This window comes from Sphingobium sp. LB126 (assembly GCF_002795205.1).
Lineage (GTDB): Bacteria > Pseudomonadota > Alphaproteobacteria > Sphingomonadales > Sphingomonadaceae > Sphingobium > Sphingobium chungbukense.
On record NZ_NETV01000001.1, the window covers coordinates 2,947,980 to 3,005,041 of the forward strand.

Genomic DNA, 57,062 nt, shown 5'->3' on the forward strand with positions numbered 1-57,062 from the left:
CTTCACTGGCTCTATGCGGGCGGAAACCTTGCCGGTATCGGTGGTGCCGAAGTCGGAATAATCCTCATGTCGTCCGGCGAGGCCGATCTCGAAGCCCTCGATGATCTTCTGCTCCAGGTTGATGTAGGCGCTCCAGTTGTTGCGGCTCCACTTGCCCGATCCGGAGGGAAGGAAGCCGGTCACGCCCTGCGACCCCGCCGTGCGCAATTCTCCCGCCCGCCAGGAGCCAGCGGGCGAACGATAGCCGCCGTCGATATAGGAGACCGGATCGCCGGGGCCGATCAGGAAGCTGTTGCGCCGATATTCGCCGCCGACCGCCAGGAACAGCGGCTCTGCCAGCCCGACTTCGAATTCCTTCTGTAAATCGAGATTGGTCGTCCATTCGTTCGACCGCACCTTGCCCAGGTAGAAATGGGTGGGGCTGGCCGGCCCCAGGGAGGCGTTGAGTGAGGTCGTATGGCTATATTTGACCTCATCCTCCGCATAGGTGGTGGAAAGGTCGTAATGAATGCCCGCCGGCCCGTCGCCGCGAATGCCCGCCGCGACCTGGAAATCCTCGTCATAGACGTGAATGCGAGGGATATAGCCGTCGGGATAGACCTCCAATATGTTGTTGACCGCGCTCGGCAGGCGATAGGTCAGCCAGCCCGCCGCATGGCGTTTCGAATAAGTGCCGAAGCTGTACAGTTCGGTGCTTTCCCCGATGGGCAGCATCGCGTCATAGCTGACATTGCCGCCGATCACCTGGGGCTGGCCATATTTGGCGCGGATGCGGTTCGGACTGGCGTTGCGCGGGTCGCCCGTGGGATAGAAGGTCCCGGCGATCGGGCTGCTCTCTACCATAGTGTTGTCCTGCAACACGCCATCGGCGGAGAGGTGGATATAGCCGCCGTCTCCCAGGGCGAAGCCCTTGTCGACCTGCCAGCGGCCCTGCCAGCCGCCATTGTCGGCCGTGCTGCCCATGGTCAGCGCCGCGCCGCCGGACGTGTCGTTCTTCAGGATGATGTTGACGACGCCCGCGATCGCGTCCGACCCATATTGCGCCGATGCGCCGTCACGCAGCACCTCGATCCGCTGAATGGAGTTGCCGGGGATCAGGTCCAGGTCCGGCGGCGACTGGCCGTTCTGCACTGACCCGTTGATGAAGAGGGTCGCCGTATTGTGTCGACGCTTGCCGTTGACCAGCACCAGCAACTGATCGCCGCCCAGGCCGCGCAGGGACAGGGTACGCACCGCCCAGCTCGCCCCAGCGCCGTTGTTCGACACGTTGATCGAGGGGACCAGCGTGCCCAGCAGGTCGCGCACCGATTGCTTGCCGCTCGCTTCCATATCCTTGGCGCCCAGAACATCGATCGGCGCAAGGCTTTCGGCGACCGTGCGCGTGGTCTGGCGCGTGCCCGTGACGATGATGGGAGCGGACGCATCCTCGGCCTCGGCGGCGGGTGCGGGCGCCATGGCGACGGGCTGCGTGCCAGCCAGGCTGGCCTGCGCGAACTGGACCGCCATCGGGCTGCGGCGCGCGGCGCTGCGGTTGCTGGGCACGGCCAGAGCGATCACGCCGACGCCTGCCTCGCTATGCTTGAGCGCGGTTCCGGCCAGCAGCCGTTCCAGCGCATCCTGGGTCGACAGCCAGCCTTGGATCCCGCGGCTGCGGATGGCCGCGACCTCGTCATAGGGGAAGAGGATGCGCACGCCGGACTGGGTCGATAGCTGGCGAAGTGCGCTGCTCAGCGGCTGTGGTGCGATGTCGAATTTGTGCCGCTGTGACAGCGTCGCGTCCATTTGCGTGGCGGCGAGGATTTGCGTGGGCGAAACAAGACAGGTGGCGAGGGCGAACCCCGCCAGTGCATGGCGAATACGCATCGATTGTTCCCCTGTTGAAAGACGGCCTTTATTGCCGTTCTGCCTTTCTGAACGAAGAATAGGTCCCAATCCGCCATCTGTTTGTCACAGGCCGACAGAGAATGACCTTGGTCACTCTATGAGTGATCGGGAATGCCGCGCAAAATTCGATATTCTTGTAATATTATTACAAGCGCTAATGAATTTACACTTTGCCAATGCCGGTGTGCAGGAACCAGCGCCGGTCCTTTTCCAGGCCAATGGCGGTCAACTTTCCGCTGGCGAAGGCTCCTGTATCGATGCCGATCCGGTTGGGCTGGATATCGACCTCTTCGGTGATGCTATGGCCATGAACGATCATCCTGCCGAAGGAGCGTCGGTGGTTCAGGAAATCGCCCCTGATCCAGCGAAGGTCGGCCGGCTTCTGCGCTTCCAGAGCAATGCGCGGCCGCACGCCGGCATGCACGAACAAATAGCCGCCGACCGGCAGCATGTCGGTAAAATCGTCCAGAAAATCGACGGCGTCGCGCGGGATATGGTTCAGCATCCACTGCGCCAGCGCCGTATCGCTCATGGCGCTGCTGTTGTGGGGGGTGAGGCCATAGCTGGCCAGCGTCTGGATGCCGCCCAACCGCCGGAAGAAGCGGACCGCCTGCGCGCTCCCTCGTGCCGCGGCGATGAAAACTTCCTCATGGTTGCCCTTGAGGAAGCGGACATTCTCCTTCGATCGCGCCATGGCCATCGCCCGCTCGACCACCTGCGCCGATTGCGGTCCGCGATCCACCAGATCGCCCAGCAGGATGAGGAGCCGCGGCAAGGGAGGGCGATCCGCCTCGTCCTGCGCGATCCGATCCAGTAGTTCGGCGAACAGGTCGTCACGCCCATGAATGTCGCCGATCGCGTAGATGCGGACATCCTCGCCCACGTCGGGCAACGGCCCCCGATCAGGCGCGTTCCGGCGACGGAAGGGTATCAGCATGGCGGACTCCGCCTGGCGGACAGGGGTTCACCCATCATGCCTGCCAGTGTCGCACGACCTCAAAGGCGGGGCAATGTGACGCCCTGCTGCCCCATATATTTGCCTGCCCGGTCGGCATAGCTGGTCTCGCAGGGCTCATTGCCCTTGAGGAACAGGAACTGGCACGCGCCTTCGTTGGCGTATATTTTGGCGGGAAGCGGGGTGGTGTTGGAAAATTCCAGCGTCACATGACCTTCCCAGCCCGGTTCCAGCGGGGTGACGTTCACGATGATGCCACACCGCGCATAGGTCGATTTGCCAAGGCAGATCACCAGCACGTCGCGCGGCACCCGGAAATATTCGACCGTCCGGGCCAGGGCGAAGCTGTTGGGCGGAATGATGCAGCAGTCGGTCTTGCGGTCGACGAAGCTGTTGGCCGCGAAATTCTTCGGGTCCACCACGGCGCTGTCGACATTGGTGAAGATCTTGAATTCGTCAGCGACCCGCGCGTCATAGCCATAGGAGGAAAGGCCGTAGCTGATGCATCCGTCGCGCCGCTGGCTTTCCACGAACGGCTCGATCATGCCGCTGGTCTGGGCCTGTTCGCGAATCCACTTATCCGATAGTATCGACATGGCTGGTTCAGCTCTTTCCTGGCAATATGCCGAGATCTCTGGGACCAAAGGCATGAGGCAATAATTCAGCGACGCTATGTTGGACGAGGGCGTGCCCTTCTGGCGCCGCGCAGTAGATGGCGAGCGCCCGCCCGGCCATCTGCTCGGCTTCGTTCATGATCTGGCGGCACCGGCCGCAGGGCGTGACGATGGCATCGCCAGTTACCGCACCATCCGCGCCCATCGCGCCGCCGACGACCGCGATCGCTTCCACATCGACGAAGCGCCCCTGGGCGTTCACCGTCGCCAGCGCAACCGTCTCGGCACAGAGCGACAAGCCATAGCTTGCATTCTCGAAATTGCAGCCGGTCACGATCTGCCCATCGGTCAGCCGTACCGCGGCACCGACGGCAAAGCGGCTATAGGGCGCATGGGCATGGATCATTGCCTTGCGCGCCGCCCCGATCAATTCTTCCGTCGCGTTCATCGCGGCATCACATCCCATTTCACCGGACCGTCGATGCCGTCGATATGCCGCATATCGCTGGCTGTCCACATCACCCATTTGCGCTTTTCGCGGTCGGGGGGAAAGAAATTGCGGTCCAGCCACAGCGTCCGGTTGATTCCGGAGGCTATGTCATATCGCGCATCGAAATCGTCGCTGGGGTTCAGCACGACCGGCGTGCCCGAATGACTTTCGATCAGGTTGATCAGCGTGTTCAATTCCGACAGGACCGCATCCTGACCCGGCCGCGCCCGGCAGCCCGGTTCGAAAGCCAGCCGTATCACCGGAGGCAGGGCGGCGTTGTCGCGCGGCACCATGGTCATGAATGCGGTCGCCTGATCGCTGGCCTTGGCGCACAGGCTGAAATCGAGCGAAGCGCCATAGCGCATTCCTGCTGCCCTCGCGGCCGCCCAATTGGTTTCGAACGCCTGGTCGCGAAGCTGTCCGCCGCTGGCCGCGCGGATATAGGCGAAATCCGTTCCCTGCGCCGCCAGCGTGCCCCATTCGACGGTTCCGTTGTCGGATGATATGGAGACGCCCTGGGTCGGAAATTCCTCGCGGCGCGGCGCCCAATCACGCGCATAAAGCCACCCGCCCAGGGCCAACAGGCCCAGGACAGCGGAAACCACGCCAAAACGGGCCAGCAACTGGCCGAAACTCGTAATATGGATGCCCCTTACCCCTTGATGTGCAGGACGCAGATCAGCGTGAAGAGGCGACGGGCCGTATCGAAGTCGACCTTGATCTTGCCCTCCAGCCGCTCGATCAGCGTCTCGGCGGCGGCATTGTGGATGCCGCGGCGCGCCATGTCCACCGTTTCGATCTGCTGCGGCGAGGCGTTGCTGATCGCCTGGTAATAGCTGTCGCAGATCGCGAAATAATCGCGGATCGGACGGCGGAACCGGCCGAGGCTCAGGATGATCGCCTCCAGCGGATCGCCATTCTCCCGCCTGATCTCGATGACCAGCCGTCCTTCCTCGACCCGCAGCAGAACCTTGTAGGGGCCGGTATAGCCGTCCTCATGCACCCGCTGCGGCTCGAAATAATTGTCTTCCAGCAGGTCGAAAATGGCGATGCGCCGTTCCTGCTCGACATCGGCGTTGCGCCAGAGGATCGTCCGCTCGTCGAGCGTGATATCGATGATGCGCGGGTCGGCCATGGACGCTATGGTCAGTGCGGCGGCGCACAAGGAAATGCAACCGGGAAAAGTGAAGAGGACTGTTGTCCACAGTTTTTCCGAATGCTTTCAACCTTCCACCTTGCAAGGGTCGGTGCGCGGCGCGATGAGGGGGCAATGGTCGAACTCGTGCAAATCAACGCCGCCACAGAATCTGGCATCACCGAACTTCCCCGCAATGTCGAGGCGGAGGCTGCACTGCTGGGCGCGCTGATGATCGACAACCGCATCGCCGAAGACGTCCAGTTGAAGTTGAAGCCGGAACATTTCTTCGAACCGATGCATGGCCGTATCTACGAGGCCGTCATGAAACTGGTGGAACGCGACATGGTCGCGAACCCCGTGACGTTGAAGCCGATGCTGGAACAGGATCCGGCGCTCAAGGAACTGGGCGGTGTCGGTTATCTCGCGCAGCTGACCGGCAATGGCGCGGCGCTGCTGGGCGCGCGCGACTTCGCCACGCAAATCTATGATCTCGCCCTCCTGAGACAACTCGTCCATGTCGGACGAGAACTAGTTGAAAATGCTTTGGATACGAGCGAGGATGTCAACCCGCGCGAGCAGATCGAGCAGGCCGAGGTCGCGCTTTATAAAGTGTCGGAAGGAGAGGGCGAAACCGGGTCGGTGAAAAGCTTCGCCACCGCCACCACCATGGCGGTGCAGGTCGCCGAACGCGCGCTCAACAGCGGCGGCCATGTTTCGGGCATCACCACCGGCATCAACAGCCTTAACGAGAAAATCGGCGGCATGCACAATTCGGACCTGATGATCCTTGCGGGTCGTCCGGGTATGGGCAAGACCTCGCTCGCCACCAACATCGCCTATAATGCGGCGTCGCGTTGGTTACGGGACCATGGAGATGGCATCCCGCCCGAAAAGAATATGGGTGCCAAGACCGCCTTCTTCAGTCTGGAAATGTCCGCCGACCAGCTCGCCACCCGCGTCCTGGCCGAACAGTCGGGCATCAGCGGCGAAGCGCTCCGCATGGGCAAGATCAGCCGCACCGACTTCCAGAATCTGTCCCGCGCGGCGCGGGATTTGCAGGAGCTGCCGCTGTTCATCGACGACACGCCCGGCCTTACCATCGCGGCGCTGCGCACCCGCGCGCGCCGCCTGAAGCGGCGCCATGATATCGGCTTCGTCGTGGTCGACTATCTTCAACTCCTCCAGGGCACGGGAAAGGGCGACAATCGCGTCAATGAGATTTCCGAAATTTCCCGTGGTTTGAAGACCTTGGCGAAGGAACTTAATTGTCCGGTTCTGGCATTGTCGCAGCTCAGCCGCGCGGTCGAGCAGCGCGAGGACAAGCGCCCGCAGCTCTCCGACCTTCGTGAATCAGGCTCGATCGAGCAGGACGCGGACATGGTCTGGTTCGTGTTCCGCGAGGATTATTATGTCGCCGCCAAGGAACCGGGGAACAAGGAAAGCTCCGAGCATCTGGAATGGGCGCAGGAAATGGAGCGCATCTACGGGCTTGCCGAAGTGATCGTGGCAAAACAGCGTCATGGCTCCACCGGCCGCATCCGCATGAAGTTCGACGCCCGGATCACCCGCTTCTCGGACCTGGCGGAAGGCAGCTATCTGGAAGATATCGAGTAAGGAACAATCCCTCTCCCGCCGGGAGAGGGAAGGAGCCACGCGTAGCGTGGCGGAAGGGTGGGAGCGACGTGCTCACCTCACCCTGAAACAAAGGCCTGAAATACCAACGCCAACCCCACCATGCTGACCAGATAGGCCATAGTCCGAACCACCGGCACGCCCATGCCATAGAGCGGCAGATACACCACCCGCGCGCCCAGCCACATCCACCCGCCGATCGCGGTCAACCCACTGGTCTTCCCCGCAATCACCACGCCCAACAGCACGATGATGGCGATCGGATAGGTTTCCAGAAAATTCGCCTGCGCGCGAACCAGCCGCCCGCCGACAGGGGCGAGCGGCGGCAATTCCTCATCGCGCGCGCCCATATTCCATTTGGTGCCATATTGCCGGGTCTTGATATGCGCCGCCGCGAAAATGTGGACCAGCAGCAATACGCAACTCCACGCCAATATCTTCAGCTCGACGGCCATATCGTCCTCCCCCTCAATCCGGCATCACCGGCAACCATATCGCGCTTGCACTGCCGGCGCCATAATGCACGCTCTGCGTCGCAATCCTGTAATCGCTCTTCTTCGCGTTGAAGATCGACGGCACAAAGCTTTGCGGATTGCGGTCGTAAAGCGGGAAGAGGCTCGATTGCACCGTGACCATGATCCGGTGCCCCGGTTGGAACAGATGGTTCACATTGGGCAGGCCGAATTTGTAATTCTCAACCCTGCCCGGCACCAGCGCCTCCGGCTTGTCGAAACCATGGACGTAACGGCCGCGATAGATTTCGATTCCGATCGGCAGTTGATAGCCCGCCATTTTCGGCACGTTGCTATATTGTTCGGGATAGACGTCGATCAGCTTGACCACCCAGTCGCTGTCCGTTCCGGATGTCGCCGCGAACAGATCGACCATCGGCTGCCCGGCGATATGCACCGGTTTGTCCAGCACAGGCGTCATATAGCTCAGCACATCAGGCCGCCCGGCGACGAAGCGCTGGTCCTTCACCAGCCAGGTCTTCCAAGCATCATCCTTGTTCGGGAGGATGGGGCGGGGAAGATAGGGCACGGGCTTGGCCGGGTCGGAGGCATAGCTGTCGCTGCCCTCGGTCGCCGGCCTTACCCAGTTCAAACCATTGCCTGCGGACAGATATAGCGGCGTCGCCTTGCCGCCCGGCCACTTCGCCATCACCTGCCATTTGTCGGCTCCGGTCTCATAGCTAAGCGCGCCAGGCACCTTATAACCTTTGGGAGGATCATCCTTCAAATAATGGTCAAGAAAGGGTTTCATGGTGTCGCGCCGGAACTGAATCCCGGTATCGCCCGCAAAATCCAGATCGCCCAGATGCGACCCGTCATAGTTGACGCCGCTGTGTCGCCATGGCCCGATGACCAGGCTCACCATGTCGTTATTCTTGTCCTGCGGCTCCAGCGCCTTGTAAACCGCCGGGGCGCCATAGCTGTCCTCCTGGTCCCACTGGCCCACGACCAGCATGATCGGCACGGTCAGCTTGCGCTTGGCCAGCAGCTTGTCGACGGCTTGCTCCTGCCAATAGCTGTCATAGGCCGGATGCTCCATCAGCTTTCGCGAGAAAGGGAAGATATCCAGCCCATAGGCTCGCGCGAAATCGCCCGCCGACCCCTCGGCCAGATAGGCCTCATATTCATCGCCCGTCCCATAGGGCACGCCGCCGCCGCCCTTCTTCGCGGTCTGACCCAGCACATAGTTGAAATTGGGCTGGCGGAAGGCGCCGTTATGGAACCAGTCGTCCCCGATCCAGCCGTCCACCATGGGGCTTTGCGGCACGGCCGCTTTCAGCGCCGGATGCGGATCGATCAGGGCCATCAGTGACGTGAAGCCCAGATAGGATGATCCGGTTATCCCAACCTTTCCATTGCTTTCCGGGACATTCTTCACAAGCCAGTCGATCGTGTCATAGGCGTCCGTGCTATGGTCGACCTGGGTGTGATTGAGCGGCCCTCGCAGAGGCCGGGTCATCACATAATCGCCCTCGGAGCCGTCCAGCCCGCGCACATCCTGATAGACGCGGATATAGCCGTCATTGACGAACTCGGCGTCGGAGACGGGCAGGATTTCCTCGATCTTCTGGCTGCGGTTGCGGGACGTCGCCTTGCCCGCATTATAGGGGGTGCGGCTGAGCAGGATCGGACCATGGGTCGTGCCCTTGCGCATGACGACGACGGTGAACAGCTTCACCCCGTCGCGCATCGGGATCATCACTTCGCGCCGGATATAATCGGCCTGCTCGCGGGCGGGATCGTAGACCTTGACCGTATCGGGGGTCATCGGATCGATCTGCGCGCCCAACGGCGGCCCGAACGCCGCGATCGCCAGGGCCAGGACGGAAATCCGCGCGATGATTTTCATGGTCGTTGCTCCCTTGCAGGCGGCAAGGGGTAATCATCGAACGATTGTATAGCAATGGGTTGGAAACAGGCGGGCAATAACAAAAATCCTCCCCAATGCCTGACGAGGGGAGGATTTGAAAGGTTCAGAACACCGGCTGGTTCGCCGGGTCGTCCGGATCGGCGACGGGTGAGGGGATCGGCGCCACCGGTGAGTGGATGCCACATTCCACCTTGTCCCACCCACGCCAGCGCCCGGCGCGCGGATCTTCGCCCGGCAGCACCTTGGACGTGCACGGTTCGCAACCGATCGACAGATAACCCTGTGCCTCCAGCGGATGCCGCGGCAGATTTTCCGCCTCGAACCAGGCTTCCAGATCGGCCTTGGTCCAATCGCCCAGCGGGTTGATCTTCAGCCGCCCGTCCTCGATCTCGAAGCGGGGCAGGTTCTGCCGCGTCACCGACTGGAACGCCTTGCGCCCAGAAATCCAGGCGTCGAGGCCTTCTTTGGCGCGGGCCATCGGTTCTACCTTGCGGATTTCGCAGCAGCCGTCGGGATCATAGGACCAGCGCAGGCCGGTTTCGTCCTTTTTCGCCAGCACTTCCGCATTGGGCACCACGGCCCGGCTGTCGGTGAAGCCCAGGGTGCTGATCAGCGTCTCACGATAGTCCAGCGTCTCGCCAAACATCTTGAGCGTATCGACAAAGATCACCGGCACGGTCCTGTCCGCCTTGGCGACCAGCGACAGCAGCACCGCGCTTTCCGTGCCGAAGGACGACACGACCGCGACATTCCCCGCCAGCCCTTCGGCAAAGACGGTCTTGAGCATCGACAGCGTGTCGACGCCTTCGAAACGCGCGTTGAGCGCGTCCGCGTCGGCCTGGGTAAAGGCGGGGCGGGCGTCGATGACGTCAAGCTTGCGGGCAGGTTCAGCCATTCACAGTCTCCGGGTGCCGTTTCGCCCACACCGGGCTGCGGCCGTCGACGGTCTTCTGATAGACGTCGGCATAACGATGGAGCGCACGCTCCACGGCGGCATCGTCCAGCGCCTTGTCGGGCCGGAAGCTGTCGAAACCGCAGCGACGCATGGCATTGAGCTGGTCCACCAGCACATCGCCCACGGCGCGAAGCTCACCCTCATATCCGGCCTCGCGCAAAATCCGCGCCGCCGAATAGCCGCGCCCATCGCCATAGGCCGGGAAGTTCACCTCCACCAGCGACAGCCGGTCGAGATAGGGCAGCAATTCACGCGCATCCTCGCCCGCTTCGATCCGCACGGCGGTCGAGTTGGACTGGCCGGTGAAGGATTCGACCGTCACGGCCGGCTCCTGCGCGGCTTCGCCTTCGCGGAAGGACAGGAACTCAACCATAGATCGCCTCCTTGAAGGGCTTCATGCCAAGACGGCGATAGGTATCGAGGAAGCGTTCGCCTTCCTCTCGCTCAGCGAGATAGAGGTCCGTGACCTTCTCGATGGCATCCACGACGCCATCTTCCGAGAAGCCGGGGCCGGTGATCTGACCGACGGCGGCGTCCTCCGCGCCCGATCCGCCGAGCGAGAGCTGGAAATTCTCCACGCCCTTCCGGTCCACGCCCAGCACGCCGATATGACCGGCATGGTGGTGGCCGCAGGCGTTGATGCAGCCCGAAATCTTGACCTTCAGCTCGCCCAGATCCTTCTGCCGCCCAGCGTCGGCAAAGCGCTCCGACAGCTTCTGCGCCAGCGGGATCGACCGCGCATTGGCAAGGCTGCAATAGTCCAGGCCAGGGCAGGCGATGATGTCGGTGATGAGGTCCAGATTGGCCTCCGCCAGCCCGGCTTCGTCGAGCTTCTGCCAGATGGCGTAGAGGTCCGCCTTCTTCACATGCGGCAGGACGAGATTCTGTGCATGGGTCACGCGCAGTTCATCGAACGAATAGGTTTCGGCCAGATCAGCCACCAGCCCGATCTGCTCCGCCGAAGCATCGCCCGGAATCCCGCCCTTGGGCTTCAGGCTGATATTGACGATGGCATAGCCCGGCTGCTTGTGCGCCGCGACCTGACGGTCCACCCACAACGCGAAGGCCGGATCGGCGCGGTCGATTTCGTCGGCCAGACCCTGCTCATAAGCGGGGTTGGCGAAGAAGGGCCGGATGCGATCCAGTTCCTCGGTCGGCGGGTTGAGGCCGAGCTGCTTCATATGCGCATACTCTTCCTCGACCTGACGCTTATATTCCTCGACGCCCAGTTCGTGGACCAGGATCTTGATCCGCGCCTTATATTTGTTGTCGCGGCGGCCGTAGCGGTTGTAGACGCGCAGGCAAGCCTCCAGATAAGAGACGATCTCATCTTCGGGCACGAAGTCCTTGATTTGCGGCGCAACCATCGGCGTACGGCCCATGCCGCCACCGGCATAGACTTCCGCGCCGATCTGGCCGTCCCGCGACACCAGCTTAAGGCCGATGTCATGCAGGCGCATGGCCGCCCGGTCTTCCTCCGACGCGATCACGCAAATCTTGAACTTACGCGGCAGATAGGTGAATTCCGGATGGAAGGTCGACCACTGGCGCAGCAATTCCGCCCAGGGACGCGGATCGGTCGCTTCATCGGCGGACACGCCCGCATATTGATCGGACGAGATATTGCGGATGCAGTTGCCGCTGGTCTGGATGGCATGCATCTCGACCGTCGCCAGCTCGGCCAGGATATCCGGCGCATCGGCCAGCTTGATCCAGTTGTACTGAAGGTTCGTCCGCGTGGTGAAATGACCATAGCCCTTGTCATATTTCGCCGCGATTTCGCCCAACTTGCGCATCTGCTTGGCACTCAGCGTGCCATAGGGAATGGCGACGCGCAGCATATAGGCGTGCAGTTGGAGATAGAGGCCGTTCATCAGCCGCAGCGGCTTGAACTGGTCCTCGGTCAGTTGCCCGGCCAGACGGCGCTGGGTCTGGTCGCGAAATTCCTCGACGCGGGCGTCGACGATGGACTGGTCGTAGCTGTCGTAACGATACATGGTTCAGATCACCCAGTTGCCGGCATCGGCGTCATTCGGTTTCAACGTCAGGTCGGGGCGCACGGTCGGCCCCAGCGCGCGGATGCGGTCCTTGATATGGGCCGGTCGCACGCCGCCCTCGTCTCGGCTAGCGTCGATCACATAGGCGCCCACGACGCGCAGCGCGGCTTCCTCGGCCCGTGCGAGGTCATCGCCCTTGTCGCCCACGTCGACGGATTCGCCGACCTGCCGCGACCAGCCGTCGCCCGCCCACCAGATCACGTCCCCGGTGCTGAGGTCATTGCCGGTCAAAATCTTCACTTGTCTGTCTCCGCCCCAATATTCGTCCTTGCGGTCCAATTCGCCAGCACATCGCGTGCCAGCGCATAGCTCGCCACTTCCCCGACCACGATCAGCGCGGGGCTCTTTACCTGTTCCCGTGCCACCATGTCGCCCAGGTCGGCGAGCAGGGTACGCAATGTCCGCATATCGGCGCGCGTGCCATTTTCAAGCACCGCCACCGGAATTGCCGGCGAAACGCCGTCGGCCATCAACTTGTCGGCAATGTCCGCCGCCGTCGCCACGCCCATGTAGATAACGAGTGTCCGCCCGGCGCCCGCCAGCCCGGACCAGTCCTGATCGGTCAGCCCCTTGCACTGGCCGGCGACGAAAGTGACTGCGCTCGCCGCGTCGCGATGGGTAAGGGGCAGTTGCGCCTGCGCCGCCGAACCGATCGCCGCACTGATCCCGGGCACGACCTCGACAGGCACGCCTGCCGCGCGGCAGGCCTCCATTTCCTCGCCGCCGCGCCCGAAGATAAAGGGATCGCCCCCCTTCAGCCGCACGACCGATTGTCCTGCCAGCGCCATTGCCACCAGCAGGGCATTGATGTCTTCCTGCGGCATCGAATGGCGGCTGCGTTGCTTGGCGACGGAAATTAGTTCGGCTTGCGGAGAGGTGAGCGCCAATATCTCCTGCGAGACCAGCCCGTCATGCACGATCACGGCGGCGTCGCGGATCAACCGGACGGCCTTGATCGTCAACAGTTCCGGATCACCCGGACCGGCGCCGACAAGATGGACAGTGGCAGGTGCAGTTTCAGCCATGCTCGGCAAATGGCGAAAGCAGCCGATTGTTTCAATTCAGAATGCTTTGCCCGGCGCGTAGGAAAATTTGGGAAGGAGCCTTCAGTCCCCCATCGTGCTGATGTCTATATCCCTGAGGCCCACGCCGATGGAGGCGCGGGGTTGCTCGATCTCGACCGAAGCGACCGGATAGGCGCAATAGTCCGCAGCATAATAGGCGCTTGGCCGATGATTGCCCGAAATGCCCACGCCGCCGAAGGGGGCGGAGGAGGAGGCGCCGTTGGTCGGCCGGTTCCAGTTGACGATTCCCGCCCGGATATTCGCCCAGAACTGGTTATATTGCTCGGGCGATCCGCCGATCAGTGCCGCCGACAATCCAAAACGGGTGTTGTTCGCTTCCCTGATCGCGGATTCGAAATCCGGCACGCGGATCACTTGCAACAAAGGACCGAACAGCTCGACATCCGGCCGTTCCGCCATGGCGGTGACGTCGATGATCGCGGGGGACAGGAATGGCAATCCCTTGGTCGGCCGGACCATATGCTTGATCGGCTTGCCGCCGTTGCTCATCAGGAACAGGAAGCTTTCGGTCAGATGATCTGCCGCCTGATTGTCGATCACCGGCCCCATATAGGGCGCAGGATCCGCATGGGGATGGTCGATGATCAGCCGGTCGGCCAGCTTCTTGACCTCGGCGATCAGCGTGTCGGCCAGGCTTTCCTTGACGATCATCCGGCTCGCCGCCGTGCAGCGTTGCCCGCTCGACAGGAAGGCCGATTGCACGATCAGCGTCGCAGCGCTGGCGATATCCGCCGTGTCCCAGGCGACGATCGGATTGTTCCCGCCCATTTCGAGGGCCAGCATCTTGCCCGGATTGCCCGCGAACTGCCGGTTGATGGCGATCCCCGTCTGCGCCGAGCCGGTGAAGAGAATCCCGCCCACATCGGGATGCGCGGCCAGCGCCTTGCCCTCATCCGGACCGCCCAGCACCAGGCGCACGACATCCTCCGGTACGCCCGCCTCATGATAGAAACGCACCAGCATCTCGCCCACCGCCGGCGTCTTTTCCGATGGCTTGAACAGCAGGGCATTGCCCGCGAGCAGGGCGGGGATGATGTGCCCGTTGGGCAGATGCGCCGGAAAATTGTAGGGGCCCAGTACCGCCATCACACCATGGGGCTTGTGCCGCACCGACTGGCGCGCACCCATGGCCGCCTCCAGCCGTCGCTGTCCGGTCCGCTCCGAAAAGGCGGCGACGGAAATGTCGACCTTGTTCATCACCGCCGTCACTTCGGTTCGCGCGTCCCAGAGAGGCTTGCCGGTTTCGCGCGCGATCAGGTCGGCCAGCGCTTCCTCATTGGCGCGCACGACATTGACGAAGCGGCGCAGTGTTTCGATGCGATAGGCGATGGGCTGCGCAGCCCATTTCGGCCAGGCGGCACGGGCGCGGGCGACTTCCGCCTCCACATCGCTGGCAGTCCCCTGCCACAAGAGGGCACCAGTGGCGGGTTCTATCGAAGTCAGCGTCGCAGACATGGCCCCGATATGGAGGATAATAGGGCGTTAGGGAAGAGGCGGCGCATCGCCCAGCGCATCGCCCATGTCCCGGATCGACGCGACCTTGGCATGGAGCGGCGCCCAATCGTCCCGCTCGGCAATGGCGTTCCAGATCGCCTCCACCTCGTCGATATGCATGGAGCAGGGCGCCACATCCGCCCAATAGGGATGATCGTTCCGTCCGCTCGCCTCAAATCCGGCAATGGCCTCCCGGAACCCGGCCCATTCCTCCCCGGCATAAGGCGCGCCGTCCCGCACGTCCCCGCCACGCCAGTCCTGAAAGAAGCGGTCGATCGGCGTTTGGCTGCCGGTCATCCCGCGCACCGCCGCCTCGATCATCGCGGATGCCTCGTCCTTCTCCACCACGCCCAGCCGCCAGCAAAACCGCCGGATCATCGCCTCGCCATAAAGCTGAGGAAAGCGCTCCAGCTGCGCGATCAGCGGTTCCGCCTTCACCAAAGGCCGCAGCGACACGGCCAGTTGCGCCACATCCCAATGGATCGACTCCGCCTGCCGCCCATAGGCATAAAGGCCGGAATGGTCGAAATAGGCGGCGGTGAAGCCCGGCTCCCACAACGGCGTGAACCGCCACGGCCCATAGTCGAAGCTCTCGCCCGTCACATTGATATTGTCGCTGTTGAGCACGCCATGCACGAAGCCCGCGACCATATAGCTCGCCGCCAGATCGGCCGTCCGCTCGACGACCCGCCCCAGCAGTTGCGCGGGCGGATTATCCCCCGGCACCTCGCTGTAAAGCCGCGTCAGTGCATAATCGGTCAACCGCTCCAGCAAAGCCTTGTCGTCATGATAGGCCGCCCGCTGGAACGATCCGATGCGGATATGCGAGTGACTGAGCCGCACCATGACGGCGCCACGCGTGGGGGAGGGTTCGTCATTCCGCTCCAGCGCCTCGCCCGTTTCGATGATGGAGAAGGTTTTGGACGTGTTTACCCCCAAAGCCTCCAGCATCTCGGTAGCCAGGATTTCCCGCACCCCACCCTTCAGCGTCAGCCGTCCGTCCCCGAAACGGCTGTAGGGCGTCTGCCCAGACCCCTTGGTGCCCAGGTCCAGCAACCGCCCGGCACCGTCCCGCACCTGCGCGAACAGAAAGCCGCGCCCGTCGCCTATGTCGGGATTATATTGCCGGAACTGATGCCCATGATAACGCAGCGCCAGCGGTCCCGACAGCGATCCCTCCAGCGGCGCGAACCGTCCGAAATGCGCTACCCATTCCCCGTCATTCAGATCGCCCAGCCCCACGGCCGGCGCCCAGCGGTCGTTGCGGAAGCGCAGGATCGTCTTTGGAAAGTCGGCGGCCGCGACGAGATCGGCGAAATCGGGTTGCAGCGCGGCGATTTCGTTCGCGGGGCTGTATTTGGCGGGTTGCAGGGCAGAGCGCATGCGGCGATATGGGGGATGCAGGGCGGAAGGATCAAGCAGCTTGAGCAGCTATAGCGACGGATATTGGTGGTCCCCCGACGGGCTGAGGCTCCATTATCGTGATTATGCCGGGGGCGAGGATGATCGCCCGCCCTTGCTCTGCCTGCCGGGCCTGACCCGCAATGCCCGCGATTTCGAGCCGCTGGCCGCGCGACTGGCGGGCGACTGGCGCCTGATCTGCCCGGACATGCGCGGCCGCGCCGAAAGCGCGCAGGCGAAAGACCCGATGACCTATGTCCCGCTGACCTATTTGCAGGACATCAGCCGCCTGTTGGCCGATCTTGCCATCACCCGCTTCGTCGCTGTCGGCACGTCGCTGGGCGGCATCATCACCATGTTGATCGCCGCCACTCATCGCGAATGGCTGGCGGGCGCGCTGCTCAACGATGTCGGCCCGACGCTGGAGGAGGCAGGCCTCGCCCGCATTCGCACCTATGTCGGCATTGGCCAGTCGCACCCAAGCTGGGTCCACGCCGCCCGCGCGCTGGAGGAATCCAATCGCGACGTCTACCCCGCCTATGGCCTCGATCAATGGCTCGCCATGGCCAAGCGCCTTTACCGCCTCAACAGCGCGGGCCGCATCGTCCTCGACTATGATATGCGCATTGCCGAGCCGCTGCGCGTCGCCAGCGACGAGGCCGGTGTCGACATGTGGCCGGTGATGCAGGCCTTTCGCGGCATCCCGACGCTGCTGCTGCGCGGCGAGCGCTCCGACCTGCTGTCCGCCGCCACTGCCGCTCGCATGGTGGAGGAAATCGGCCCGGACGCGGAACTGGCGATCATTCCCCATGTCGGCCATACCCCGCTTCTCGACGAACCGGCATCGGTCGTCGCGATCGATCGGCTGCTGGCGCGCGTCCTGAATGGCTGACGCGATTTCGGGTGAGATGGACGATTTCGCATCCCGGTGGTCACCGCGAGCAGATCAGCCCCGGTTTTTGCATGTCCACGGCAGCTTCTCGCTGGGTGGCAAGGAAGCGCGCGCGGTGCGCCTGATGAATCTATGGGGTGATCGCGCCCATCACAGCATCGTCAGCGCCGCACCGCATCTGATGAGCGCCCGCGACGCCCTCGATCCTGCCACGCCTGTCGATTTTCCCGACCCGCCGCCGCTTGCCGGCAAGCCGAGCCTCGGTCGCTTCAAGGCGATTGCGGAGTTTCTGGCGCAATATGACCTCATCCTCAGCTATAATTGGGGAGCCATGGATGCGGTGATGGCGCACCGCATCCATGCCCGATCGCTCGCCCTTCCGCCGCTCATCCACCATGAGGATGGTTTCAACGCCGATGAGGCGGGCGGCCTCAAGCCCCAGCGCAACCTCTACCGCCGGCTGGCGCTTCGGCGCGCCCATGCGCTGGTCGTTCCCTCGATCCGCCTGGAGGGGATCGCCCGCACGGTCTGGCGCCAACCTCCGGCCAAGGTTCACCTGATCCGCAACGGCATTGATACTGCCCGTTATGCGCAGCCGCCCGTGCCCGGCGCCATTCCCGCGCTCAACCGCACGCCCGGCAAGCTCCTGGTCGGCACGCTGGCCGGCTTGCGTCCGGTCAAGAACATCCCCCGTCTCGTCCGCGCCGTCGCCCCGCACCGCGACCGCCTGCAACTGGTGGTGGTGGGGGAGGGGCCGGAGCGCGACGCCATATTGGCGGAAGCGAGCGCTCATGAAATCGACGACCTTTGCATGGCGGGCTTCATGCACGAACCATGGCGTTTCATCGGCCTGTTCGATATTTTCGCCCTTTCCTCCGACAGCGAGCAATTTCCGATCTCTCTGATCGAGGCGATGGCGGCTGGCCTTCCCATAGCCTCGATGGACGTGGGCGATGTCGCCAACATGGTGGCGCCTGAAAACCGGGCATTCGTCGTGCCGGACGACGCCGCATTGGCGTCGGCCCTCGGCGCCCTTTCCGCCGATGAGGTGCTTCGTCGACGCCTTGGGGAAGCCAATCGCTTTCGGGCGCGTCGTGATTTCACGGAAGATGCGATGGTCGATGCCTATGCACGGCTTTATGGCGAGGCACTATCCAGCCCCCGCATTTTGCGATAGGGCGCCCCCAAATATTCGTCATTCCACTGTAAAGCTGCTATAGAGCGGCGTTTAAGTGGTCGGGGCCACGGGATTTTTGCGCGGGAGATTGCGTTGTTCAAGGGGTTGAAGCCCATCATTTACGGCGGCCGTGAAGTATGGCCGCTGGTCGAGGGCGGCAAGGGGGTAGCCGTTTCCAACCATGCCAGCTCCGGCGCATGGGCCGCTGCCGGCGGTATCGGCACTGTCTCGGCGGTCAATGCCGACAGCTATGACAGTTTCGGCAACGTCATCCCGCAAATCTACCATGGCCGCACCCGTCGCGACCGCCATGAGGAACTGATCGCCTATGCCATTGACGGCGCGGTCGAGCAGGTGAAGCGCGCCTTCGAAATCGCGGGCGGCAAGGGAGCGATCAACATCAATGTGCTGTGGGAAATGGGCGGCGCCCAGCGCGTCCTGCACGGCGTTCTCGAAAAGACAAGGGGCATGGTGGCCGGCGTCACCTGCGGCGCGGGCATGCCCTACAAGCTGAGCGAAATCGCCGCTTCCTACGGTGTCAGCTATCTCCCCATCGTGTCGTCCGGCCGCGCCTTCCGCGCGCTGTGGAAGCGCGCTTATTCCAAGGCGTCGGAATGGTTGGCGGCAGTGGTCTATGAGGACCCATGGCTGGCGGGTGGTCACAACGGCCTGTCGAACGCCGAAGACCCCAAAGTGCCGCAGGACCCCTATCCGCGCGTCAGGGATTTGCGTGCGACCATGCGCGAAGGCGGCATTTCCGACGATGTGCCCATCGTGATGGCGGGCGGCGTCTGGCATCTCAAGGACTGGAACGACTGGATCGACAATCCGGAACTGGGCGCCATCGCCTTCCAGTTCGGAACCCGTCCGCTGCTGACGCAGGAAAGCCCGATCCCCGACGAGTGGAAACAGCGCCTGACCCAGCTTGAGCCGGGCGACGTGCTGCTGCATCGTTTCTCTCCGACCGGTTTCTACAGTTCGGCGGTTCGCAACCCCTTCCTGCGCTCTCTTGAGGCCCGCTCCGAACGGCAGATCCCGTTCAGCACCGAACAGGCCGGCGACCACACGCATCAGCTTGATGCAGGCGTGAAGGGCAAGAATTTCTGGGTGACCCGCGGCGATCTGCTGCGCGCCCGCGAATGGGTGGGGCAGGGCTTCACCTCCGCGCTCAAGACGCCGGACAATACGCTGGTCTTCGTGACGGAGGAGGAAAAGGCCGAAATCCGCAAGGATCAGACCGACTGCATGGGCTGCCTCAGCCAGTGCGCCTTTTCAAGCTGGATGGATAGCGAGACGAATTCGACCGGCCGTCTGGCCGATCCGCGCAGCTTCTGCATCCAGAAATCGTTGCAGGAAGCTGTCCATGGCGGCGACCTCGACAAAAATCTGCTCTTCGCGGGCCATGGTGCCTACAAGTTCAAGCAGGACCCCTTCTACTCGAACGGGTTCGTGCCGACGGTCAAGCAACTCGTCGATCGCATCCTGACCGGCGACTGATGGCGGATATTCAGGGACTGGCGGTACTGCGTTATGCGACACCGCATTTCGACATCGTGCGCCCGGGGCAGTTCGTGCTCTGCGCTGTTTCGGGTGCGCGGATTGATCTGGATGATCTCAAATATTGGAGCGCCGAGTTCCAGGAAGCCTATCGCGGGCCGGAGGAGGCGACCCGTTCATTCCTGAAGCATCGCGGTCTAGGATGAATCTAAGCTTCTGATTTCGTGGGAAGTCCGCGAATTTTCGGCCCGGCTTGTGATTTTTCGGGCGGTGCAAGGTCCCATTTCAAGGCATCGCGCACTCGATATGGCGCGTTCGCAAGGCTTTTCACCGCACTTCTCCTATTCCTTTGCCATCTCTAATGGTTTATTCTTTCCAAACGAAGCGACGGAGATCGCTCGATCAAGGAAGGATGTGAGTGATGTCGCGTATCGACATTTTTGGTGATCGGATATGTGTGGTGACGAGCCTGCTGATCGTAGGCTGGTTTATCTACAACGTAGCCTTCTGATACACAGGCCGTATCCACATCCTAAAAGGCATTCCGTTTTCCAAGGCCTCTTCGCTGCCCCTGACGGCGTGAAACCTGTCTTCAGGACGGCTGAAGTAAAGCTATCTTCCCATCTCTCTATCGAATGAATAGATATATGCCCGAGCACAACGCTCCGCGGCTTTTGAAGGATGTCAGCTTGCTCCGCGTCATCAACGGCTAAAGCGCACGGTACTGAAGCGACCACGCAAGGTTTCGTGTTCCTCCTCATCAGGAGAAGACGATGACCCAATATTCCCCTCGCACTCGCAAGCGCCGCCGTCTCGCCGGCGGCCAGCAAATCCATATCCCCCATTCATCCTGGAGCCGCGTGGAACGCGCGCCCGAACGAACGGCGCCGGTCGAACCGGAAGATTTCTGGAGCCGTTTGGGCCTGTAGGATTTGCAGGCGCCAAAAGCGCGGTTCACCGGAAGACCACGGTCTTCCCGCCATTGAGCAGAACCCGCCGGTCGGCGAGCCAGCCGACCGCGCGGGCCAGCACCTGCGCCTCGATATCCCGGCCGATGCGGATCATGTCTTCGGCTGTCGCGCGATGGTCGACCCGTTCCACGGCCTGCTCGATGATCGGCCCTTCGTCCAGATCGGCGGTTACGAAATGCGCCGTCGCACCGATCAGCTTGACGCCGCGTTCATGCGCCCGGTGATAGGGGCGCGCACCCTTGAAACCGGGCAAGAAGCTGTGATGGATATTAACGCAGCGACCGGCAAGGCCGGCGACCAGACCCTCCGACAGAACCTGCATATAGCGCGCGAGGATCAGATATTCCGACTGCGTTCGATCGAAGATACCGAGCAGCGCGGCTTCCTGCGAGGCCTTGTCGCCGTTGGGCGGCAGTTCATGATAGGGGATGCCGTGCCACTCGGTGATCCGGCGCATGTCTGGATGGTTGGATACCACGCCCATGATGTCGACTGCCAGCGTCCCCGTCTGCCAGCGATGCAGCAGGTCGGCCAGGCAATGCGACCCCTTCGACACGGCGATCAGCATGCGCGGTTTTTCGTCGGCTGCTGTCAGGCGCCAGTCCATGGCGAAACGCGTGCCGATATTGGTGAATTCGCTTCGCAGCCGATCCGTGTCGTTCATATGATCGTCGGTGGCCTCGAATGCGACGCGCATGAAAAAGCGCCCGGCTTCCCTGTCGGCATATTGCTGGCTGTCGGTGATGAAGCCACCGCGCTCGGCCAGAAACTGGCTCACCGCTGCGACGATACCGACCCGGTCGGCACAAGCCAGAGTCAGCACCCAGGATGGAACGACCGGATCACTCACGCGCATCTCCCCGCAAAAACGGGGGAACCGTTGCCTCAAGCCGACGCGTCGATCAACCTGTTATGCGCTTCCGGTCGTCCCAGCTACCGCCAGAGTGAAAAGTCGCTCGACTTTCTCGGCACCCAGCACTGTCTATGACACTTGCCCCATGAGAGAGAATTCCAACCTCTTCTCGGCAAGGTCCTCACATCTTCTTGGGCATGCATTCGGCGCCAGCCGCCTTGATCGCGCCGCACAGCTTGGCGGCATCGGCGCCGCTCGCCAGCGGCCCGGCCTGCAAGCGGGTCACGCCGCCAGCCGTCAAGATGTAGGGTTGATAGCCCGAAAGGCCTTTGACCTTGCCGCTGAGCTGGCTCCACAATGTCCGCGCCCGCGCTTCGGCGCTGAATGCGCCGATCTGTACCCGCCAACCGCCGCCATTGGCTGCGCTCGGCGTCTCGACCTTGGGAGCAGACGGTTTTGCCGTCGCCACCCTGGGTGCGGGCGCGGGTGCGGGTGCGGGCGCGGCTTTGGGCGTGGGAGCCGCCACTGGCGCAGAGGGCGTTTCGGCTGGCCTGGAAGGCGGCAATGCAGCGGTCCGCAGCGGCTTGGGAGTTTCGCGCGACACAGGCATCTCCTGCCTCGGCTCGTCGCTGCCCTGCATGGCCTTTTGTGCCATGGACCGCGCCAGGGCGATGCCGTCATTCCGCTGATCCTGTGGAATGAACTTGTCCATCTGGCGAAGGCTGGTCGTCGCCTGCGCCAGCCCGGAATCCGACGCCCGGGTCATCAACGCATAGGCGCGCACCCAGTTCTTTGCCGTCAGGTCGCCGTTGAACATCGCCGTGCCGACGATATATTGCGCCCGCGGTTCGCCCCGGTCGGCGGCATGCTGCAAATAGGGCAGGGCACCCGCCCGGTCGCCTTGCTGGAACATCAGCAGGCCAAGATTATCCTCGGCGCGCGAATGGCCCTGCGCAGCGGCCTTGCGATACCAGTTGATCGCGGTGGCAGGATCGGCTTTCACGCCGCGGCCCAGCTTATAGGCCTGTCCCATGTTGAACTGCGCATCGGGATCGCCGGCCTGTGCCAGCGGCTGCCATTCCGTTACTGCCTTGCCGTAATCGCCCTGCTGCCAGGCGTCGACGCCTTTTTTCACATCGGCCAGCAGCGGAGATGCCAGACCCAAAATCGTTCCAGCGGCCATCACGCCCCAGATACGCTTCATGCTCATGCTCCCATGGATTCTGTCCATCCTATGCGGGAACAAGGTTAATAGCGACTTAGCGTCAAGAATATCGCTTTTTTCCGCGCTCATCACGCTTCCGCCTGGATTAACCAATTCTTAGGCGCGGCTGTGGCACTCCTTCCACGCAATAGGATTTTCTGGGGGAAGCTGCGTGCGCATATTGGCATTGGCATCGCAAAAAGGGGGGTCGGGCAAGACGACCCTGTCGGGTCATCTGGCCGTTCAGGCTCAAATGGCGGGCGCCGGTCCGGTCGTGTTGATCGACATCGATCCGCAGGGCTCGCTGGCCGACTGGTGGAACGAGCGCGAGGCCGAATATCCCGCCTTTGCCCAGACCACCGTGGCACGCCTTGCCGCCGACCTTGAAATCCTCCGCCAGCAGGGCTTCAAGCTCGCGGTCATCGACACGCCACCGGCGATCACCATGGCCATTCAGAGCGTCATTTCGGTCGCCGAGCTGATCGTCGTCCCGACCCGCCCCAGCCCGCACGACCTGCGCGCCGTGGGCGCCACGGTCGATCTTTGCGAACGCGCGGGCAAGCCGCTGATCTTCGTGGTCAACGCCGCCACCCCCAAGGCGCGCATCACTTCCGAAGCCGCCGTCGCCCTCTCTCAGCACGGCACGGTTGCCCCGGTCACGCTGCACCATCGCACGGATTTCGCCGCCTCGATGATCGATGGCCGCACGGTGATGGAGGTCGATCCCAATGGTCGCTCCGCCGCCGAAGTGACGCAGCTCTGGACCTATATATCCGACCGGCTGGAAAAGAATTTCCGCCGTACCGTCTTCTCGGTTCCGCACAATGCCGTGGGTACGGCAGGGACGGTCCGTCCGGCAAGCGGTGGCTTCGGCCGCCGGATCGCACAGTAAGGGGAGCGGAAAGACATGGCCGAACCGAAACCTCTCGCCTCGCTGACCTCGGGCCTGCTGGCGCGCAAGGGCGCGGCCCAGCCCGCCATGCGCCGTCCGGTGCTGGGCTTTGGCCTCACCTCCGGAGCGAACGCGCTTCAGGAGGATCTGGGCTGGAACGACATGGGCTTCGACGTCACTCAGCCCGAACCGGCTCCGGTCGAACCGCGTTCCGTCGCTGGCCTGACGCCGATGACGGCGGTCCCGACCGCTGCGCCGGTTCCCCCGGTCGTGGCCGAACGCGAGGAACTGGCCGAACGTATCGCGGAAGCCAGTATCCCAGCCAAGGCCCCTACCAAGGTGGCGAAGCCCAAAAAGGCCTCCCAGGTCCGCACCTCTGCCGTTGCGAAGGGACGCAAAGCCGCGTTCACCCTGCGGCTCGACGCCGACCGCCATCTGAAGCTGCGCCTCGCCAGCGCCATTGTCGGCCGTTCGGCGCAGCAGATGGTGACCGAAGCCCTCGACTCTTTCCTGAGCGGTTTACCGGAAATCGACCGGCTGGCCCAACAGCTTCCGCGCGCCCGCGGCGACAATTAAGGAACGGCACATCCATGAAGCGCAAGGCTTTCGCAAAGGCAGCGGTCGCATCGATGCTGATCGGCACGACCATGGTGGGATGTACGGGAGCGGCCTTCCATCCTACGGCCGCCGCGCCGCGGCAGAGCCCGGATCGTCTGGCGGCAAATGTCGAGAAGGCACTGGCCGACCGTGATGGCGCCCGCGCGGTCCAGGCTGCGGAAGCCGCCGTTGAGGCGGCTCCCCATGACGCCCGCTACCGCCAGTTGCTAGGCCGTGCCTATGTCGCGAGTGGCCGTTTCGTTTCGGCGGAAGCCGCTTTGGCGGATGCCATGACGCTCGGCAATCGCGATGCTCGCACGATCATCACCCTGGCACTGGTTCAGGCCGCGCTGGGCAAGGATCGTGCTGCGCGCGACCTGCTTGCCAATCATGCCGATACGGTTCCCGCTGCCGACTATGGTCTGGCCATGGCGATGGCCGGGAATGCGGAGGAAGGCGTTCGCATCCTTTCCCAGGTCATCCATGATCCTTCCGCCACCGCGCAGACCCGTCAGAATCTGGCCTATGCCTACGCGCTGGCTGGCCGGTGGAAGGATGCACGGATGCTGGCGGGTTTCGACCTCGATCCGCTCGCCGCCAATGAACGCATCACCCAATGGGCACAGACCGCGATCCCCGGTCAGCCTGCCCAGCGCGTCGCTGCGCTGATGGGCGTGACGATCGATGGCGCCGATATGGGACAGCCGGTGGCGCTTGCGCTGGCACCCGATCCGGCGCCGGTCCAGATGGCCGCATCGGCGCCTGCCGAACAGACACAGGAAGCCGCGCCTGTCGAGGTGGCTGCTGCCGCTCCCGCACCTGCTGCTGCCCCGCAGCAGGCTGTTGCAGAAGTGCCGGCTCCGATGATCCAGGCCATTGCGACTCCGGTACGCGTCGCCGCAGCCGGCACCGCCAGGCCGCGCCAGGCGGCAGCTCCGGCGCCCATGGCCGCGCCCGCCCGTGCCCGGCAGTTGGCCTTCCGCACCGATGGCAAGGGCAACAGCAATTGGGTGGTGCAGCTTGGAGCCTATGACAATGCCGCCATCGCCAAGGAAAAATGGGTCGCCATGGCCCGTCGAAACGGCGCGCTGGCAAGCCTGCCGGTGCTGACCAGCCAGATCACGGTGAACGGCGCGACGTTCGCGCGTCTGGCCGTCAGCGGCTTTGACGACCGTGCCGAAGCGGTTGCGCTGTGCCGGGCCATCCAGGCCCGCCGCGGTCAGTGCTTCGTGCGTGAGAATGCGGCCGACGCCACGCCGCAGCGCTGGGCGATCGCGACCCGCGGTCGTCAATACGCCTCCCGTTAGGGACTGCTCCCAGGAGGCGCAGTCAGGGCCGCAAGGCGGAGTGCGCGCTTTACGGCGCGCAATCCGGCGATGATCGGGCCGACGCGTCCATCTCCAATGTCATGAAATCCAGCTATTTCCTGCCCGCCGGACGGGCGGAAGTGGCTCCCCGAGTAGGATTCGAACCTACGGCCATTCGATTAACAGTCGAATGCTCTACCGCTGAGCTATCGGGGAGCAACCCGGCTTCCGCCTGGCAGGTCGCGCATATGCCGCCACCCTGCTGAAATGGCAAGGGCTTCGATCGGCCTGGGCCAGAAAAAATGCAAAAAGAGCACGCGCTTCAAAAGCGACGACAGCCAGGCTCGCTGGAGCCTGGCTGTCCTCAACGATCAGGCTTGGGCGGCCCGGTAACGTGGCGCTACGTCGCTTTTCGAAAGATTGGGACCCATGGCGAGCCTCGCCTCCTGCAAGGCCGTCCATTGGCCCTCGTCCGGCAGCGGGGGGATGGTCACCGTCTCGCCGCGATCGAAGCCGGTCAGTGCCGCATCGACGAGGTCGTCGACCTCCATCACGAAGCCTTCCGGCAAAGCATCGACGTCCTTCCCCGATCTCTCCCATATCTCCGTGCGGGTTGCGCCCGGAAGGACCGCCTGTACGCGGATATTCCGGCCTTCGAGTTGCGCGGCCATGGACTGGCTGAGGTTGAGCAGGAACGCCTTGGTGCCGCTATAGACGCCGTCGAAACTCTCCGGCGCCAGCGCCAGCACGGAGGAGAGGTTGATGATCGCGCCGCCGCCCGCCGCGAGGAACGCCTTGCCTGCGGCCGATGCGAGACGCGTGGTGGCCATCACATTCAGGGCGATGATCCGGGAAAGCGTGGCCGCGTCGTTGTCCAGCAGCCCGCCATTGAGCGACATGCCCGCATTGTTGACCAGCAGCGTGATGTCGCCCGTGGCGAGGCGGCTCTCGACAGTCTTCAGATCGGCCTCGGCGGTCAGGTCCGCCGCGATGACCTCCACCGATACGCCGCTTTGGTCGCGCAAACGCCCGGCAAGGGCGTCGAGCCGCGATTGGTCCCGTGCGACGAGGACGAGATCGAAGCCGCGCTTCGCCAGCCGGTCCGCATAGACCGCGCCGATACCGGTGGACGCGCCCGTGATGAGAGCGGTCCCTTTTTCCGATTGTGCCATATTCATAACTCCTTGCATGATGATCATTGGGAAAGGCGGACGCGCGCCGTGACCGACAGGCCGGGGCGCAGGGAGGCGAGGCCGGCCTGATCCGGGTCGAGGCGGATACGCACCGGCACACGCTGGACGATCTTGGTGAAGTTGCCGGTGCCCGGTTCGAAGGGCAGCAGCGCGAAAGAAGAGCCGGAGCCGGGCGCGAAGCTTTCTACATGGCCCTTGAGCGCATTGCCGCGCAGCGCATCCACGTCGATCGAAACGGGCTGGCCGATGCGCATGTCGCGCGTCTGAGTCTCCTTGAAGTTGGCGATCACATAAAGATCGTGGAGCGGCACCAGCGAGAGCAGGCGCGATCCTGCCTGCACATAGTCGCCGACCCGAGCCTGCCGGTTGCCGACCACACCGTTGATGGGCGCGCGGACCAGCGTGTGCCGCTGGTCCTGCCGGGCGAGGTCGAAGGCTGCGGCGGCGCGGCGGCGCTGGGCGACCGCTTTGGCGAGCGCCGCGTCGAGCGTTCCCCGGCGGGCCGAGGTGACGCCCGCCTGCCGCTCGGCGACGATCAGGTCGGCGCGTGCCCGAGCCGCACCCTGCCGCGCGCCGATCGCAGCGGTACGATAGCGGTCGGCCTCCGCACGGGCGACGGCGCCGGTCGCGACCAGCGCCTCATAACGGCGGCGGTCGACATCGCTGCGTCCCGCTTCGGCATCGGTCGCCCGGATCGCCGTGCGCGTGGCGGCGATGTTGGCGGTGGCAAGCCGTTCCTCCGCATGGAGGCTGATGAGGGCGGCGCGGGCATCCGCCACGGCGGCGTCGGCGCCGGCCAGATCCGCTTGAGCCGAGACGACGCGCGCGTCGAATTCCTCCGGATCGATGCGCACCAGCGGGTCCCCGCGATGGACGGTCTGGTTGTCGCGCACCAGCACCGCCTCGACCAGCCCGCGTATCTTGGGCGCGACGCTGGTGGTGTCGGCGGCGATATAGGCGTCGTCGGTCGATTCGGCCGAGGGGCGGGATGTGAGCCATGCCGTGCCGCCCAGCGCCACCGCTACGGCCGCGGCGGACATGAGCACGACCCGCGGCACTCTGGGCTCCGCCGGTGCCGGGGGCCCGGCCTGATGCGACGCCTCTGGGCGATCTGGTCTCTCTTCCAGTTCGATGACCCTGTTTTCGATCGTGTCTGTCCGCATGGTCCGGTTCCTGACCCCATTGCATAAATATTATGACTGTCATATATATGATGAACATCATTTGTCTAGGGCGGAACATAAATTCTCATGACCAGCTTCGCTTCACGGCTGCGCGCATTGGGTCGGGACTGGTCGGACAATCCGTCGGCCATGCCCGACGCACGCAAGTTCCTGATCTTCGGGGTGATGGCCTTCGGGCAGTTCATGGCCCTGTTCGACATCCAGATTGTCTCCGCCTCGCTGAATGAGGTGCAGGCGGGCCTTGCGGCCGGTCCCGACGAGGTGAGCTGGGTGCAGACCGCCTATCTGATGGCGGAACTCGTCATGATCCCGCTCTCCGCCTATCTGGCGCGGGCGATGTCGACGCGCTGGCTGTTCGCCCTGTCGGCGGGACTGTTCACTGTCTCCAGCCTGCTGTGTGGTCTCGCCTGGAACATCGAATCGATGATCGCCTTTCGCGCGATGCAGGGGTTTACGGGCGGGGCGATGGTGCCGCTGGTGTTCGCGGTGGGCTTCAGCATCTTTTCGGGGAAGCAGCGGGCGATGATTCCCGCGATCCTGGGTACGGTCGCGGTGATCGCGCCTACCGCCGGCCCCACGGCGGGCGGCCTCATCACTAACGCGTTCGACTGGCGCTGGCTGTTCTTCATCAACATCCTGCCCGGCATCGTCGTGACCAGCTTGTCGATCGTGGTGATCCGTGTGGACAAGGCCAGGCCGTCGCTGTTCCGCAGCATCGACTGGAGCCATTTCACGGCCATGGCGATATTCCTCGCGGGCCTGGAATATGTGCTGGAGGAAGGGCCGCGCAAGGACTGGTTCGGCGAACCCGCGATCGCCATTGCCGCTTGGCTGTCCTTCGTGGGCTTTGTCCTGTTCCTCGAGCGGGCCTTTTTCTCGACCAATCCGGTCGTGACGTTGCGCCCGTTCCGCAAGCCGATCTTCGCCTTCGCCTGCCTGTTCAATCTCGTCATCGGCTTCGGCATGTATGCGTCGGTCTATCTCGTGCCGGTCTATCTGGCGCGGGTGCGCGGTTACGATTCGCTCCAGATCGGCACGACGGTGTTCGTGGTCGGTCTTGCCCAACTCATGAGCACTTTCATCGCCGCGACGCTCAGCCAGCGGATCGACATGCGCTGGATGATCACCGCGGGATTGAGCCTGTTCGCCGGCAGTCTCTGGCTGACCTCATCCATGACCAGCAACTGGGGTTTCTGGGAACTGGCGCTGCCCCAGGCCGTGCGCGGTCTTGCCCTCATGCTGTGCATCGTACCGAGCGTGAACATGGCGCTTTCCGCCTTTCCGCCCGCCGAACTGGGCGCGGCCTCGGGCCTGTTCAACCTGATGCGCAATCTGGGCGGCGCGGTCGGCATCGCGGTGGTCAACACCTGGTTGCAGGACAATGCCCGAATCGCCGTCGCGCGCATCGGCGAAGCCCTCGGCCATAATGGGCATGAGGCGGGCGAGACGCTGGCGGCACTGACCGCCAGGATCGGCGCCGTGGTCCCCGATCCTGCACAGGCCGCCCTTACGGCACAGGGCCTGATGGCGCGGGTCGTCGGCCGAGAGGCACTGACTCTCGCGTTCGACGATGTCTTCCGCATCATGGCCTGGATGTTCCTCGCCGCCCTGATCCTCGTCCCCTTCTGCCGCCAGGCGCCCGGCACCCAGCCACCGCCGTCCGAAGCGGCCGCCCATTGATGGAGAAAATGATGCGCCTTGCCTCCCTGTTGTTGCTCACCACGGCCCTGTCGGCCTGCACAGCGGGACCGGATTATCAGCGCCCCGCTACGGTTCTGACCCCGACCTATGCCACGCCCGTCGCCACGCAGGCGGCGGACGCGACATGGTGGCATCGTTTCGACGATCCGCTGCTCGACCGCATCGTCGACAAGGTGCTGGCGCAAAATCTCGACATCGCCGCCGCCAGCGCCCGCATCGCGCAATCGCGAGCGGCGGCGAAGGCGGCGGGCGCGGCGCTCTTGCCCGCGATCGGCGCGGCCGGATCAGCGAGCAGCGCCAGCCAGTCGCTGCATTCGCCCTTCGGCGCGGCGGCGAACCAGCTCGGTTTCCCGCGCGGCTATGAGCTTTATGAGCTGGGCGCGCAGGCAAGTTGGGAAATAGACCTGTTCGGCGGCCTCGCTCGGCAGCGTCAGGCGGCGGTTGCGGGCTTGCAGGCCAGTACCGCCGATGAAGCCGCCGTGCGGCTCAGCGTGGTGGCGGAAACGGTCGACGCCTATCTGCAACTGCGCGGGCTGCAGGCGCGGCTCGATGTTGCGGAAAGGCAGCTTGCGGTGCAACGCGCGCTCACGGATCTCATCCGGCAACGGGTGGTCCAGGGCCTATCCGCTGACCGCGACCTCAACCGCGCCATGGGCGATGCCGAGGGGGTAGAGGCCTCGCTCGCGCCCTTGCGCACGGCAATAGCTGGACAGGTCAACCGGCTCGACGTGCTGATGGGGCAACAGGCCGGCAGTGGCCGTGCCGATCTGTTTTCCGCCACGCCGATCCCGGCGGCTATCATCCCCACCGGCAGTGCCAATCCGGCTGATTTGATGCGCCGCCGCCCGGACGTGGTCGCTGCGGAACGCCGAGTCGCTGCCGCCAATGCGCGCATCGGCGCGGCCTTGGCGGACTATTACCCCAAATTGTCGCTCGGCGGTCTGCTTGGCTTCGCCAGCGTGGGTACGGCAGCTTTGTTCGCGGGCGACGCAGTGCAGGCATCGGGCGGCCTTGGCCTGCGCTGGCGGTTGTTCGATTTTGGTCGTGTCGATGCCGAGGTCGCCGGAGCGCGGGGCGGGGAGGCGGAGGCGCTGGCGCTCTATCGCTCCACTGTCCTCCATGCGACGGAGGATGTGGAAAACGCCTTCGTCCGTCTTGCCGAGGGCCGCAATGAGGTCACGACCTTGGAACGGCAGGTCGCCGTGCTCCGTCAGGCGCGCGCCCAGGCGCAATCGGCCTATGAAAGCGGAGCGGTTGCGCTGATCGAGCTGTTGGATGCAGATAGGATGCTGCTTGCGGCGTCGGATCGTCTTGTAGAGGCACGCGCCGGGGAAGCGCGCGCCTCGGTGGCGGCGATCCGGGCATTGGGCGGTGGTTATCAGGAGGTTTGAACGGCGATGGCCGACAAGAGCGCGCATAAGGCAAAGACACGGGCCCGTATTCTGGAAGAAGCGGCTGGAGCGATCCGCACCGGCGGAACCCAGGGGATCAGCGTCGCCGACCTGATGAAGCGGGCTGGCCTGACCCATGGCGGCTTCTATGCTCATTTCGCATCACGCGACGATCTGGTCGCGCACGCCGTCGGTCGCACGTTCGAGGATAGCTCGATGATGCTCGCCCATTTCCTGGACGGAGAACCCGACCTTGCCGGATTGATCGACTTCTATCTGTCGGAAGGTGCCTATCGACGTGTCGAGAAGGGGTGCCCGCTGCCGGGTCTGGCGGGCGAGGCGGGGCGGATGCCCACACCCGCACGGGAACGTTTCGAGGCGGGCGTGAAGCGTTTCCGCGACCGGATGTCGGCGGCACTGGCGACCATGGGCAAGACCGACAGCGAAGAACTGGCCAGTTCCGTGCTGGCGGAGATGGTCGGGGCGATGACGCTGGCGCGATCCATGCTGGACGATCAAGCGGCCTTCGCCTTCCTCGACGCTTCGCGCAGCCGCATCAAGGCGCGGCTCGGCCTGGAGTGATTCCCAGCGCGAAACCGGTTGTCGGAATGTGGAGGAAGTGGCTCCCCGAGTAGGATTCGAACCTACGGCCATTCGATTAACAGTCGAATGCTCTACCGCTGAGCTATCGGGGAGCAACCCGGCTTCCGTCGGGCAGGCCGCGCCTATAGCAGCGGCTTTCCGATCATGGCAAGCGCCAAATGTCGGAAAAATTACGCGATGAACTGTTCCGCCGCAATCCGGTCGTCCAGCGTATGTTCGGGGTCGAACAGTAGCGTCAGTGGCGTCGCGCGGTCGATCTTCACCTCGACCTGCGCGATGTCGCGAACTTCGCGCTGGTCAGCCACGGCGCTGACCGGGCGCTTCACCGGATCGAGGATGGTGAACTGGATCGCGGTATTCTCCGGCAGGATCGCGCCGCGCCAGCGTCGGGGACGGAAGGGGCTGATCGGCGTCAGCGCCACCAGCGCCGACCCCAGCGGCAGGATCGGCCCATGCGCTGACAGATTATAGGCCGTCGATCCGGCCGGCGTCGCCACCAGCACGCCGTCGCACACCAGTTCGGGCAACACGGTCCGGTCGTTGACCTTCACCTCCAGCTTGGCGGTCTGGCGGGTCTCGCGCAGCAGCGACACCTCGTTGATCGCCGGAATGGAGAAACGCTCGCCATCCACCGTATCGACGGTCATGCGCAGCGGATTGACCTTGAACGGCTTGGCGGCCTCGATCCGCTGCTCCAGCCGTTCCAGCCGCCATTCGTTCATCAAAAATCCGACCGTGCCCAGGTTCATGCCGAACACCGGCAGGATCTTGCGCCCTTCCAGCATGGAGTGCAGCGTCTGGAGCATGAAGCCATCGCCGCCCAGCGCAATGATCATGTCGGCCTGTTCCACCGGCACGAAATCATAGGCAGCGCGCAGCCTTTCCTCCGCCGCCTTGGCGGCCGGAGTGGGGGAGGCGACCAGAGCGCGCCGAACCTCGAGCGTCATCCGCCAGTCACGCTCATGTGGCGCCGCACCGCCGCCGGCGGCGCGTCCGCCCCGATGCGGAAATCATGTCTTGCAGGTTTCAGCCGCAGGGCGCGGTCGATCAGCGGTTCCACCGCGTCCAGCCCGCCTTCGCGGAAGGCGGTCTTCAGGTCGACATGGTCCTCATGGCCCAGGCACATGAAGATCTTGCCCTCGCAGGTCATGCGCATGCGGTTGCAGTCCGCGCAGAAATTGTTGGTAAGTGGCGTGATCAGCCCCAGCCGCGCCGTCATCCCCTCGACAGCATGGTAGCGCGCCGGTCCCCCTGTGCGATGCGAGAGCGGGGTCAGCATATGATGTCGCCGGATGGAGTCGGCCACCTGCGTCAGCGGCAGATAATGGTCGGTTCGATCCTCCCCTGTCTCGCCCAGCGGCATCGTCTCGATCAGCGTCAGGTCGAAACCTTCGCCGTTGCACCAATGCAGCATCGGCAGGATCTCATCCTCGTTGATCCCTTTGAGCGCCACCATATTGATCTTGACGGACAGACCCGCATCCCGCGCCGCATTCAGCCCGTCAACGACGGTCCGGACATCGCCGCCCCGCGTTACATGGGCGAAGCGATCGGGATCGCGGCTGTCCAGGCTGACATTGATCCGCCGGACGCCCGCATCGGCCAATGCCTGCGCATGCTGTGCCAGCCGCGTGCCGTTGGTGGTCAGCGTCACCTCGTCCAGTCCGCCGCCCAGATGCCGGCCGATCCGTCGCACCAGATCGACGATATCCCGCCGCACCAGCGGTTCCCCACCCGTCAACCTGATCCGGCGCACGCCCCGCGCGATGAAGAGGTCGGCCAACAGCGCGATCTCCTCCAGCGTCAGTACTTGGTTCTTCGGTAGGAATTGCATCCGCTCCGCCATGCAATAGCGGCAGCGCAGGTCGCAGCGGTCCGTCACCGAAATCCGCAAATAGCTGATCCGGCGGCCGAGTGCGTCGGTCATCGCCCTGCGCCCCGGATCGACCTTGCCCTTATCGACCGTCTCCATTTTTCCTAGCTAGGCGATGGGCATGCACGGTGCAAGTGCCACCGGTTGCAGCAACGTGAACAGGTCGGTAACCGATAACGGGTAGGAAGGGGCGATGGACCGTCCCAAGGAGCATCATGTGAGCGGTGAAACCGCATTGGACGGACAACGCAGCCTTTTCATCCTGTCGCCGGGCGATCGCGACGGCCTGTCGCAGGCGGTGCGGCAGGCCGGCTGGCGCGTCATCGCGGCCCGGCGCGCGACGGACGCCGCGCAACGTTTCCTGCACAGCGATGCCCAGATCGCGCTGGTCGACATGCGCGGCGTGCGGGATGGCGACACCGGGCTGATCGCATCGCTGATCGCGGCGGTCGATGCCGGGGGCGGGGCGCTCATCGCGCTGGTCGATGAGCGGGACCTGGCGAAAGTGCCGCTGCTGCTGGAGGCAGGGGCCACCCATTATTGCACCGCACCCTTTTCGCAGGAGGCGATGCGCGCCACCCTCATTTCCGCGCAGCGGCTCGTCGACCGGCTGGTCGGCGGGGTGACGCACAGCCGCCGTGCCCAGCGCATCCGGCGGGGCGATGCGCTGTTCTGGGAAAGGGAAGGGGCAGGCATCCGTCTCAGCGATAATCTCGCGCGCCATCTCGGTCTGGATAGTCTGCATATCAGCCCGGCGGGCTTCATCCGCCGCTTGCCCCGGGCGGAACGCCGCTCCGTCATCGCGGCGCTGCGCGGCATGATGCGCACCGGCCGTCCGGAAGCCTTTGCCCACGCAGCCCTGAGCCGTCCCGGCGACCGGCTGGTTCATCATCTGCGCCTGATCGACGGCGTGGTGGCGGCCGACGTGGAGTGGCTGTCCGATGCCCATGGCCATGACGCGACCGGCCGCGACGACCTGACCGGCCTGCGCTCGCGTCAGGCTGCGCTCGACTGGCTCGACCGGCGCAAGGGGCTGGCGACCACCGTCCTGCTGCTGTCGATCAGCCAGTTCGACCGGATGAATGCGGCCTATGGACAAGTGGTCGGTGACGCGTTGCTGGGTCGCATCGGCCGCCGGATCGAGCGTATGACCGTCGACATGGCGGTAGGTGGCATCGCCGCGCGCATCGCGGGCACGGAGTTCCTCATCGGCCTGACCGGTGAGGCTGCGACCGCTGATCGCGCCACCTTCCTGGCGCGGCAGTTGATCGGAGCCATCGGCCGCCCGTTCAGCGCGGGCGACCATCTGATCCGTCTCACCGCTCGCTGCGGCATCGCCCAGTCGCGCCCCGACGACGACGCCACCAATCTCATCCGCCGCGCGGGAACTGCCCTGGCCGATGCGCGGCAGGGCGGGGGAGAGGGTATCCGCATCTTCTCCGCCGAAAGGCGCAGCCGCCAGGTCGACGCGGACCAGCTCGAAACCGACCTGCGCCTGGCGCTTCACCGGGGCGAGATCGGCATATTGTTCCAGCCCCAATATCCGGTGGGCGGCGAACATATGACCGGGGTGGAGGCGCTCGCCCGCTGGAATCATCCGCAATATGGGGCGCTCGGGGCGGGCATCTTGTTCGCGACGGCGGAACGTTCCGATTACATGCTCCCGCTTTCGGCGCATATCCAGGCCGAAGCCTTGCGTCAGGCGGCGAACTGGCCGCGCGCGCTGTCGCATCTGCGCCTTTCGCTCAACGTCACGGCGGAGGATATCGCCCAGCCCGGCTTCATGCCGCAATTCCTGAACCTGGTGGACACCAGCGGCTTTCCGCGATCGCGCCTGACGGTCGAGATCACCGAAAGCGGCCTGATCGAGGATGTCGACAATGCCACGGCGCTTCTCACAGCGCTGCGCGCGGAGGGGCTGGCGGTGGCGGTGGACGATTTCGGCACCGGCTATTCCAGCCTTGCCTATCTGAAGAGCCTGCCGCTCGATTATCTCAAGATCGACAGCGGCCTGGCGCAGGACATCGCCGGAACCGCCCGCGACCGCATCATCGTGCGCGGCGTCATCCACATGGCGAAGTCGCTGGGCCTCAGCGTCATCGCGGAGGGGGTGGAGACCGAACAGCAGCTCGATCTCCTCGCCCGCGAGGGCTGCGACTATTATCAGGGCTTCTTGCGCTCCGCAGGCGTCTCTTCCGCCGACCTGGTGACCCTGGCGCTAAAGGCTTAGGCCCACCCGACCGATCAGGCTTGCCCCGGCATGGCGGCTGCCCGGCCCGTCAATGCCGCTATTGGCGTAGCGCAACCCGACGAACCAACGGTCCATCAGATAGTCGACATTGATCCCATGGTCCCAATAGGTCCCTTCCGGTCGCAGCCGTGCCGCTTGGACGGGATCGCGGACCTCGCCTGAAGACCGTCCGATCCGCGCCGAAAGGGTCAGAGGCGTCCCCGGCAGGCCCGTCGCCACCGTCGCCGAGAGATAGAGATTATCCCCTCCTAACGACGATTGCCGGGGCGCATAGCTTGCGTTCAGATCGACGCTGGCCGGTCCGATCAGGAATCCCGCCCCCGCGCCAATTTCGCCATAGCCCTGCCCCGAAGCCCCCGGAAACAGATGATAGCGTCCCTCGGCGGACAGCCGCCACCCGCCGATCTGCCGCACATGGGCTGCGCCCAGATCAAGCACGGCGTCAGCCCCGCCATGCCGCTCGTCGCCCCATAGCGATACGGCCGTGCCTTCCAGGCTCAGACCCTCCGCCACGGGCACGGACAGCGTGCCGCGCAGCACCGGATCGCCATCGCTCCAACTGAGCCCCCGGCGCCGCTCTTCGCTTGCGATCTCGACCGTCGCCGAAACGCCGTCCGCATATTGCGCGAAGGCCGGACCGGCGCTGGCGCAACCCATCAGGGCGCACGCCAGCGCTATCCGCTTTTCAGTTCGAGGCAAGTTTGCGTACGGCATCGAGTTCGGCCAGCAACGGCGCCCGGTCCGCCTCGGCAACCGCGATCAGATGGTCGCGAATCCTGCCTTCATGCTGGGCCAGATTGCGCTCGCCCGACTGGCGGCCCGGCGTGCAAGCGCCATGCTCGCTGCCCGAAAACTGCTTGTCGCTGGAAATCGTGCGGCTGAGCGCAGGGCCATGGCTCAGCGCCCGGTCGACGACGATCGTCGCTGTCCACTGGCAACGCTGCATATCCATCCGGTTCGGGGTTTTCGCGCCGACGGTCTTCGTCCGGAATTCGGGACGGGCGGTATAGCTTGCCTGCACCGGGGTTCCGCCATGGTCGATCTGAACGGTATGCGTGGCGGCAGCGGCCGCCATCGCGATAAGGGTCAAACTCATGTCAATTCTCCTGCTCGATGCCGGACTTTGTCGCCGGTCATCGATGCAGGATTTAGGTTCCGACTGTTGCTGGCTCTTGTCTGCGCCATGACAAAGGGTGCTATCCCGCCGCTTTCGCCAGCCCCTTCGACAATTGCAGCGCGCCGTTCAGCCGAGCAGCCGGATCGGCCCAGGCACGGTTCACCACGATCTTGCTGTCGGGCCGCAGCCGCGCCACGCCGTTCAGCCGCTGGATATAGGCAACCAGATTTTCCGGCTTGGGGAATCGATCCTCGAAAAAGCTGACCAGCGCCCCCTTCGGCCCGACATCGATCTTCGCGATATTGGCGGTCACGCAATTCTGCTTGATCTCGATCACCTTGAAGAGGTTCTGCGTCGGCGCGGGCAGCTTCCCGAACCGGTCGATCAGTTCCGCCGCGAAAGCCTCCAGCCCCTGCCGGTCCTCGACCTCGTTCAGACGCCGGTACAGCCCCATGCGCAAATCCAGATCGGGCACATAATCCTCCGGGATCAGGATGGGCGCGTCGACCGTGATCTGTGGCGAGAAGCTGTCCCGCTTCTCGATCCCCGCGCCCCCGGCCTTGGCTTCCAGGATCGCATCCTCCAGCATCGACTGGTAGAGTTCGAAGCCGACCTCCTTGATATGCCCGGACTGCTCGTCGCCCACCAGATTGCCCGCGCCGCGAATGTCCAGGTCGTGAGACGCCAGTTGGAACCCGGCCCCCAGCGTATCCAGATCGGACAGCACCTTCAGCCGCTTTTCCGCCGTCTCGGTGATCACCTTGTTCGCGGGCGTGGTGAAATAGGCATAGGCCCGCGTCTTCGACCGCCCGACGCGCCCGCGAAGCTGGTAAAGCTGCGCCAGCCCGAACCGATCCGCCCGATGGATGATGAGCGTGTTGGCCGAAGGAATGTCGAGGCCGCTCTCGACGATGGTGGTCGACAGCAGCACGTCGTATCGCTTGTCGTAAAATGCCGACATGCGTTCCTCGACCTCGCCCGCCGCCATCTGGCCGTGGGCGACGATGGGCTTCACCTCCGGCACTTCGGTTCGCAGAAACTCCTCCACCTCGGTCAGGTCGGCGATGCGCGGCACCACGAAGAAGCTTTGCCCGCCGCGATAATGTTCGCGCAGCAGCGCCTCGCGGATCACCACCCCGTCCCAGGGCATGATGTAGGTCCGCACCGCCAGACGATCGACCGGCGGCGTCTGGATGACGGAAAGCTCCCGCAGCCCCGACATCGCCATCTGCAAGGTGCGCGGAATCGGCGTCGCCGTCAGCGTCAGCACATGGACGTCGGTCTTCAGCGACTTCAGCCGCTCCTTGTGCGTGACGCCGAAGCGCTGTTCCTCGTCAACGATGACGAGGCCGAGCCGCTTGAACTCCAGCCCCTTCGCCAGCAGGGCATGAGTGCCCACCACGATGTCGACGGTCCCGTCGGCCAGCCCGGCCTTGACGGCCCTGGCCTCCTTGTCCGGCACCAGCCGCGACAGGCGGCCGATATTCACCGGAAAGCCCCGGAACCGCTCCTCGAAATTCATGTGATGCTGCCGTGCGAGCAGGGTGGTGGGGCAGATCACCACCACCTGCATCCCCGCCATCGCCGCCACGAAGGCGGCGCGCAAGGCCACCTCCGTCTTGCCGAACCCAACGTCACCACAGACCAGCCGGTCCATCGGCCGCCCGGCGCCCAGATCCTCGACCACGTCCATGATGGCGCGGTCCTGATCCTCCGTCTCCTGATAGGGGAAGCGATCGACGAACGCCGGATAACCCGCACTATCCGGTTCCGCCACCGTCGCGGCCCGAAGCGCGCGTTCTGCCGCCGTCTTGAGCAATTCACCCGCAATCTCGCGGATGCGCTCCTTCATCCTTGCCTTGCGCCGCTGCCATGCCTCGCCGCCCAGTCTGTCGAGGCTCACCCCTTCGCTGTCGGAGCCGTATCGGGAGAGAACCTCCAGATTCTCGACCGGCACATACAGCTTGTCGCCGCCCGCATATTCCAGCGCCACGCAGTCATGCGCGGCCTTCGCCACCGGAATCTGCGTCAGCCCCTCATAGCGGCCGATGCCGTGATCCATGTGCACGACCAGATCGCCCGGCGAGAGCGTCGCCAGTTCAGCCAGGAAGGCGTCGGCGCTCTTCTTGCGCTTGGCCCGCCGCACCAGCCGGTCGCCCAGCATGTCCTGCTCGGTCAGGACCGCCACATCGGGCGCGGCAAAGCCATGGTCCAGCGGCAGGACGGTCAGCACCGTGCTGCCCCCGGCCGCGATCCCCAAAGCCTCCTGCCAGCTATTCGCCGCCGCGATCCGCTTCAGCCCATGATCGGCCAGCAATCCCGAAAGCCGCTCCCGCGCACCCCCGGAGTAACTGGCGATGACGACCTTCTTCTTCGCCCGCTGCAACGAAGCGATATGCTTGCCCACCGCCTCATAGACATTGGCGTTCTGCGCCCGCTCCGGTGCGAAATCGCGCGGCCCATCGACAGCGAAATCCAGAACGGTCGGGCTTTCCGGCTCATGAAAAGGCGTGGTCGCGTGCATCGGCCACTTGCCGACGATGTCGGCCCATTCCTCCGCATCCAGATAGAGCGCCTTCGGCTCCAAAGGCCGGTACGCCCCCGGATCGGATGACTTCGCAGCCACGCGATTGGCGTGATAATCCCGGATCGCCTCGAACCGCGCCTCAGCCGCGCCCGCCACGCCATGGTCCAGCACGACCAGCGTGTCGTCGCCCAGATGGTCGGTCATCGGCACCAGCCGTTCTTCGAACAGCGGCAGCCAATGCTCCATTCCGGCCAGCCGCCGCCCGTCGCTCACCGCCTGATAGAGCGGGTCGCCCGTCGCCGTCGCCCCGAACGTCTCGCGATAGCGCCCGCGAAACCGCTTGATCGTTTCCTCATCGAGCAACGCCTCGGACGCGGGCAGCAGGGTAAAGCCATCGACACTCCCACTGGTCCGCTGGTCGGCCGGATCGAAGCGCCGCACCGTCTCGATCTCGTCCCCGAAGAAATCGAGCCGCAATGGCTGTTCCTCGCCGCCGGGAAACAGATCGACAATGCCGCCGCGAATGGCGAACTCGCCCCGGTCATGCACGGTATCGGTCCGCACATAGCCATTGGCCTGCAACATTTCGGCCAGCCGGGAAATCGCGATCCGCTCCTTGGGCGCGAGCTTCGCCACCAATTGCCGCACGCGGAAGGGGGTGAGGGTCCGCTGCGTCAACGCATTGAGCGTGGTCAGAACAAGCTGCGGCCCCTTGAGCTTCCCCTGAAGCGCGTAAAGCCCCGCCAACCGCGCAGAAGCCGTCCGCAGGGAAGGGCTGGCCCGGTCATAGGGCAGGCAGTCCCACGCCGGAATCTCGACGATCTCGACCTCCGGCGCGAAATAATGCGCCGTATCCGCCACCGCCCGCATGAGTTGTTCATCCGGCGCCACGAACAATGCCCGCGAAGGCGCAGCCCGAGCGATGTCCGCCAGCAACCAGGGCTGGAACCCGGCCGGCACTCCGGACAGGGTGATCGGCGAAGTGGCTTTGAGGATTTTGAGAAGGTCGGTCATATTTTACGTCGTCATTCCCGCGAAGGCGGGAACCTGTCTCCCAACCTCAAATCTGGATGCTCCGTCAGGGGGATGACGGAGGGGAGGGCATCATTTCTTCCCGATCTCCACGAAATCCATCTTCACGAATTTATCCCACATCGGCCCCCGCCACTCATCCGGCAGTGGCAGCGTCCCCAAGGCCCAGGCCATGATGTCGGCATCCTGTTCCTCGATAAACCGCTCGAACCAATCGAGTTCCTCTTCCCCCCATTCCGCGTGATAGCGATCGAAGAAACCGCCGACGGCCAGATCCGCTTCCTTTATACCACGATGCCATGCCCGGAATTGCAGGCGGCGGATGCGAGGATCTTCGTTCACAATTTGTTCCTTGCGCAGACATGCTGAAATCACCGATCGCCAAAATCCCATTGGATGTTTGCGCATCGTCCCGGCTGGGCTAGATGCCGTCAGATAGACATGAGACCCGATATCCTCAACCCACTCTTCACCGAAATCGAAGCGCTCAAGGGCGTCGGTCCCGCGCTGGCCAAACCGCTGGAGCGGCTGGGTCTCGCCCGGGCCGTGGATGTGGCGTTCCATCTGCCGGTCAGCTTCATCGACCGCCGCATGGTGGACGAACTGATCCTGAGCGACTCAGGCCGCGTCATCGGCATCCAGCTTACCCCCACCGACTATCGCGCCTCCGGCAGCGCCCGCGCACCCTTTCGGGTGATCGCGCAGGACAAATATGGCAATACAGTCGCGCTCGTCTATTTCGGCCGCAACAGTGCCTGGCCCCGCAAGCTGCTGCCGCTGGGCGAACCCAAATTCGTCTCCGGCAAACTGGAGGCCTATGGCGACAATCTCCAGATCGTCCACCCCGACTATGTCCTCGCGCCGGAGGAAGCCGCCACCATCCCCTCCCGCGAGCCGGTCTATGGCCTGTCGGAAGGCCTCACCAACAACCGCATGCGCGACCTCGCCGCCCAGGCCCTGAGCCGCGCCCCCGACCTCCCAGAATGGATCGAACCCAGCCTGCTGGGCAGCAAAGGCTGGCCCACATGGCACGAAGCGCTCACCCGCATCCACGCAGACCCCAGCGATGCCAAGGCCCGCGAGCGCCTCGCCTATGACGAGATCTTCGCGGGCCAACTCGCGCTGATGCTCGTCCGCCAGTCCTCCCGCAAGCGCAAGGGCGTGCCCATCGCCGGAGACGGTCGACTGCGCTCCATGCTCCAACTGCCCTTCGCCCCGACGGGCGCCCAGCGCCGCGCCTTCGGAGAGATTGAAGGCGACATGGCCCAGCCCGTCCCCATGCTCCGCCTCCTGCAGGGCGATGTCGGCTCCGGTAAGACCCTGGTGGCGTTGATGGCTCTCCTCAACACGGTCGAGGCCGGCGCGCAGGGCGCGCTTCTGGCACCTACCGAAATACTCGCTCGCCAGCATTATGAAACGCTGCGCAGGATGGCGTCGGGCCTGCCCGTCACCATCGCGATCCTGACCGGTCGGGAAAAGGGCAAGACCCGCGAATCCACTCTGATGGGCCTGGCGGACGGTAGCATCGATATTCTCGTCGGCACCCACGCCATCTTCCAGGATGCGGTGCGCTACAGGAATCTCGCCTTGGCGGTGATCGACGAACAGCACCGCTTCGGCGTCGCCCAGCGCATGATGCTGGCCTCAAAAGCCGAGCGCACGCCCCATCTTCTGGTGATGACCGCGACCCCGATCCCGCGCACCCTGACGCTGACCTATTATGGCGAAATGGACGTATCGCGCCTGGACGAGATGCCCCCCGGCCGCCAGCCGATTCAGACCGTCGTCATGTCCGCCAACCGTCTCGATGAAGTGGTCGAAGCCCTTGCCCGCCACATGGAAAGCGGTGGCCAGGCCTATTGGGTCTGTCCTCTGGTCGAGGAAAGCGAAACCAGCGATCAGGCAGCCGCCGAAGCCCGCGCCGAAATGCTGAAGATGCGCTTCGGCGAGTCGGTCGGCCTTGTCCACGGCCGCATGAAGGGGCCGGAAAAGGACGCCGCGATGGAGGCCTTCGCCTCCGCCCGCACCAAAATCCTGGTCGCCACCACGGTGATCGAAGTCGGTGTCGACGTTCCCAATTCCAACCTCATCATCATCGAGGGCGCCGAACGTTTTGGGCTGGCCCAACTCCACCAGCTCAGGGGCCGGGTGGGCCGGGGCCAGAACCACAGCGTCTGCATCCTCGTGCGCGGCGGCACCCTGTCGGAAACCTCCCGCGCCCGCCTGGCGCTGATGCGGGAGACCAATGACGGCTTCCGCATAGCCGAAGAGGATCTGCGCTTGCGTGGCGCGGGCGAAATCCTCGGTACCCGCCAATCGGGCGAGCAGCAGTTGAAAATCGCCACCCCGGAACATCTGTCGGCGCTGCTGGAGTCCGCGCGGGACGACGCCCACCTCCTGATCGACCGCGACGGCGGCCTCAGCGATGCGAGAGGGCAGGCTGCGCGCACCTGCCTCTACCTCTTTGAACGCGACGCGGCCGTCGGTCTGCTCCGAAGCGGCTAGGGATGCATGCTCCTGCCTTCGCAGGAACACGCCTCGACCGCCATGATGCTGCACCCGCGAAACTATCGCGGGCCCATGTCGTTGCCAAATCATGCAATCCGACATCAGCCTCCACCATATCACCGCCATGGCGGCGATCTCCATCCTCCTGTCGGTTGCCGTGGCCTTCCTGCTCCACGGGCTGGTTTATTGGCTTGGCACGCGCATCGTCCGGCGCTTGTCGGTAGAGCCGATCATCCTGCCCGCCATCTACCATCCGACCCGCTGGATCATCGTCCTCACGACGCTGGCCGCCGGTGTCCAGCCCTTGACCTTGGCCCCACAGATAGAGGCGATCTGGTTCATCGCTTCGAAAATGACCTTCATCCTGCTGATGGGCTGGCTGATCCTAGCCGCCATGCGCGCGGGCCGCATCCTGCTCGAACGGCGCAGCGACATCACGGTCGAGGACAATTTCAAGGCCCGCCGCCAGCACACCCGCATCCGCATCCTCTATCGCGTGACGCAGTTCATCGTCGGCTTCATCATCCTTTCGCTGATGCTGATCGCGATTCCGGGCGTCCGTACCGTCGGTGTCACCCTGATGGCGTCGGCGGGCCTGGCGGGTCTTGCCGTGGGTGCTGCGGCTCAACCGGCCCTCAAGAACCTGATCGCCGGTATCCAGATGGCCTTTTCTGAGCCCATCCGCCTCGACGACGTCCTGATCGTGGAGGGGGAATGGGGCAGGGTGGAGGATATCAAGCTGACCTATGTGGTGGTCCGCATCTGGGACGACCGCCGCCTGATCGTTCCCGTCTCCTATTTTCTCGAAAAGCCCTTTCAGAACTGGACGACGAAAACGTCCGACCTGCTCGGCACGGTCTTCCTCTATGTCGACCCCGCCACCGATATAGAGCCGATCCGCGCCCGTTTCGTCGAGGCGGTCCGGTCCAACAGCCGCTGGGACGGCCGCGTCGCGATCCTGCAAGTCACGGACCACCGCGCCGACGCATTGGAACTACGCGGCCTCCTTAGTGCACGGAATGCTGGCATCGCCTTCGACCTGCGCTGCGAAGTGCGCGAAGCGATGATGCACTATCTTCGCACGGAAATGCCGCAGGCTCTGGTCCGCTCGCGCCACCGCATCGAAGCGGGGGAGGGATTTGCGGAGAGTCCTACCAGGCCGTCTGCCGCGGCGGGATGAGCGAAAGCATCGCATCATAGATTTGCGGTTCGATCGGCCCGATGAATTCGATGCCGATCCGGCCGTCTTCGGCCCAGCGCACTTCCGCGATATGGTCCTTGACGACCGGCAGCCAGACGGTGAGGCGCTCCCCGATCCGGATGGGGGCCTCCGTCCGGCACATCAGCCCCAGCGCGGAGATATTGATGATCCGCGCGCCATGAGTCCGTCCCTGCGCCGTGATATGGCTGACCATATCGACCAGATCGCGCTGCACCCGCCGCTGATTGATCGAAGGATCGCGCGACAGGTTGAGATGGCTCAGATTTGCGAACACCGAAGGCATGCCGACAGCCTAGGTAAGGAAGGTCGCCTCTTCCTTACCAAATCCGGTTAACGCGCCTTATACGTTCTTTTGATTTCAGGCGGTTACCAGCCCGTGTTTCTTCGCGCCGAAGCTCAACTTGTCGCCCGGCTTCAGCACCAGCGCCGGATCGCTGACCACCTCGCCGTTCACGCGAATGGCCCCCTCGGCCAGCTTGCGCCGCACTTCCTTATTGGAAGCCGCAAAGCCCAGCGCCGTCGTCCCCTGCACGACATTCAACCCCTCGGCCCCCAGGCTGACGGTCGGCAGATTGGCATCCGAAGCGCCTTCCTCGAAAGTCTTGCGTGCCGTCTCCGCCGCCAGAGCCGCTGCCTCGGCCCCACGGCACAAGGCGGTCGCCTCATTGGCCAGGATCTTCTTCGCCTCGTTGATCTCCGCGCCCTGCAATGAAGCCAGCCGCTCCACCTCATCCATCGGCAGGTCGGTGAACAGCCGCAGCCGGTTCGCGACATCGGCGTCGGCGGTATTCCGCCAGAACTGCCAATAATCATAGTGGGAAAGCTGATCCTCGTTCAGCCACACCGCGCCGCCCACGGTCTTGCCCATCTTGGTCCCGTCGGCATTGGTCAGCAGCGGCGTGGTCAGGCCGAAAACCTGGGTTCCATCGACGCGCCGGGCCAGTTCGACACCGTTGACGATATTCCCCCACTGATCCGACCCGCCCATCTGGAGACGGCAGGCCGACCGGCGCGACAATTCCAGGAAGTCATAGGCCTGAAGGATCATATAATTGAATTCGAGGAAGGAGAGCGACTGCTCCCGGTCCAGCCGCAGCTTCACCGAATCGAAGCTCAGCATCCGGTTGACCGAGAAATGCTGCCCGATGTCGCGCAGGAACGGGATATATTCGAGGCGGTCCAGCCACTCGGCATTGTCCAGCATGATCGCGTCGGTCGGTCCGTCGCCGAACGTCAGGAACCGCTGGAACACCCGCTTGATGCTGGCCACATTCTCCGCGATGAGGTCGGTCGTCAGCAGCTTGCGCGCCTCGTCCTTGAAGCTCGGATCGCCGATCTTGCCCGTGCCGCCGCCCATCAGCACGATCGGCTTGTGTCCCGCCTTCTGCAATTGGCGCAGCATCATGATCGACACCAGATGCCCGACATGCAGCGAAGGCGCCGTCGGATCGAAACCGATATAGCCCGGCACGATCTGCCTGGAGGCGAGAGTGTCCAGCCCCTCCGCATCGGTTAGCTGGTGAATGTAACCGCGCGCTTCGAGCAGGCGGAGCAGATCGGACTGGTAGTTGCTCATGGCGCGCGCCTGTAGCATTGAGGGGGCGACTGTAAAAGAGGCGGGACAATTTCATGCTGGCAATAGGCCTGATGTCGGGCACTTCCCGCGACGGCATAGACGCCGCGCTGATCGAAACCGATGGCGAGGGCGTGAGCAAGGGGATCGCCTTCCATGCCATGCCCTATCATGAGGGTTTCCGACTGCGCCTTGCCGAAGCCTGCCAGCGCGCCATGGCGATGGACAAGCCCGGTTTCGAACCCCTGATCCACGCGGTCGAGGAAGAATTGACCGAACGCCATGTGGAGGCCGTCGCCGACCTGCTGGGCCGGAGCGGTTATATTGCCCAGGACATTTCCGTCATCGGTTTCCACGGCCACACCGTCGCCCACCGGCCGGAATGGCGATGGACGTGGCAGATCGGGGACGGCGCGGCCCTTGCCGGCGCCTTCGGCATCCCCGTGGTCGCGGACCTGCGCAGCGCGGATGTCGCGGCGGGAGGGCAGGGCGCCCCGCTGCTCCCCGTCTATCACCGCGCGCTCGCGCATGGCCTGCCCAAACCCGTGGCCATCCTGAACCTGGGCGGCGTCGCCAACATCACCGCCATTGCCGCCGATGGAGGGATCGTCGCCTTCGACACCGGCATGGCGAGCGGCCTTATCGACAATTGGATGCAGACCCACAGCGACCGCAGCTTCGACGAAAATGGCGCGACCGCCGCCATGGGCCGGGTCGATCAGGCCCGGCTCGAACGTATGCTCTCCGATCCCTGGTTCGCCGCAGCGCCGCCGAAAAGCATCGACCGCGAAGCCTTCACCATCGAAATCACGCGCGGCCTGTCACTGGAAGACGGCGCGGCTACCCTCACGGCCTTTTCCGCCGTTGCCGTCGCGAGGAGCCTCGATCATCTTCCCGATCGCCCGGCTCGCATCTATGTGGCGGGAGGCGGGCGTCATAATGCCACGCTGATGCGGATGCTGGCGAGCCATAGCGGCGCGGACGTCCGTCCGGTGGACGAGCTGGGCTGGGACGGCGACGCGCTGGAAGCGCAAGGTTTCGCCTATATGGCGGTCCGGCATCTGAAGGACCTGCCGATCAGCTTCCCCGGCACAACAGGCGTGCCGCAACCCATGACCGGCGGCGTCCTTTTCGACCCTGCCTAGTCACCTTCGCCCATTTGCCGACATCACCAGCCTCGTCATGCCGGATCAAGTCGGGGGGGACGGAAAGGAGAAGGGCAAATTACCATCTATCCCGCCCATCCATCCAACAGTTGATCAAACCCTTTGATCGCTCATTTTGCACATATCGCCTAATAATCTGCTGCGATCGACGTCGCGAACAGGACATCGCCTCCATCTATCCCACCGAAAATCATCGTGAATTCCGCTCAGGAAAACGTCCCGATCCGCGATTCACCTGGACCATCCCAAATCTAATTCTTTCGGTCGATTCCGCGTGAGAAAGAAATCAGCAACATAAGGGGGAGGTTCTTCCGGAGGGAAGCACCGGGGGTGTCACATCATAGGAGAGTCGCAGTGACCAGATTTACACTTCCCCTCATCGGCCTTGCCGTTCTGGCCGCCACCTCGGGCGCGCAGGCACAGGACAGCGGCGTCAAGGGGACCCTTCAGGACAGCAATGTGAAGGGAACGCTACAGGATGCCAATGTGAAGGGCACGTTGCAGGACGCGCAGGGCGCGACCACGGCGGCGCAGGATGCGCGAACCGCATCGACCGAAGCCCGCCACGCCGCCACCGAAGCGCGCGGCAGCGCATCGGAGGCCCGTTCCTCCGCCGCTGAAACACGCAGCGCCGCGCAGGACGCACGCGCCGGTGCCAGCGCGGCCCGTGAGACGGCGACGTCCGCCAAGGAAACCGCCCGTTCCGCTCGCGGAAGCTGACCACACACGGAATAGGAAGGACAAGGGGGCGGGTCCGGCAAGGACCCGCCCCACTTGGCATATGGAGGGGACATTCATGAAGGGGACCATTGCGTTTGCCGCCGGCATGGCCATGGCCGCAGGCATATCGCCGGTTCAGGCCCAGATCGCGGCACAAAGCGGCCCGCAAACCGCCCAGGCCGAAGAACCGTCCACAGCCTTATCCACAGGTGCATCAACAACCTTGTCCACAGGCACCAGTCTGACCGCGATCACGGGCATCGACTATAGCAGCGGCGATTATGGCACAGGCTCCGACACGCATATCCTGGTCGTTCCGATGAGCCTGCGCTATCGCACCGGCCATCTCCGCTTCACCGCGACCCTGCCATGGTTGCGCATCAACGGTTCGTCGGCGATCGTCGGCGGCGGATCGGGCGGCGTCATCATCGATCCTAATGCACCGCGGACCACTCGCAGCGGGCTTGGCGACCTGACGCTGGGCGTGGGTTATCAGGTGCCGGAGGAACAACTGGGCTTCGGCCTCGATCTTTCTGCCCGCGTCAAGCTCCCCACCGCCTCGCGTTCCAAGGCATTGGGCACCGGCAAGACGGATGTGACGGTCGCGGCGGAGATTTCCAAGAGCTTTGGCATCGTCACCCCGTTCGCCAATATCGGCTATCGCATGCCGGGCGACCCGTCGGGTTTCGATCTGCACAACGTCTGGACGGCATCGGGCGGCGCAAGCGTGATATTGGGCAAATCGGTGCTGATCGCCTCCTATGACTATCGCGAATCCACCAGCGATTTCGCCCGGGATAGCCAGGAATTGTTCGGCGCCTTCAGCACGCCCGTCACGGAAAAGCTGATCTTCACCCTCTACGGGACCGGCGGCCTCAGCAAGGGCGCCGCAGATTATGGCCTGGGATCGATGGTGAGCGTGAAATTCTGAAAGGATGTGAGGGGAAGACGATCCGTCGATTGCCCTATTTTCACCCAGCCAGGCCAATACGCCTTCACCGCTTGCGGGTCAGTTCCCGCATCGCATCGTCAATCCCCTCGATGGTCAGCGGATACATGCGTTCATTCATGATCTCGCGGATCATCCGGGTCGACTGGCTATAGCCCCAATGGGCCTCCCGCGCCGGGTTCAGCCACACGGCGGCGGGATAGGTATGCAGCACCCGGCTCAGCCACACGGCGCCCGCTTCCTCATTCATATGCTCGACCGATCCGCCGGGATGGCTGATCTCATAGGGGCTCATCGCCGCATCCCCGACGAAGATCACCTTATGGTCATGGCCATATTTGTGCAGCACGTCCCAGGTCGGCGTCCGCTCTGAAAAACGCCGCCTGTTGTCCTTCCATACGCCTTCATAGAGGCAGTTGTGGAAGTAGAAGAACTCCATATTCTTGAATTCGCTGGTCGCCGCCGAGAAGAGTTCCTCGCACAGCGTGACAAACGGATCCATCGACCCGCCCACGTCCAGGAACAGCAGCAGCTTCACGGCATTGTGCCGTTCCGGGCGCATGCGGATGTCCAGCCAGCCCTGCCGCGCGGTTCCCCTGATCGTCGCATCCAGGTCCAGCTCGTCCGCCGCGCCCTCCCGCGCAAAGCGCCGCAGCCGCCGCAGCGCCACCTTGATGTTGCGGGTGCCCAGTTCCTTCTGGTTGTCCAGATTGGCGAATTCACGCTTTTCCCAGACCTTGATCGCGCGCTTGTGGCGGCTCTCTCCGCCGATCCGCACGCCCTCTGGATTATAGCCGCCATGGCCGAAGGGGGAGGTGCCGCCCGTGCCGATCCACTTGTTGCCGCCCTGATGGCGTTCCTTCTGCTCCTCCATCCGTTCCTTGAGCGTCTTCATGATCTCGTCCCAGTCCCCTAGCGACTTGATCTTCTCCATCTCCTCGGGGCTCAGGAATTTTTCCGCTACCATCCGCAGCCATTCCTCCGGAATCTCCGCCTCGACGCCCTCGGTGCCCAACACGCCCTTGAACACGCGGGCGAACACCTGATCGAAGCGGTCGATCAGCCCTTCATCCTTCACATAGGTTGCGCGGGCGAGATAATAGAAATCCTCCGGCCGCTGCCCGATGACATCGCGGTCCAGCGCCTCCAGCAGCAGCAGATGTTCCTTGATGCTGGCGGGGATGCCCGCAGCACGCAGCGCGTCGAGGAAATTGAGCATCATGACCGGCCGCTTGTCAGCCAGCTTGGCGGCGGATGCAAGGCCCCGCGCGTTGTCGATATGTTAAGTGTTGCATTGCATCGTTAACAAGGCAGTATCCATATCGGGTGGAAATGGCGGGGTGGCATTGGAAAACGGGGATTTGTTGACCGACTTGGGGGAGCGTTCAGGCGACATTGCGTTGCAATGCAGCGAAACCGCGGGCTTTCTGGGGGAATTGACTCGCCGTATCCAGGCCGACTCCGCGCGCCTGGACGAATTGCAGTCGAACATGGAGGCGCTGGCGGTCAGCCAGAATGAAAGCGTACTCGCCGCGCAGGAACTCAGCCTCACCGCCCGCCGCGCAGGCAAGATCATTGCCGAAGGCCATGACGCGATCACCCTTTCCCTGGGGCAGGTCACGGAACTGATCGAAAATGTCACTGGACTGGAGGGCCATTTGCGCCAGTTCCTGGACGTGATCGAAACGGTGGGCGGCATTTCCGAGGAATTGGGAGCCATTGCCCGCCAGACCCGTCTGCTGGGCGTCAATGCCGCGATCGAGGCAGCGCGGGGTGGCGAAGCGACGCAGGGCTTTGCCGTCGTCGCGGACGAAATCCGCCGTCTCGCCGGTCAGGCCGGCGAATCCGCGGCGTCCGTGGGCGACAAGCTGGGCCAGCTCGACCGGGACGCCCGGCAACTGATCGGCGGGGTGGAGGCCAATATCACGCGGGGTCACGATGTCGGCGCCCATATCGATACATTGCGTATCAGCATGGCGGAAATCGCCTCTCTGGTGACTCAGTTCGGCGACAGGTCGGACACGATCGTGACCTGCACGGATGAAGCCGATGGCGATGTCGCCGCGCTGCGCCAGGGGCTGTCGCTGTTCAGCCGGTCCTCCGCCGAGAGCACCACGCGCGTCGAAACCGCGCGGGGTCAGCTCGAAGGGCTGGAGGGTATGGCCAACGCGATGCTGAACACCGCTGCCCATGGCGGGCATGTTACCCGCAACAGCCGCTATATCGCCCTGGCGGAGGAAGGCGCGGCGGAGGTCATGACGCTGGTCGAAACTGCGCTGCAACAGCAGCAACTGGACGTGGATGCTCTGTTCGACACGGCCTATCGACCGCTTCCCGGCTCCGATCCGACGCAATATGATAATGGCTTCACTGCCTTTGCCGATCAATATGTCCGGCCTTTGCTGGATCGGCGGACGGCCCAGGATGCGGCGATCGTCGGTTGCTGCCTGATCGACATGAACGGCTATTTGCCGACCCACATCAGCGCCCGCAGCCAGCCGCAACGTCCCGGCCAGCCGCGCTGGAACATGGAAAACGCCCGCAATCGCCAGATATTCATGGACAGTCAGACGCGCCGGGCTCTGGATGGGGAAGGGGATTTCTTCCTTTTCACCTATCGCCAGGATCTGGGCGAAGGGCGTTACCGGGCGTTACGCAGCGTGTTCGTGCCACTGGTTTTCCGGGAACGACGCTGGGGGCTTTATGAGGTCGGCTATCTGATCTGAGGGATCAGCGGCTGTTCCCATCCTCGCTGCGCAGCGTCACCTCACCATTGGCGGCAAAGGCCGCAACCGTTCCCGCGCGGGCGGTCTGGGGGTCCTTGCCATCCAATATCTCGGCGATCTGGCGAGGGCTCGGCACCTTGTCATAGACGCCATAGATATCGGTCTGGCCGACCGAGTGGATGGAAAGCTGATAGCCTTTGCCCGTTTTCGCCGGATCGAAAGCGAGTATCGTTCCTGAATCGTCCACCGGCACGATGATGGCACCGTCCTTCAATCCCACCTGTTGCAGGATTTCGTAACTGCTGTCCGCCGTATCGACATGCCCTCTTACGCAGAGCGGCGCGCTGCCCTCCCGTGGCATCGCGATGTCAATGGGCGTCGTAGCCGCCGGACCCGTCATCCGCGCATCCGCTCCATCGCCGGCGGGACAGCCGGCAATAGTGGCCGGTCTGGTCGAATGGATAGCGGATGCATCGTCGACGCGCAGGCCGGCCAGCATGCCGTCCAGCCCCGCGAGAACCTCCCGACGTCGCTCCGTCGGCCCTGTCACGCGCATCTTAACCATCCACCGGCCTGCATGGACGAAGGCCGCTGCCGTCGTCAGGGCGCCATTGGCGGCGTCGTCGTAAACCGCCCGGATCGCACCGTCGGCACGACCCGCCGCCGTCGCCCTCGCATAAGCCGTGCGATGCGTTCTGGTGCCGAAGCGCGCCATGATCGCCTTGTCGGTCATATAGGCCGCCAGCGAGGCATCGGCATAGCTTGGCATATAGACGTAGAGCGTTGCCTGGATCGCTCCGTCATCGGAGAGATATTGGGCATAATTGTCGATGCCCTTGCCACCATTGGACACTTCGCCGCTTTTGGAAAGCGCCAGGCCCGCCACCGTCTGGGGCAGGGAGATTCCCGCCGCATCCGCGCGCAGGGCGGTGGCGGTCGGCGTCCAGGCTTCCTTCTCCTCTGCCGCGCGCACGAGCGCAGGTGCCGACAGAGCCAGCACGACGGACAAAAGAGGCAACGCACGCTTGGGCATTGGCATCCTTCCCATATTCTTGACCGTCTTGGCGCGGCTTTGAATGTAAGAAGGAAAGTTGAGCGGAAATGCAGGCGCTAGGCAAGCGCGCTTTTACGCGACCGGCGGAATTTGCGCCGGAAAATGGGGCAGTTCCGGGTCCAGATGTGCCCAATGGGGCGCAGCACCTGCCCAGATTACCGCTTGTGGTCCCAAAAGGTCGGGATCGTCGAGTGCGCCGGCCCGGATGAAGATCAGATGGGCGCGCGATTCGGCGATGCTGAACAACGGCGTCCCGCATTCGGGGCAGAAGCCGCGTCGCATCATGGTGCCGCTATCCGCCTCACTCTCATGCCAACGCACTTCGCCTGTCGTCATGAGCTTGTCCGACGGGAAGCAGACATTTACCGTTCCCGATCCGCCGCCCAGATACTGACAGAGCCGGCACCAGCACATGCGGGCGGTCAAAGGTTCGGCATCGATGCTGATACGCACCTGGCCGCAGAGGCATCCGGCGCCATGCGCCATGGCTCAGCGTCCCTGCCTGCGTGCCATGAAGGCCAGCCGTTCGAACATCATGATATCCTGCTCATTCTTCAGCAGCGCGCCATGAAGCGGCGGGATCGCCTTGGTCGGGTCGCGGTCCTGCAAGACGTCCAGAGGCATGTCTTCGGCCAATATCAGTTTCAACCAATCGAGTAGTTCGCTGGTCGACGGCTTTTTCTTGAGGCCGGGAACTTCCCGGATGTCATAGAAAATCTCCAGCGCCCGGTTGACCAATATTTTCTGGATATCGGGGAAATGCACGTCGACGATGGCCTGCATCGTCTCCCGGTCGGGAAATTTGATATAGTGGAAGAAGCAGCGGCGCAGGAAGGCGTCCGGCAGTTCCTTCTCATTGTTCGAGGTGATGACGACCACCGGCCGCTCCTTGGCCGCGACCGTTTCCCCCGTTTCATAGACATGGAAGGCCATGCGATCGAGTTCCTGCAACAGGTCGTTGGGAAACTCGATATCGGCCTTGTCGATCTCGTCGATCAGCAGGACCGGCAGGGTCGGGGAGGTGAAGGCCTCCCACAGCTTGCCCTTGCGGATATAATTGCCGATCTCATGGACGCGCGGATCGCCAAGTTGTCCATCGCGCAGGCGTGCCACGGCGTCATATTCATAGAGGCCCTGATGCGCCTTGGTCGTCGATTTGACGTTCCATTCGATCAGCGGGGCATTGATGGCCTTGGCGATTTCCTGTGCCAATACGGTCTTGCCGGTGCCCGGTTCGCCTTTCACCAGCAGGGGACGGCGAAGCAGCACCGCGGCGTTGACCGCCACCTTCAGATCATCGGTGGCGACATAATCCTCTGTGCCCTCAAACCGCATATTCGCTTCACTCTTCCTGCCTGCAACGATCCAACTATGGCAAGCAGGGGAGGAGCGCAAAGCCTTTATCGGTCTTTCCTGGCGCGAACCTGCGCGCGCGCCTGAAGAACGTCCCAAAGCCCGCGATGCTGGTTGAGGAGCTGGCGCCCTCCGAACAATATCGCGCGGTCGATCGTGTCATCGCCGCCGATCGCTTGCGCGACGGCCAGCGTTTCGGCACGATCCGGCAAATCGCAGGCATGGGGTTCCAGCCCGACGCGTATCGCAGCGATATCGAGCATATGCCGTACCGCCCGCCAATCCAGTACCAGCGCCATGGCTGCTCCCATGGCACAGCCCCGCCGGTCGGACTGGGCCAGCATGTCGAGTGCATGGCGTTGCTGGCTGACGACGGTTTCGCAATCGCTCTGCCCCGCGGTGCTGGGAGCGGGACCGACGGCGACCGTCACCTGGGTCAGATAGGCACGTTCGCGGGCAAAGGCGTCCGTGGCCTGGACTAGCCAGCTCCGTGCCGCATTGTCGGCGGACCGGGTTGCGGCATGGTCGATGACGCCCGGATGCCGCCCATGCAGCAGGCAAAGATAATAGGCCATATCGGCGAGATCGGCTAAGGTCAGGGTCGCATTCGGGCCGAAACTCACGTGCGCGCCACTGGCGTAGCCATGGCCGGCGGTGCCATCAGCGGCAACGACAGCCTCCAGTATCTGCGATACATCGCCAAATTGATAGCGCGGTGCTGCTTCGCTCATCATCTTCCCCTGCGCCCCGGAGCCGCGGGCCGTGTCGGCAAGCTTAGGGAGGTGAGGTAAAGGAGCCGTTAAGTCGGACGGTAGGAAGGGGCCGGGTTTCCCATCGATTCATGGGCAAAATCACACCATTTGTCGTTTGGCATGGGGTACTTGGACGAAGGTGGCGCGAAGCCGCCGGAGCAGTTGGAGATGGTGAGCGCCGGCATGCGAGCGGAAGAGTGATATTTTGCAAAGTGCTTCCCAAGAAGCGCTGGGGCAATTATATGTTGGGTAATCCATTGAACAAAAGCAAGAAGATGATTGAGATTGCCAGGGACAGAAAAGTATAATCGCCTATATTTTTCGCTGCTTGCTGCTGGTTTAGGCATATGGGATTACGACATTGCCAGAGGATCACTTTATTGCTGTCGAAAATGGCATGAAATATTAGGGTTGGATCATCATCTTCATCGGATTGATTCCATTGAATCGTTCAAACGTTTCATACATTTGGAGGATGTTGACCAGGCAACATTGGTTGATTCCAATCACTTGTCTTTCCTGATTGAGAATGACAAGCGCTACCATGCGGAATTTCGCATCGTCAGGCCCAGTGGCGAAGTGCGCTGGATAAGTTCCGTCGCCTGCATCCTTGATAATGGCGCCGGTCATCTCCAGGCCATCGGTTGCATCAGGGATATCACCGAATTCGAGACTGAGTCCTGTCCCAGCGATCAGAAGCATTCGTTTCCCGGAAAATATGGGCCGCATCGTCCGCCATCAGGCCCCTTCGATGATCCGGGGGACGTTGTCCTGACTGGCAAGGAGCGGGAATGCCTCGTCTGGGTCAGCGCGGGCAAGACGGCGTGGGAAACGGCCGTCATCATGGACCTCAGTCCGCGCACCATAGAATTCCACCTCAACAAGGCCATCCGCAAGCTGAACGCCGCCAACAAGGTGCATGCTGCCGTGATCGCGGTGCGGAAGAAACTGATCTGACGAAGGGAAGGGCCCGCCGATGTGGGAACATCGGCGGGCAGTGTGCCGTCCGATGGGGTCGCAGCACCGGATCGGAAGAAACGCGAATAAGGGCGGGGGAAAGATGTGCCTATTCGCGTTCCTCACTGCCAATTGATCCGCTGCGGGAATTCTCGCCACTCGTAAGTTTACGAGCGCGGACTGCTGTGTTCCGGTCGCACTTCCGCAAATGAAGAGGGGCGGCCCGAAAGCCGCCCCCTTCGATATTCGGGATTTGCCGCAGTTTATTGGTCGAGGAAACTGCGCATCTTGCGGCTGCGGCTGGGATGCTTCAGCTTGCGGAGCGCCTTCGCCTCGATCTGGCGAATGCGTTCGCGGGTCACGCTGAACTGCTGGCCCACTTCCTCCAGCGTATGATCGGTGTTCATGCCGATGCCGAAACGCATGCGCAGCACGCGCTCCTCACGCGGCGTCAACGACGCCAGCACGCGGGTCACGGTTTCCTTGAGGTTCGCCTGAATGGCGGCATCCACCGGGATGATCGCATTCTTGTCCTCAATGAAATCGCCCAGGTGCGAATCCTCCTCGTCGCCGATCGGCGTTTCGAGGGAGATCGGCTCCTTGGCGATCTTCATCACCTTGCGCACCTTCTCCAGCGGCATGGAAAGGCGCTCCGCCATTTCCTCCGGAGTCGGCTCGCGGCCCTGCTCGTGCAGGAACTGGCGGCTGGTGCGGACCAGCTTGTTGATCGTCTCGATCATATGGACCGGAATACGGATTGTCCGCGCCTGATCCGCGATCGAACGGGTGATCGCCTGCCTGATCCACCATGTCGCGTAGGTGCTGAACTTGTAGCCGCGCCGATATTCGAACTTATCGACCGCCTTCATCAGGCCGATATTGCCTTCCTGAATAAGATCAAGGAATTGCAGGCCACGGTTCGTATATTTTTTAGCGATGGAAATCACCAGGCGCAGGTTCGCCTCGACCATTTCCTTCTTCGCGATGCGCGCCTCACGCTCGCCCTTCTGGACCATGTTGACGATGCGGCGGAATTCGGAAAGCGACATGCCGGTCGCCTGCGCGATTTCGCTGACCTCGGTGCGGATGCGCTCGACCGCGCGCCCTTCGGCTGCGGCAAAGGCGGCCCATTTCTTGTCGAGCCCCTGCACCTTTTCCAGCCAGGCATCGTCCAACTCATGGTTCACATAGCGGTCGAGGAAATCCTTGCGGCTGACCTTGTGACGTTCGGCCAGGCGCAGCATCTGCCCACCCAGCGCGGTCAGGCGCCGGTTATAGGCATAGAGTTGATCGACCAGATATTCGATCTTCTGCTGGTGGAACTGGACGCTCTCCACCTCTGCGGTAAGCTGCTCGCGCAGTTCCTGATATTCGTCCTCATCCTTCTGGCTCAGCGTCTCGCCGATCGCCATGGCGATCATGCGCGTTTCCTGCGCGTTGGAGAAGGTGCGGAAAATCTCCGTGATGGTCGCGAACTTCTCCAGCGCCATCGGCTTGAGCGTCTCTTCCATCTGGGCGAGGGAAAGGGTGTTGTCCTCCTCTTCCTCCTCTTCCATCCGGCGGGCGCGGCGTTCGGTCAGGCCGTCCTCATCCTCATCGGAATCGGCGGATTCCTCTTCCGGCTCTTCCTCTTCCTTGAAGCTGGGGCCAGCGGTCTTCTCGCTGATCTCGCCATCATCGTCCTCGGCCCCTTCCTCCAGATTTTCCGGAGCAGGATCCTTCGACAGCATGGC

53 protein-coding genes and 2 tRNA genes (2 of these 55 cut by a window edge) are annotated in these 57,062 nt (G+C 63.6%); 20 read left to right on the forward strand and 35 right to left on the reverse strand.

Annotated elements, in window-relative coordinates; genetic code table 11:
• The 6 genes from CAF53_RS14480 to CAF53_RS14505 all read right to left on the reverse strand — a co-directional run.
• On the reverse strand, positions 1–1,863 hold the 5' portion of the coding sequence (locus CAF53_RS14480; RefSeq protein WP_100238439.1) for a TonB-dependent receptor. It extends 966 nt beyond the left edge of the window; the window shows 1,863 of its 2,829 coding nt (coding positions 1–1,863); it begins with the start codon at positions 1,861–1,863; the stop codon falls past the left edge of the window.
• A 184-nt stretch (positions 1,864–2,047) separates the two neighbouring features.
• Complete coding sequence (locus CAF53_RS14485) at positions 2,048–2,821, reverse strand: metallophosphoesterase (protein ID WP_100238440.1); 774 nt, start codon at positions 2,819–2,821, stop codon at positions 2,048–2,050.
• A gap of 59 nt (positions 2,822–2,880) precedes the next feature.
• The gene (gene dcd / locus CAF53_RS14490) at positions 2,881–3,435 is read right to left on the reverse strand and encodes a dCTP deaminase (protein ID WP_100238441.1); all 555 of its coding nucleotides are present in this window, start codon (positions 3,433–3,435) and stop codon (positions 2,881–2,883) included.
• Between the two features lie 7 nt (positions 3,436–3,442).
• A complete protein-coding gene (locus CAF53_RS14495; RefSeq protein ID WP_046765643.1) occupies positions 3,443–3,901 on the reverse strand; it encodes a cytidine deaminase in 459 nt (152 codons plus the stop codon).
• Positions 3,898–4,563: a GH25 family lysozyme gene (locus CAF53_RS14500; protein WP_100238831.1), complete on the reverse strand. Its 666-nt coding sequence runs from the start codon at positions 4,561–4,563 to the stop codon at positions 3,898–3,900. The genes CAF53_RS14495 and CAF53_RS14500 overlap by 4 nt, the downstream gene beginning before the upstream one ends.
• A 32-nt stretch (positions 4,564–4,595) precedes the next feature.
• Positions 4,596–5,078 (reverse strand): UPF0262 family protein, encoded by a 483-nt coding sequence (locus tag CAF53_RS14505; protein WP_100238442.1) that lies wholly within the window; start codon positions 5,076–5,078, stop codon positions 4,596–4,598.
• A gap of 135 nt (positions 5,079–5,213) precedes the next feature.
• Here CAF53_RS14505 and CAF53_RS14510 point away from each other — a divergent pair, with 135 nt between their 5' ends.
• A complete protein-coding gene (locus CAF53_RS14510) occupies positions 5,214–6,695 on the forward strand; it encodes a replicative DNA helicase (protein ID WP_046765646.1) in 1,482 nt (493 codons plus the stop codon).
• Positions 6,696–6,772: 77 nt separating this feature from the next.
• On the opposite strand, the gene CAF53_RS14515 is transcribed toward CAF53_RS14510, so the two are convergent.
• The 9 genes from CAF53_RS14515 to CAF53_RS14555 form a co-directional block, all read right to left on the reverse strand.
• On the reverse strand, positions 6,773–7,168 hold the full coding sequence (locus CAF53_RS14515; protein ID WP_100238443.1) for an MAPEG family protein: 396 nt from the start codon (positions 7,166–7,168) through the stop codon (positions 6,773–6,775).
• A 13-nt stretch (positions 7,169–7,181) separates the two neighbouring features.
• Positions 7,182–9,074, reverse strand: coding sequence for a CocE/NonD family hydrolase (locus tag CAF53_RS14520; RefSeq protein WP_100238444.1), 1,893 nt, complete (start codon positions 9,072–9,074; stop codon positions 7,182–7,184).
• Positions 9,075–9,198: 124 nt separating this feature from the next.
• Positions 9,199–9,990 (reverse strand): phosphoadenylyl-sulfate reductase, encoded by a 792-nt coding sequence (locus CAF53_RS14525; protein WP_100238445.1) that lies wholly within the window; start codon positions 9,988–9,990, stop codon positions 9,199–9,201.
• A complete protein-coding gene (locus CAF53_RS14530; RefSeq protein WP_046765650.1) occupies positions 9,983–10,423 on the reverse strand; it encodes a DUF934 domain-containing protein in 441 nt (146 codons plus the stop codon). Before CAF53_RS14530 ends, CAF53_RS14525 begins: the two co-directional genes overlap by 8 nt.
• Complete coding sequence (locus CAF53_RS14535; protein WP_100238446.1) at positions 10,416–12,047, reverse strand: nitrite/sulfite reductase; 1,632 nt, start codon at positions 12,045–12,047, stop codon at positions 10,416–10,418. The genes CAF53_RS14530 and CAF53_RS14535 overlap by 8 nt, the downstream gene beginning before the upstream one ends.
• Positions 12,048–12,050: 3 nt before the next feature.
• A complete protein-coding gene (locus tag CAF53_RS14540) occupies positions 12,051–12,347 on the reverse strand; it encodes a DUF2849 domain-containing protein (RefSeq protein WP_100238447.1) in 297 nt (98 codons plus the stop codon).
• Positions 12,344–13,132, reverse strand: coding sequence for a uroporphyrinogen-III C-methyltransferase (gene cobA / locus CAF53_RS14545; RefSeq protein ID WP_100238448.1), 789 nt, complete (start codon positions 13,130–13,132; stop codon positions 12,344–12,346). The genes CAF53_RS14540 and cobA overlap by 4 nt, the downstream gene beginning before the upstream one ends.
• Before the next feature lie 81 nt (positions 13,133–13,213).
• Positions 13,214–14,647 (reverse strand): succinylglutamate-semialdehyde dehydrogenase, encoded by a 1,434-nt coding sequence (gene astD, locus CAF53_RS14550; RefSeq protein ID WP_046765654.1) that lies wholly within the window; start codon positions 14,645–14,647, stop codon positions 13,214–13,216.
• Positions 14,648–14,674: 27 nt separating this feature from the next.
• The gene (locus tag CAF53_RS14555; protein ID WP_100238449.1) at positions 14,675–16,069 is read right to left on the reverse strand and encodes a protein adenylyltransferase SelO; all 1,395 of its coding nucleotides are present in this window, start codon (positions 16,067–16,069) and stop codon (positions 14,675–14,677) included.
• Between the two features lie 40 nt (positions 16,070–16,109).
• Between CAF53_RS14555 and CAF53_RS14560 the strand changes: the two genes are divergently transcribed.
• The 5 genes from CAF53_RS14560 (at position 16,110) to CAF53_RS27570 (ending at position 20,582) form a co-directional block, all read left to right on the forward strand.
• Positions 16,110–16,979 carry an alpha/beta hydrolase gene (locus CAF53_RS14560; RefSeq protein WP_100238450.1) on the forward strand — a complete coding sequence of 290 codons (870 nt, stop codon included), beginning with the start codon at positions 16,110–16,112 and terminating at the stop codon, positions 16,977–16,979.
• Positions 16,980–16,995: 16 nt separating this feature from the next.
• Complete coding sequence (locus CAF53_RS14565; RefSeq protein WP_100238832.1) at positions 16,996–18,156, forward strand: glycosyltransferase family 4 protein; 1,161 nt, start codon at positions 16,996–16,998, stop codon at positions 18,154–18,156.
• Positions 18,157–18,249: 93 nt separating this feature from the next.
• Positions 18,250–19,653, forward strand: a complete 1,404-nt coding sequence (locus tag CAF53_RS14570) for a nitronate monooxygenase (RefSeq protein WP_046765657.1) — start codon at positions 18,250–18,252, stop codon at positions 19,651–19,653.
• On the forward strand, positions 19,653–19,859 hold the full coding sequence (locus CAF53_RS14575; RefSeq protein WP_046765658.1) for a DUF2093 domain-containing protein: 207 nt from the start codon (positions 19,653–19,655) through the stop codon (positions 19,857–19,859). Before CAF53_RS14570 ends, CAF53_RS14575 begins: the two co-directional genes overlap by 1 nt.
• Positions 19,860–20,426: 567 nt before the next feature.
• Positions 20,427–20,582 (forward strand): hypothetical protein, encoded by a 156-nt coding sequence (locus CAF53_RS27570; protein WP_197707420.1) that lies wholly within the window; start codon positions 20,427–20,429, stop codon positions 20,580–20,582.
• 25 nt (positions 20,583–20,607) lie between these two features.
• On the opposite strand, the gene purU is transcribed toward CAF53_RS27570, so the two are convergent.
• Both purU and CAF53_RS14585 read right to left on the reverse strand, forming a co-directional pair.
• A complete protein-coding gene (purU, locus tag CAF53_RS14580) occupies positions 20,608–21,474 on the reverse strand; it encodes a formyltetrahydrofolate deformylase (protein WP_100238833.1) in 867 nt (288 codons plus the stop codon).
• A gap of 184 nt (positions 21,475–21,658) precedes the next feature.
• The gene (locus CAF53_RS14585; RefSeq protein WP_100238451.1) at positions 21,659–22,687 is read right to left on the reverse strand and encodes an SPOR domain-containing protein; all 1,029 of its coding nucleotides are present in this window, start codon (positions 22,685–22,687) and stop codon (positions 21,659–21,661) included.
• 166 nt (positions 22,688–22,853) lie between these two features.
• Here CAF53_RS14585 and CAF53_RS14590 point away from each other — a divergent pair, with 166 nt between their 5' ends.
• Genes CAF53_RS14590 through CAF53_RS14600 form a run of 3 tightly spaced genes read left to right on the forward strand, consistent with a single transcriptional unit; the run spans position 22,854 to position 25,477 of the window.
• Positions 22,854–23,573: a ParA family protein gene (locus CAF53_RS14590; protein ID WP_046765661.1), complete on the forward strand. Its 720-nt coding sequence runs from the start codon at positions 22,854–22,856 to the stop codon at positions 23,571–23,573.
• 15 nt (positions 23,574–23,588) lie between these two features.
• Positions 23,589–24,149, forward strand: a complete 561-nt coding sequence (locus tag CAF53_RS14595) for a hypothetical protein (protein WP_046765662.1) — start codon at positions 23,589–23,591, stop codon at positions 24,147–24,149.
• A gap of 14 nt (positions 24,150–24,163) precedes the next feature.
• Positions 24,164–25,477, forward strand: a complete 1,314-nt coding sequence (locus tag CAF53_RS14600; protein ID WP_046765663.1) for an SPOR domain-containing protein — start codon at positions 24,164–24,166, stop codon at positions 25,475–25,477.
• A 141-nt stretch (positions 25,478–25,618) separates the two neighbouring features.
• Here CAF53_RS14600 and CAF53_RS14605 read toward each other — a convergent pair.
• The 3 genes from CAF53_RS14605 to CAF53_RS14615 all read right to left on the reverse strand — a co-directional run bounded on the left by CAF53_RS14605 (position 25,619) and on the right by CAF53_RS14615 (position 27,728).
• Positions 25,619–25,693, reverse strand: a tRNA-Asn gene (locus CAF53_RS14605).
• Between the two features lie 155 nt (positions 25,694–25,848).
• Positions 25,849–26,649, reverse strand: coding sequence for an SDR family oxidoreductase (locus tag CAF53_RS14610; protein WP_100238834.1), 801 nt, complete (start codon positions 26,647–26,649; stop codon positions 25,849–25,851).
• A gap of 23 nt (positions 26,650–26,672) precedes the next feature.
• On the reverse strand, positions 26,673–27,728 hold the full coding sequence (locus CAF53_RS14615; RefSeq protein WP_232307683.1) for an HlyD family secretion protein: 1,056 nt from the start codon (positions 27,726–27,728) through the stop codon (positions 26,673–26,675).
• 192 nt (positions 27,729–27,920) lie between these two features.
• On the opposite strand from CAF53_RS14615, the gene CAF53_RS14620 reads away from it, so the two are divergent.
• The 3 genes from CAF53_RS14620 to CAF53_RS14630 are packed head-to-tail and all read left to right on the forward strand — an operon-like array spanning position 27,921 to position 31,528.
• On the forward strand, positions 27,921–29,534 hold the full coding sequence (locus tag CAF53_RS14620; protein WP_197707422.1) for a DHA2 family efflux MFS transporter permease subunit: 1,614 nt from the start codon (positions 27,921–27,923) through the stop codon (positions 29,532–29,534).
• Positions 29,535–29,545: 11 nt separating this feature from the next.
• Complete coding sequence (locus tag CAF53_RS14625; protein WP_242443446.1) at positions 29,546–30,946, forward strand: efflux transporter outer membrane subunit; 1,401 nt, start codon at positions 29,546–29,548, stop codon at positions 30,944–30,946.
• A 6-nt stretch (positions 30,947–30,952) separates the two neighbouring features.
• The gene (locus tag CAF53_RS14630) at positions 30,953–31,528 is read left to right on the forward strand and encodes a TetR/AcrR family transcriptional regulator (protein ID WP_046765666.1); all 576 of its coding nucleotides are present in this window, start codon (positions 30,953–30,955) and stop codon (positions 31,526–31,528) included.
• 38 nt (positions 31,529–31,566) lie between these two features.
• Here CAF53_RS14630 and CAF53_RS14635 read toward each other — a convergent pair.
• The 3 genes from CAF53_RS14635 to moaA form a co-directional block, all read right to left on the reverse strand.
• Positions 31,567–31,641 (reverse strand) — tRNA-Asn (locus CAF53_RS14635).
• Between the two features lie 78 nt (positions 31,642–31,719).
• The gene (locus CAF53_RS14640) at positions 31,720–32,496 is read right to left on the reverse strand and encodes an NAD kinase (RefSeq protein ID WP_100238453.1); all 777 of its coding nucleotides are present in this window, start codon (positions 32,494–32,496) and stop codon (positions 31,720–31,722) included.
• Positions 32,493–33,521 carry a GTP 3',8-cyclase MoaA gene (moaA, locus tag CAF53_RS14645; protein WP_100238454.1) on the reverse strand — a complete coding sequence of 343 codons (1,029 nt, stop codon included), beginning with the start codon at positions 33,519–33,521 and terminating at the stop codon, positions 32,493–32,495. The genes CAF53_RS14640 and moaA overlap by 4 nt, the downstream gene beginning before the upstream one ends.
• A 118-nt stretch (positions 33,522–33,639) precedes the next feature.
• Here moaA and CAF53_RS14650 point away from each other — a divergent pair, with 118 nt between their 5' ends.
• On the forward strand, positions 33,640–35,652 hold the full coding sequence (locus CAF53_RS14650) for an EAL domain-containing protein (RefSeq protein ID WP_100238837.1): 2,013 nt from the start codon (positions 33,640–33,642) through the stop codon (positions 35,650–35,652).
• On the opposite strand, the gene CAF53_RS14655 is transcribed toward CAF53_RS14650, so the two are convergent.
• The 4 genes from CAF53_RS14655 to CAF53_RS14670 form a co-directional block, all read right to left on the reverse strand.
• Positions 35,641–36,330, reverse strand: a complete 690-nt coding sequence (locus CAF53_RS14655) for a TorF family putative porin (protein ID WP_347337862.1) — start codon at positions 36,328–36,330, stop codon at positions 35,641–35,643. The genes CAF53_RS14650 and CAF53_RS14655 overlap by 12 nt on opposite strands.
• 28 nt (positions 36,331–36,358) lie before the next feature.
• Positions 36,359–36,769, reverse strand: coding sequence for a hypothetical protein (locus CAF53_RS14660; RefSeq protein ID WP_046765671.1), 411 nt, complete (start codon positions 36,767–36,769; stop codon positions 36,359–36,361).
• A 100-nt stretch (positions 36,770–36,869) separates the two neighbouring features.
• Positions 36,870–40,331, reverse strand: coding sequence for a transcription-repair coupling factor (gene mfd, locus CAF53_RS14665; protein ID WP_100238456.1), 3,462 nt, complete (start codon positions 40,329–40,331; stop codon positions 36,870–36,872).
• Positions 40,332–40,421: 90 nt separating this feature from the next.
• Positions 40,422–40,691 carry a succinate dehydrogenase assembly factor 2 gene (locus CAF53_RS14670; RefSeq protein WP_100238838.1) on the reverse strand — a complete coding sequence of 90 codons (270 nt, stop codon included), beginning with the start codon at positions 40,689–40,691 and terminating at the stop codon, positions 40,422–40,424.
• Between the two features lie 99 nt (positions 40,692–40,790).
• Between CAF53_RS14670 and recG the strand changes: the two genes are divergently transcribed.
• Together recG and CAF53_RS14680 are read left to right on the forward strand one after the other, a co-directional pair.
• On the forward strand, positions 40,791–42,854 hold the full coding sequence (gene recG / locus CAF53_RS14675) for an ATP-dependent DNA helicase RecG (RefSeq protein ID WP_100238457.1): 2,064 nt from the start codon (positions 40,791–40,793) through the stop codon (positions 42,852–42,854).
• A gap of 91 nt (positions 42,855–42,945) precedes the next feature.
• Positions 42,946–44,037, forward strand: a complete 1,092-nt coding sequence (locus CAF53_RS14680) for a mechanosensitive ion channel domain-containing protein (protein ID WP_100238458.1) — start codon at positions 42,946–42,948, stop codon at positions 44,035–44,037.
• Here the strand turns inward: CAF53_RS14680 and CAF53_RS14685 are convergent.
• The gene (locus tag CAF53_RS14685) at positions 44,009–44,362 is read right to left on the reverse strand and encodes a PilZ domain-containing protein (protein ID WP_046765676.1); all 354 of its coding nucleotides are present in this window, start codon (positions 44,360–44,362) and stop codon (positions 44,009–44,011) included. The two genes, CAF53_RS14680 and CAF53_RS14685, sit on opposite strands and share 29 nt — an antisense overlap.
• A gap of 75 nt (positions 44,363–44,437) precedes the next feature.
• On the reverse strand, positions 44,438–45,655 hold the full coding sequence (tyrS, locus tag CAF53_RS14690) for a tyrosine--tRNA ligase (protein ID WP_100238839.1): 1,218 nt from the start codon (positions 45,653–45,655) through the stop codon (positions 44,438–44,440).
• Between the two features lie 53 nt (positions 45,656–45,708).
• On the opposite strand from tyrS, the gene CAF53_RS14695 reads away from it, so the two are divergent.
• The 3 genes from CAF53_RS14695 to CAF53_RS14705 all read left to right on the forward strand — a co-directional run bounded on the left by CAF53_RS14695 (position 45,709) and on the right by CAF53_RS14705 (position 48,469).
• Complete coding sequence (locus tag CAF53_RS14695; protein ID WP_100238459.1) at positions 45,709–46,797, forward strand: anhydro-N-acetylmuramic acid kinase; 1,089 nt, start codon at positions 45,709–45,711, stop codon at positions 46,795–46,797.
• Positions 46,798–47,172: 375 nt separating this feature from the next.
• Complete coding sequence (locus CAF53_RS14700) at positions 47,173–47,538, forward strand: hypothetical protein (RefSeq protein ID WP_100238460.1); 366 nt, start codon at positions 47,173–47,175, stop codon at positions 47,536–47,538.
• Between the two features lie 76 nt (positions 47,539–47,614).
• Entirely contained in the window at positions 47,615–48,469 is an 855-nt protein-coding gene (locus tag CAF53_RS14705) for a transporter (RefSeq protein WP_100238840.1), read from the forward strand.
• A gap of 64 nt (positions 48,470–48,533) precedes the next feature.
• Here the strand turns inward: CAF53_RS14705 and CAF53_RS14710 are convergent, their stop codons facing one another.
• Positions 48,534–49,709 (reverse strand): VWA domain-containing protein, encoded by a 1,176-nt coding sequence (locus CAF53_RS14710; protein ID WP_100238461.1) that lies wholly within the window; start codon positions 49,707–49,709, stop codon positions 48,534–48,536.
• Positions 49,710–49,848: 139 nt separating this feature from the next.
• On the opposite strand from CAF53_RS14710, the gene CAF53_RS14715 reads away from it, so the two are divergent.
• On the forward strand, positions 49,849–51,213 hold the full coding sequence (locus CAF53_RS14715; RefSeq protein WP_197707423.1) for a methyl-accepting chemotaxis protein: 1,365 nt from the start codon (positions 49,849–49,851) through the stop codon (positions 51,211–51,213).
• Positions 51,214–51,217: 4 nt separating this feature from the next.
• On the opposite strand, the gene CAF53_RS14720 is transcribed toward CAF53_RS14715, so the two are convergent.
• From CAF53_RS14720 to CAF53_RS14735, 4 genes are all read right to left on the reverse strand, one after another.
• The gene (locus CAF53_RS14720) at positions 51,218–52,246 is read right to left on the reverse strand and encodes a hypothetical protein (protein ID WP_100238463.1); all 1,029 of its coding nucleotides are present in this window, start codon (positions 52,244–52,246) and stop codon (positions 51,218–51,220) included.
• A gap of 93 nt (positions 52,247–52,339) precedes the next feature.
• Entirely contained in the window at positions 52,340–52,753 is a 414-nt protein-coding gene (locus CAF53_RS14725; protein WP_100238464.1) for a GFA family protein, read from the reverse strand.
• Positions 52,754–52,756: 3 nt separating this feature from the next.
• Positions 52,757–53,602, reverse strand: coding sequence for a MoxR family ATPase (locus CAF53_RS14730; RefSeq protein WP_100238465.1), 846 nt, complete (start codon positions 53,600–53,602; stop codon positions 52,757–52,759).
• 65 nt (positions 53,603–53,667) lie between these two features.
• Positions 53,668–54,351 (reverse strand): hypothetical protein, encoded by a 684-nt coding sequence (locus CAF53_RS14735; RefSeq protein ID WP_046765682.1) that lies wholly within the window; start codon positions 54,349–54,351, stop codon positions 53,668–53,670.
• Between the two features lie 306 nt (positions 54,352–54,657).
• Between CAF53_RS14735 and CAF53_RS14740 the strand changes: the two genes are divergently transcribed.
• A complete protein-coding gene (locus tag CAF53_RS14740; protein WP_269748660.1) occupies positions 54,658–55,329 on the forward strand; it encodes a LuxR C-terminal-related transcriptional regulator in 672 nt (223 codons plus the stop codon).
• 263 nt (positions 55,330–55,592) lie between these two features.
• Here CAF53_RS14740 and rpoD read toward each other — a convergent pair whose 3' ends face one another.
• On the reverse strand, positions 55,593–57,062 hold the 3' portion of the coding sequence (gene rpoD, locus CAF53_RS14745) for an RNA polymerase sigma factor RpoD (protein WP_046765684.1). It continues 576 nt past the right edge of the window; only the last 1,470 of its 2,046 coding nucleotides appear in the window; the start codon falls outside the window, past its right edge; the stop codon is at positions 55,593–55,595.

What these genes read in the sequence shown, in the direction of transcription:
- CAF53_RS14485 (WP_100238440.1), bottom strand. Translation starts at nt 2,821, where the DNA reads ATGCTGATACCCTTCCGTCGCCGGAACGCGCCTGATCGGGGGCCGTTG.
- dcd (WP_100238441.1), bottom strand. Translation starts at nt 3,435, where the DNA reads ATGTCGATACTATCGGATAAGTGGATTCGCGAACAGGCCCAGACCAGC.
- CAF53_RS14495 (WP_046765643.1), bottom strand. Translation starts at nt 3,901, where the DNA reads ATGAACGCGACGGAAGAATTGATCGGGGCGGCGCGCAAGGCAATGATC.
- CAF53_RS14505 (WP_100238442.1), bottom strand. Translation starts at nt 5,078, where the DNA reads ATGGCCGACCCGCGCATCATCGATATCACGCTCGACGAGCGGACGATC.
- CAF53_RS14510 (WP_046765646.1), top strand. Translation starts at nt 5,214, where the DNA reads ATGGTCGAACTCGTGCAAATCAACGCCGCCACAGAATCTGGCATCACC.
- CAF53_RS14515 (WP_100238443.1), bottom strand. Translation starts at nt 7,168, where the DNA reads ATGGCCGTCGAGCTGAAGATATTGGCGTGGAGTTGCGTATTGCTGCTG.
- CAF53_RS14520 (WP_100238444.1), bottom strand. Translation starts at nt 9,074, where the DNA reads ATGAAAATCATCGCGCGGATTTCCGTCCTGGCCCTGGCGATCGCGGCG.
- CAF53_RS14525 (WP_100238445.1), bottom strand. Translation starts at nt 9,990, where the DNA reads ATGGCTGAACCTGCCCGCAAGCTTGACGTCATCGACGCCCGCCCCGCC.
- CAF53_RS14530 (WP_046765650.1), bottom strand. Translation starts at nt 10,423, where the DNA reads ATGGTTGAGTTCCTGTCCTTCCGCGAAGGCGAAGCCGCGCAGGAGCCG.
- CAF53_RS14535 (WP_100238446.1), bottom strand. Translation starts at nt 12,047, where the DNA reads ATGTATCGTTACGACAGCTACGACCAGTCCATCGTCGACGCCCGCGTC.
- cobA (WP_100238448.1), bottom strand. Translation starts at nt 13,132, where the DNA reads ATGGCTGAAACTGCACCTGCCACTGTCCATCTTGTCGGCGCCGGTCCG.
- astD (WP_046765654.1), bottom strand. Translation starts at nt 14,647, where the DNA reads ATGTCTGCGACGCTGACTTCGATAGAACCCGCCACTGGTGCCCTCTTG.
- CAF53_RS14555 (WP_100238449.1), bottom strand. Translation starts at nt 16,069, where the DNA reads ATGCGCTCTGCCCTGCAACCCGCCAAATACAGCCCCGCGAACGAAATC.
- CAF53_RS14565 (WP_100238832.1), top strand. Translation starts at nt 16,996, where the DNA reads ATGGACGATTTCGCATCCCGGTGGTCACCGCGAGCAGATCAGCCCCGG.
- CAF53_RS14575 (WP_046765658.1), top strand. Translation starts at nt 19,653, where the DNA reads ATGGCGGATATTCAGGGACTGGCGGTACTGCGTTATGCGACACCGCAT.
- CAF53_RS27570 (WP_197707420.1), top strand. Translation starts at nt 20,427, where the DNA reads ATGACCCAATATTCCCCTCGCACTCGCAAGCGCCGCCGTCTCGCCGGC.
- CAF53_RS14585 (WP_100238451.1), bottom strand. Translation starts at nt 22,687, where the DNA reads ATGAGCATGAAGCGTATCTGGGGCGTGATGGCCGCTGGAACGATTTTG.
- CAF53_RS14595 (WP_046765662.1), top strand. Translation starts at nt 23,589, where the DNA reads ATGGCCGAACCGAAACCTCTCGCCTCGCTGACCTCGGGCCTGCTGGCG.
- CAF53_RS14600 (WP_046765663.1), top strand. Translation starts at nt 24,164, where the DNA reads ATGAAGCGCAAGGCTTTCGCAAAGGCAGCGGTCGCATCGATGCTGATC.
- CAF53_RS14610 (WP_100238834.1), bottom strand. Translation starts at nt 26,649, where the DNA reads ATGGCACAATCGGAAAAAGGGACCGCTCTCATCACGGGCGCGTCCACC.
- CAF53_RS14620 (WP_197707422.1), top strand. Translation starts at nt 27,921, where the DNA reads ATGACCAGCTTCGCTTCACGGCTGCGCGCATTGGGTCGGGACTGGTCG.
- CAF53_RS14625 (WP_242443446.1), top strand. Translation starts at nt 29,546, where the DNA reads ATGCGCCTTGCCTCCCTGTTGTTGCTCACCACGGCCCTGTCGGCCTGC.
- CAF53_RS14630 (WP_046765666.1), top strand. Translation starts at nt 30,953, where the DNA reads ATGGCCGACAAGAGCGCGCATAAGGCAAAGACACGGGCCCGTATTCTG.
- CAF53_RS14640 (WP_100238453.1), bottom strand. Translation starts at nt 32,496, where the DNA reads ATGACGCTCGAGGTTCGGCGCGCTCTGGTCGCCTCCCCCACTCCGGCC.
- moaA (WP_100238454.1), bottom strand. Translation starts at nt 33,521, where the DNA reads ATGGAGACGGTCGATAAGGGCAAGGTCGATCCGGGGCGCAGGGCGATG.
- CAF53_RS14655 (WP_347337862.1), bottom strand. Translation starts at nt 36,330, where the DNA reads ATGGGTTGCGCCAGCGCCGGTCCGGCCTTCGCGCAATATGCGGACGGC.
- CAF53_RS14660 (WP_046765671.1), bottom strand. Translation starts at nt 36,769, where the DNA reads ATGAGTTTGACCCTTATCGCGATGGCGGCCGCTGCCGCCACGCATACC.
- mfd (WP_100238456.1), bottom strand. Translation starts at nt 40,331, where the DNA reads ATGACCGACCTTCTCAAAATCCTCAAAGCCACTTCGCCGATCACCCTG.
- recG (WP_100238457.1), top strand. Translation starts at nt 40,791, where the DNA reads ATGAGACCCGATATCCTCAACCCACTCTTCACCGAAATCGAAGCGCTC.
- CAF53_RS14680 (WP_100238458.1), top strand. Translation starts at nt 42,946, where the DNA reads ATGCAATCCGACATCAGCCTCCACCATATCACCGCCATGGCGGCGATC.
- CAF53_RS14685 (WP_046765676.1), bottom strand. Translation starts at nt 44,362, where the DNA reads ATGCCTTCGGTGTTCGCAAATCTGAGCCATCTCAACCTGTCGCGCGAT.
- tyrS (WP_100238839.1), bottom strand. Translation starts at nt 45,655, where the DNA reads ATGAGCAACTACCAGTCCGATCTGCTCCGCCTGCTCGAAGCGCGCGGT.
- CAF53_RS14695 (WP_100238459.1), top strand. Translation starts at nt 45,709, where the DNA reads ATGCTGGCAATAGGCCTGATGTCGGGCACTTCCCGCGACGGCATAGAC.
- CAF53_RS14705 (WP_100238840.1), top strand. Translation starts at nt 47,615, where the DNA reads ATGAAGGGGACCATTGCGTTTGCCGCCGGCATGGCCATGGCCGCAGGC.
- CAF53_RS14710 (WP_100238461.1), bottom strand. Translation starts at nt 49,709, where the DNA reads ATGATGCTCAATTTCCTCGACGCGCTGCGTGCTGCGGGCATCCCCGCC.
- CAF53_RS14720 (WP_100238463.1), bottom strand. Translation starts at nt 52,246, where the DNA reads ATGCCCAAGCGTGCGTTGCCTCTTTTGTCCGTCGTGCTGGCTCTGTCG.
- CAF53_RS14725 (WP_100238464.1), bottom strand. Translation starts at nt 52,753, where the DNA reads ATGGCGCATGGCGCCGGATGCCTCTGCGGCCAGGTGCGTATCAGCATC.
- CAF53_RS14730 (WP_100238465.1), bottom strand. Translation starts at nt 53,602, where the DNA reads ATGCGGTTTGAGGGCACAGAGGATTATGTCGCCACCGATGATCTGAAG.
- CAF53_RS14735 (WP_046765682.1), bottom strand. Translation starts at nt 54,351, where the DNA reads ATGAGCGAAGCAGCACCGCGCTATCAATTTGGCGATGTATCGCAGATA.